Origin of the sequence: Saccharopolyspora cebuensis, from assembly GCF_039542665.1 — a bacterium.
GTDB classification, from domain to species: Bacteria; Actinomycetota; Actinomycetes; order Mycobacteriales; family Pseudonocardiaceae; genus Saccharopolyspora; species Saccharopolyspora cebuensis.
Window position 1 is genome coordinate 545,838 of record NZ_BAABII010000016.1, and the last position, 57,430, is coordinate 603,267.

50 protein-coding genes, 2 pseudogenes and 1 riboswitch (2 of these 53 only partly in view) are annotated in these 57,430 nt (G+C 73.2%); of the genes and pseudogenes, 22 read left to right on the plus strand and 30 right to left on the minus strand.

Annotation, left to right across the window (positions count from 1 at the left end):
- Positions 1–817, plus strand: partial view of a threonine/serine dehydratase gene (locus ABD976_RS22770; RefSeq protein ID WP_345366479.1) — the 3' portion only. Its footprint begins 119 nt before the window's first position; the window shows 817 of its 936 coding nt (coding positions 120–936); its start codon lies beyond the left edge, outside the window; it ends in the stop codon at positions 815–817.
- A gap of 26 nt (positions 818–843) precedes the next feature.
- Here the strand turns inward: ABD976_RS22770 and ABD976_RS22775 are convergent, their stop codons facing one another.
- The gene (locus tag ABD976_RS22775; RefSeq protein WP_345366481.1) at positions 844–2,091 is read right to left on the minus strand and encodes an SLC13 family permease; all 1,248 of its coding nucleotides are present in this window, start codon (positions 2,089–2,091) and stop codon (positions 844–846) included.
- A gap of 40 nt (positions 2,092–2,131) precedes the next feature.
- On the minus strand, positions 2,132–3,235 hold the full coding sequence (locus ABD976_RS22780; protein WP_345366483.1) for a PrpF domain-containing protein: 1,104 nt from the start codon (positions 3,233–3,235) through the stop codon (positions 2,132–2,134).
- Positions 3,236–3,357: 122 nt separating this feature from the next.
- Here ABD976_RS22780 and ABD976_RS22785 point away from each other — a divergent pair, with 122 nt between their 5' ends.
- The gene (locus ABD976_RS22785; protein ID WP_345366485.1) at positions 3,358–4,305 is read left to right on the plus strand and encodes a LysR family transcriptional regulator; all 948 of its coding nucleotides are present in this window, start codon (positions 3,358–3,360) and stop codon (positions 4,303–4,305) included.
- Between the two features lie 20 nt (positions 4,306–4,325).
- Complete coding sequence (locus tag ABD976_RS22790; RefSeq protein ID WP_345366872.1) at positions 4,326–4,817, plus strand: metallophosphoesterase family protein; 492 nt, start codon at positions 4,326–4,328, stop codon at positions 4,815–4,817.
- Between the two features lie 9 nt (positions 4,818–4,826).
- Here the strand turns inward: ABD976_RS22790 and ABD976_RS22795 are convergent, their stop codons facing one another.
- From ABD976_RS22795 to ABD976_RS22810, 4 genes are all read right to left on the minus strand, one after another.
- Positions 4,827–5,573 carry a GntR family transcriptional regulator gene (locus tag ABD976_RS22795; RefSeq protein WP_345366487.1) on the minus strand — a complete coding sequence of 249 codons (747 nt, stop codon included), beginning with the start codon at positions 5,571–5,573 and terminating at the stop codon, positions 4,827–4,829.
- 77 nt (positions 5,574–5,650) lie between these two features.
- On the minus strand, positions 5,651–6,817 hold the full coding sequence (locus tag ABD976_RS22800) for an acyl-CoA dehydrogenase family protein (RefSeq protein WP_345366489.1): 1,167 nt from the start codon (positions 6,815–6,817) through the stop codon (positions 5,651–5,653).
- Positions 6,818–6,833: 16 nt separating this feature from the next.
- Complete coding sequence (locus tag ABD976_RS22805) at positions 6,834–8,015, minus strand: CaiB/BaiF CoA transferase family protein (RefSeq protein WP_345366491.1); 1,182 nt, start codon at positions 8,013–8,015, stop codon at positions 6,834–6,836.
- Complete coding sequence (locus ABD976_RS22810) at positions 8,012–9,229, minus strand: MmgE/PrpD family protein (RefSeq protein WP_345366493.1); 1,218 nt, start codon at positions 9,227–9,229, stop codon at positions 8,012–8,014. The genes ABD976_RS22805 and ABD976_RS22810 overlap by 4 nt, the downstream gene beginning before the upstream one ends.
- 208 nt (positions 9,230–9,437) lie before the next feature.
- Here ABD976_RS22810 and ABD976_RS22815 point away from each other — a divergent pair, with 208 nt between their 5' ends.
- From ABD976_RS22815 to ABD976_RS22825, 3 genes are all read left to right on the plus strand, one after another.
- Positions 9,438–10,289 carry an HTD2 family dehydratase gene (locus ABD976_RS22815; RefSeq protein WP_345366495.1) on the plus strand — a complete coding sequence of 284 codons (852 nt, stop codon included), beginning with the start codon at positions 9,438–9,440 and terminating at the stop codon, positions 10,287–10,289.
- Positions 10,286–11,092, plus strand: a complete 807-nt coding sequence (locus ABD976_RS22820; protein WP_345366497.1) for an HpcH/HpaI aldolase/citrate lyase family protein — start codon at positions 10,286–10,288, stop codon at positions 11,090–11,092. Before ABD976_RS22815 ends, ABD976_RS22820 begins: the two co-directional genes overlap by 4 nt.
- A gap of 73 nt (positions 11,093–11,165) precedes the next feature.
- Positions 11,166–11,891 carry a sulfite exporter TauE/SafE family protein gene (locus ABD976_RS22825; RefSeq protein ID WP_345366499.1) on the plus strand — a complete coding sequence of 242 codons (726 nt, stop codon included), beginning with the start codon at positions 11,166–11,168 and terminating at the stop codon, positions 11,889–11,891.
- Positions 11,892–12,070: 179 nt separating this feature from the next.
- Here ABD976_RS22825 and ABD976_RS22830 read toward each other — a convergent pair.
- The 7 genes and pseudogenes from ABD976_RS22830 to egtA form a co-directional block, all read right to left on the minus strand.
- Positions 12,071–13,126: pseudogene (locus ABD976_RS22830) on the minus strand (RNA-guided endonuclease InsQ/TnpB family protein); the annotation flags it as partial.
- Positions 13,127–13,141: 15 nt separating this feature from the next.
- Positions 13,142–13,539, minus strand: a pseudogene (gene tnpA, locus ABD976_RS22835) (IS200/IS605 family transposase).
- Positions 13,540–13,662: 123 nt separating this feature from the next.
- Positions 13,663–14,142 carry a nitroreductase/quinone reductase family protein gene (locus ABD976_RS22840; protein WP_345366874.1) on the minus strand — a complete coding sequence of 160 codons (480 nt, stop codon included), beginning with the start codon at positions 14,140–14,142 and terminating at the stop codon, positions 13,663–13,665.
- Positions 14,142–15,110 carry an L-histidine N(alpha)-methyltransferase gene (egtD, locus tag ABD976_RS22845; RefSeq protein WP_345366501.1) on the minus strand — a complete coding sequence of 323 codons (969 nt, stop codon included), beginning with the start codon at positions 15,108–15,110 and terminating at the stop codon, positions 14,142–14,144. Before egtD ends, ABD976_RS22840 begins: the two co-directional genes overlap by 1 nt.
- Complete coding sequence (gene egtC / locus ABD976_RS22850) at positions 15,110–15,856, minus strand: ergothioneine biosynthesis protein EgtC (RefSeq protein ID WP_345366503.1); 747 nt, start codon at positions 15,854–15,856, stop codon at positions 15,110–15,112. The genes egtD and egtC overlap by 1 nt, the downstream gene beginning before the upstream one ends.
- 4 nt (positions 15,857–15,860) lie before the next feature.
- Positions 15,861–17,189: an ergothioneine biosynthesis protein EgtB gene (gene egtB / locus ABD976_RS22855; RefSeq protein ID WP_369774602.1), complete on the minus strand. Its 1,329-nt coding sequence runs from the start codon at positions 17,187–17,189 to the stop codon at positions 15,861–15,863.
- 3 nt (positions 17,190–17,192) lie between these two features.
- On the minus strand, positions 17,193–18,440 hold the full coding sequence (gene egtA, locus ABD976_RS22860) for an ergothioneine biosynthesis glutamate--cysteine ligase EgtA (RefSeq protein ID WP_345366505.1): 1,248 nt from the start codon (positions 18,438–18,440) through the stop codon (positions 17,193–17,195).
- Between the two features lie 224 nt (positions 18,441–18,664).
- Between egtA and ABD976_RS22865 the strand changes: the two genes are divergently transcribed.
- The 3 genes from ABD976_RS22865 to ABD976_RS22875 all read left to right on the plus strand — a co-directional run bounded on the left by ABD976_RS22865 (position 18,665) and on the right by ABD976_RS22875 (position 22,996).
- Positions 18,665–19,258 (plus strand): TetR/AcrR family transcriptional regulator, encoded by a 594-nt coding sequence (locus ABD976_RS22865; RefSeq protein WP_345366507.1) that lies wholly within the window; start codon positions 18,665–18,667, stop codon positions 19,256–19,258.
- Positions 19,259–19,324: 66 nt separating this feature from the next.
- The gene (locus ABD976_RS22870) at positions 19,325–21,391 is read left to right on the plus strand and encodes an FUSC family protein (RefSeq protein WP_345366509.1); all 2,067 of its coding nucleotides are present in this window, start codon (positions 19,325–19,327) and stop codon (positions 21,389–21,391) included.
- 105 nt (positions 21,392–21,496) lie between these two features.
- Positions 21,497–22,996 (plus strand): alpha/beta hydrolase, encoded by a 1,500-nt coding sequence (locus ABD976_RS22875; protein ID WP_345366512.1) that lies wholly within the window; start codon positions 21,497–21,499, stop codon positions 22,994–22,996.
- Positions 22,997–23,044: 48 nt separating this feature from the next.
- Here ABD976_RS22875 and ABD976_RS22880 read toward each other — a convergent pair whose 3' ends face one another.
- Positions 23,045–24,517 carry a peptide MFS transporter gene (locus ABD976_RS22880; RefSeq protein ID WP_345366514.1) on the minus strand — a complete coding sequence of 491 codons (1,473 nt, stop codon included), beginning with the start codon at positions 24,515–24,517 and terminating at the stop codon, positions 23,045–23,047.
- A gap of 371 nt (positions 24,518–24,888) precedes the next feature.
- Here ABD976_RS22880 and ABD976_RS22885 point away from each other — a divergent pair, with 371 nt between their 5' ends.
- From ABD976_RS22885 to ABD976_RS22895, 3 genes are all read left to right on the plus strand, one after another.
- Entirely contained in the window at positions 24,889–26,217 is a 1,329-nt protein-coding gene (locus ABD976_RS22885; protein ID WP_345366516.1) for a hemolysin family protein, read from the plus strand.
- Complete coding sequence (locus tag ABD976_RS22890; RefSeq protein ID WP_345366518.1) at positions 26,214–27,254, plus strand: hemolysin family protein; 1,041 nt, start codon at positions 26,214–26,216, stop codon at positions 27,252–27,254. Before ABD976_RS22885 ends, ABD976_RS22890 begins: the two co-directional genes overlap by 4 nt.
- Positions 27,255–27,354: 100 nt before the next feature.
- On the plus strand, positions 27,355–28,269 hold the full coding sequence (locus ABD976_RS22895; protein ID WP_345366520.1) for a 3-methyladenine DNA glycosylase: 915 nt from the start codon (positions 27,355–27,357) through the stop codon (positions 28,267–28,269).
- 84 nt (positions 28,270–28,353) lie between these two features.
- Here the strand turns inward: ABD976_RS22895 and ABD976_RS22900 are convergent, their stop codons facing one another.
- The 8 genes from ABD976_RS22900 to ABD976_RS22935 all read right to left on the minus strand — a co-directional run bounded on the left by ABD976_RS22900 (position 28,354) and on the right by ABD976_RS22935 (position 35,822).
- Positions 28,354–28,635 (minus strand): HesB/YadR/YfhF-family protein, encoded by a 282-nt coding sequence (locus ABD976_RS22900; protein WP_345366523.1) that lies wholly within the window; start codon positions 28,633–28,635, stop codon positions 28,354–28,356.
- Between the two features lie 143 nt (positions 28,636–28,778).
- Positions 28,779–31,682, minus strand: a complete 2,904-nt coding sequence (gcvP, locus tag ABD976_RS22905; protein ID WP_345366525.1) for an aminomethyl-transferring glycine dehydrogenase — start codon at positions 31,680–31,682, stop codon at positions 28,779–28,781.
- A gap of 174 nt (positions 31,683–31,856) precedes the next feature.
- Positions 31,857–31,957, minus strand: a riboswitch (glycine riboswitch).
- A 23-nt stretch (positions 31,958–31,980) separates the two neighbouring features.
- Positions 31,981–32,547, minus strand: coding sequence for a MerR family transcriptional regulator (locus ABD976_RS22910; RefSeq protein ID WP_345366527.1), 567 nt, complete (start codon positions 32,545–32,547; stop codon positions 31,981–31,983).
- 221 nt (positions 32,548–32,768) lie between these two features.
- Complete coding sequence (locus tag ABD976_RS22915) at positions 32,769–33,245, minus strand: bifunctional nuclease family protein (RefSeq protein ID WP_345366529.1); 477 nt, start codon at positions 33,243–33,245, stop codon at positions 32,769–32,771.
- 382 nt (positions 33,246–33,627) lie between these two features.
- Positions 33,628–34,095, minus strand: a complete 468-nt coding sequence (garA, locus tag ABD976_RS22920; RefSeq protein ID WP_345366531.1) for a glycogen accumulation regulator GarA — start codon at positions 34,093–34,095, stop codon at positions 33,628–33,630.
- 116 nt (positions 34,096–34,211) lie between these two features.
- Positions 34,212–34,598 (minus strand): glycine cleavage system protein GcvH, encoded by a 387-nt coding sequence (gene gcvH, locus ABD976_RS22925; protein ID WP_345366533.1) that lies wholly within the window; start codon positions 34,596–34,598, stop codon positions 34,212–34,214.
- 124 nt (positions 34,599–34,722) lie between these two features.
- A complete protein-coding gene (gene clsA, locus ABD976_RS22930; RefSeq protein WP_345366535.1) occupies positions 34,723–35,424 on the minus strand; it encodes a cardiolipin synthase ClsA in 702 nt (233 codons plus the stop codon).
- 182 nt (positions 35,425–35,606) lie between these two features.
- The gene (locus ABD976_RS22935; protein WP_345366537.1) at positions 35,607–35,822 is read right to left on the minus strand and encodes a hypothetical protein; all 216 of its coding nucleotides are present in this window, start codon (positions 35,820–35,822) and stop codon (positions 35,607–35,609) included.
- Positions 35,823–36,102: 280 nt separating this feature from the next.
- Between ABD976_RS22935 and ABD976_RS22940 the strand changes: the two genes are divergently transcribed.
- Together ABD976_RS22940 and ABD976_RS22945 are read left to right on the plus strand one after the other, a co-directional pair.
- A complete protein-coding gene (locus ABD976_RS22940) occupies positions 36,103–37,980 on the plus strand; it encodes a propionyl-CoA synthetase (RefSeq protein ID WP_345366539.1) in 1,878 nt (625 codons plus the stop codon).
- 96 nt (positions 37,981–38,076) lie between these two features.
- Entirely contained in the window at positions 38,077–39,660 is a 1,584-nt protein-coding gene (locus tag ABD976_RS22945) for a beta-N-acetylhexosaminidase (RefSeq protein ID WP_345366541.1), read from the plus strand.
- A gap of 70 nt (positions 39,661–39,730) precedes the next feature.
- On the opposite strand, the gene ABD976_RS22950 is transcribed toward ABD976_RS22945, so the two are convergent.
- The 7 genes from ABD976_RS22950 to ABD976_RS22980 form a co-directional block, all read right to left on the minus strand.
- Positions 39,731–39,976 carry a phosphopantetheine-binding protein gene (locus ABD976_RS22950; RefSeq protein ID WP_345366543.1) on the minus strand — a complete coding sequence of 82 codons (246 nt, stop codon included), beginning with the start codon at positions 39,974–39,976 and terminating at the stop codon, positions 39,731–39,733.
- A gap of 53 nt (positions 39,977–40,029) precedes the next feature.
- On the minus strand, positions 40,030–40,683 hold the full coding sequence (locus ABD976_RS22955) for an isochorismatase family protein (RefSeq protein WP_345366545.1): 654 nt from the start codon (positions 40,681–40,683) through the stop codon (positions 40,030–40,032).
- Between the two features lie 37 nt (positions 40,684–40,720).
- A complete protein-coding gene (locus ABD976_RS22960; RefSeq protein ID WP_345366546.1) occupies positions 40,721–42,367 on the minus strand; it encodes a (2,3-dihydroxybenzoyl)adenylate synthase in 1,647 nt (548 codons plus the stop codon).
- A gap of 15 nt (positions 42,368–42,382) precedes the next feature.
- Positions 42,383–43,627, minus strand: a complete 1,245-nt coding sequence (gene dhbC / locus ABD976_RS22965) for an isochorismate synthase DhbC (protein ID WP_345366548.1) — start codon at positions 43,625–43,627, stop codon at positions 42,383–42,385.
- 33 nt (positions 43,628–43,660) lie between these two features.
- Positions 43,661–44,440, minus strand: a complete 780-nt coding sequence (locus ABD976_RS22970; RefSeq protein ID WP_345366550.1) for a 2,3-dihydro-2,3-dihydroxybenzoate dehydrogenase — start codon at positions 44,438–44,440, stop codon at positions 43,661–43,663.
- 259 nt (positions 44,441–44,699) lie between these two features.
- The gene (locus ABD976_RS22975) at positions 44,700–46,037 is read right to left on the minus strand and encodes a carboxyl transferase domain-containing protein (RefSeq protein WP_345366552.1); all 1,338 of its coding nucleotides are present in this window, start codon (positions 46,035–46,037) and stop codon (positions 44,700–44,702) included.
- Entirely contained in the window at positions 46,030–47,493 is a 1,464-nt protein-coding gene (locus ABD976_RS22980) for an acyl-CoA synthetase (protein WP_345366554.1), read from the minus strand. Before ABD976_RS22980 ends, ABD976_RS22975 begins: the two co-directional genes overlap by 8 nt.
- 171 nt (positions 47,494–47,664) lie before the next feature.
- Here ABD976_RS22980 and ABD976_RS22985 point away from each other — a divergent pair, with 171 nt between their 5' ends.
- The 4 genes from ABD976_RS22985 (at position 47,665) to ABD976_RS23000 (ending at position 52,704) form a co-directional block, all read left to right on the plus strand.
- Positions 47,665–48,375: a FadR/GntR family transcriptional regulator gene (locus ABD976_RS22985; RefSeq protein ID WP_345366556.1), complete on the plus strand. Its 711-nt coding sequence runs from the start codon at positions 47,665–47,667 to the stop codon at positions 48,373–48,375.
- 90 nt (positions 48,376–48,465) lie between these two features.
- Positions 48,466–48,954 (plus strand): VTT domain-containing protein, encoded by a 489-nt coding sequence (locus tag ABD976_RS22990; RefSeq protein WP_345366558.1) that lies wholly within the window; start codon positions 48,466–48,468, stop codon positions 48,952–48,954.
- A 131-nt stretch (positions 48,955–49,085) separates the two neighbouring features.
- On the plus strand, positions 49,086–51,185 hold the full coding sequence (locus ABD976_RS22995; RefSeq protein ID WP_345366560.1) for a catalase: 2,100 nt from the start codon (positions 49,086–49,088) through the stop codon (positions 51,183–51,185).
- A 73-nt stretch (positions 51,186–51,258) separates the two neighbouring features.
- Positions 51,259–52,704, plus strand: a complete 1,446-nt coding sequence (locus ABD976_RS23000) for an amino acid permease (RefSeq protein WP_345366562.1) — start codon at positions 51,259–51,261, stop codon at positions 52,702–52,704.
- A gap of 1 nt (position 52,705) precedes the next feature.
- On the opposite strand, the gene ABD976_RS23005 is transcribed toward ABD976_RS23000, so the two are convergent.
- Positions 52,706–54,118, minus strand: a complete 1,413-nt coding sequence (locus ABD976_RS23005) for an MFS transporter (RefSeq protein WP_345366564.1) — start codon at positions 54,116–54,118, stop codon at positions 52,706–52,708.
- 287 nt (positions 54,119–54,405) lie between these two features.
- Here ABD976_RS23005 and ABD976_RS23010 point away from each other — a divergent pair, with 287 nt between their 5' ends.
- The 4 genes in view from ABD976_RS23010 to ABD976_RS23025 are tightly spaced (at most 14 nt apart) and all read left to right on the plus strand, a layout consistent with a single transcriptional unit that may run on beyond the window.
- Complete coding sequence (locus ABD976_RS23010) at positions 54,406–55,194, plus strand: TetR/AcrR family transcriptional regulator (RefSeq protein WP_369774621.1); 789 nt, start codon at positions 54,406–54,408, stop codon at positions 55,192–55,194.
- Positions 55,179–56,063, plus strand: coding sequence for a beta-keto acid cleavage family enzyme (locus tag ABD976_RS23015; RefSeq protein WP_345366568.1), 885 nt, complete (start codon positions 55,179–55,181; stop codon positions 56,061–56,063). Before ABD976_RS23010 ends, ABD976_RS23015 begins: the two co-directional genes overlap by 16 nt.
- 14 nt (positions 56,064–56,077) lie before the next feature.
- Positions 56,078–57,034, plus strand: a complete 957-nt coding sequence (locus ABD976_RS23020; protein WP_345366570.1) for a 3-hydroxyacyl-CoA dehydrogenase NAD-binding domain-containing protein — start codon at positions 56,078–56,080, stop codon at positions 57,032–57,034.
- Positions 57,031–57,430, plus strand: the 5' portion of a protein-coding gene (locus tag ABD976_RS23025) for a thioesterase family protein (protein WP_345366572.1). It continues 41 nt past the right edge of the window; 400 of the gene's 441 nt are visible here — the first part of the coding sequence; its start codon is at positions 57,031–57,033; its stop codon lies off the right edge, out of view. The genes ABD976_RS23020 and ABD976_RS23025 overlap by 4 nt, the downstream gene beginning before the upstream one ends.

Below are 57,430 nucleotides of genomic sequence, written 5' to 3' on the forward strand. Positions count from 1 at the left end.
GTTCCTCCAGCACACCGGGTCGTTCAAGGCGCGCGGGGCGTTCAACCGGCTGCTCGGCGCGGCCGAGGACGGCGGCCTGCCGGAGGCGGGCGTGGTCGCCGCCTCCGGCGGCAACGCCGGGCTGGCCGTCGCGCACGCCGCCGCGCGGCTCGGGGCGTCCGCCGAGGTGTTCGTCCCGCTGACCGCGCCCGCCGTGAAGGTGGCCCGGCTGCGCGAGCTCGGCGCCCGGGTGATGCAGGTCGGCGAGCGCTACCTCGACGCCTACCGGGCCGCGACCGAGCGGGCCGAGCTCGGCGGTGCGCTGTTCTGCCACGCCTACGACCAGCCCGAGGTGGTGGCCGGGCAGGGCACCCTCGGGCTCGAACTGCTGCGGCAGAGCGCGGACGAGGTGGACACCGTGCTGGTCGCCGTCGGGGGCGGCGGGCTGATCGCCGGGATCGCCGCCGCCACCGAAGGGCGCGCGCGGGTGGTCGGGGTCGAACCGCGCACCAGCGCCGCGATGCACGCCGCGCTCGAGGCGGGCCGCCCGGTCGACGTGCCGGTGTCCGGGGTGGCCGCCGACTCGCTGGGCGCCACCAGCCTCGGCGGCATCGCCCACGCCGTGCTCGGGCGCACCGGGGCGGAGTCGGTGCTGGTGGACGACGAGGCGATCGTCGAGGCGCGCCGGGAGCTGTGGCGGCGGCACCGGCTCGTCGTCGAGCACGGCACCGCCGCCGCGTTCGCCGCCCTGCGCACCGGCGCCTACCGCCCCGCCCCGGACGAGCGGGTCGCGGTCGTGCTCTGCGGCGCGAACACCGATCCCGCCGACCTCGGCTGACCCCCGGGGCCGTCCGCACCAGGCGTTCAGAGCGCCCCGGGAACCACGAAGACCCCCCACGCCAGCAGCGGCCCGGCGCCGACGATGCCCGCGGTGAAACCGATGATCTGCTTGTAGAAGCGGTCCCGGTCGACACCGCGGGCGTTGCTGAGCACCAGGGCGCCGTTGGTGGAGAACGGCGAGGTGTCCACGATGGTCGTCGAGATGGCCAGCGCCGCGATCAGGCCCACCGCGCTGAGCTGGCTGGCCAGCAGCAGCGGCACGGCGATCGGGATGATCGTGGTGAGGATCGCGGTGGAGGAGGCGAAGGCCGACACCACCGCGACCACGAAGCACAGCAGCAGCGCCACGAACAGCGGTGCCCCCATCCCGGCGGCCCCCTCGGACACGGCGTCGATGGTGCCCGCCTCCTCCAGCACGCCCACGTAGGTCACCATCCCGGCGACGAGCAGGATGGTCGACCAGCTGATGCCGTCGACCGCCTTGGCCTGGCCGCGCACGTCGACCAGGGTGAGCACCGCGCCCGCCGCCAGCGCCAGGAAGCCGATCTCCAGGTGGAACACCAGCGCGCCCACCACGAGCCCGGACAGCGCGACCAGGGTGAGTCCCTGCCGCCAGGTGATCCCCGCTCCGTCCACCCCGGACCGCTCCTCGGCGGTCGGTTCGACCGGCTCGGGCCGCTTGCGGCCCAGCAGCGCGAAGGTGAGCACCGACAGCAGCACGTTGAACCCGAAGCTGGCGAAGAACAGCGTCGCGGGCGCGATGCCGAGCGCGGTGTTCTCCACCATGCCGAGCACCAGGGCACCGGAGACCGCGATCGGCGAGAACGCCCCGGCGTGCGCCCCGCTGATCACCATCATCCCGATCATGAGCTGGCTGATGCCGTAGCGGTGCGCGAAGCTCATCCCGATCGGGACCAGCAGGGCGACGGCCGCCGGGGTGAAGGTGCCGAAGGCGGTGAGCACCGCGGCGATGCCGAACAGCACCCACGGGATCAGCGCCACCTTGCCGCGCACCAACCGGACCCCGCCGCGCACCAGCAGGTCGATGGTGCCGTTGCGCTGGGCGACGGAGAACAGGTACGTCACGCCGACGATCGTGACGAACAGCGATACCGGGAACCCGGCGAAGATCTCGTCCTCGGTCATCCCGAGCGACCAGGTGCCGACGAGGAAGGCACCGATGAACGCGAGGATTCCGATGTTGATGGGCAGCGCGGTGGCGATGACGAACATCGCCCCCAGCGCGCCGAGGGAAATCATTTCGGCAGACATCTTTGTCCTTGGGTCGAACCGTCCTGCGTGGACGGGCGGATCAGCTGGCGGGGCAGGCGATTTCGGGGACGAGGAGATCGGCTTCGCACAGGATGCGCGCGGCGCGGCGCACGGTGACCCGGGCCGGCGCGGACCCGGCACCACCGGAGCAGCGCACCGGGACCACGCCCGCCGGGGTGGCGATGCGCACCGCCGCGGCACCCGCCGCCGCCGAGGATTCGTGCACCACCGAGCCGGCGATCAGGTTCGCCGTCGCCACCGCCACGGCCGAGGTCAGCCCGATCGCCGGGTGCGGGTCGTTCATCGACAGCATCCGCACCGAGACGTCGTGGTCGGCGGGGGTCACGCGCTCCCCCAACGAGGTCCGCGCCGCGGCGGGCGGGCCGACGAGGCCGACCTTGGGCACGGCGTCGTCGTCGGCGGGCAGCCCCATCCGCACGGCCGCCGCGCGGCGCACGGCGCGCAGCAGCTCGACGTCCGCCCGCATCCGGGCGGTGTCCTCGGACCCGGTGCGGCCGAGGTCGGCGGCGGCGACGAGCACCGCGGGGGCGCCCGCGTCGAGCAGGGTGGCGCGGACGTCGGCACCGGCCACCGGGAGGTGCTCGACGACCTGCCCGCTGGGCAGCAGCGCACCGGTCCCGCCACCGGCCGGGTCCAGGAAGGTGAGCCCCACCGCCACTCCGCCCGCGCGGGTGCCCGGCACGGTCTGGGTGCCGAACTCGTGGACCCGGCCGCCGGTGGTGTCGACCTCGGCTTCGAGGACCGCACCGGTGTTGGTGTTGCGCAGCACGACGGTGGTCAGGTCGCCGGTGACCGGGACGAGTCCGCGCGCCACCGACCACAGCGCGATGGCGGTGGCGCAGTTCCCGCAGTTGCTGCCCCACTCGACCCGCCCGGTGCCGATGCCGACCTGCCCGAACAGGTACTCGACGTCGGCTCCGGGCCCGGCGCAGCGGCGGACCACGGCGGCCTTGGAGGTGGTCGGGGTCGCGCCGCCGACCCCGTCGAGCTGGACCGGATCGGCGGCGCCGTAGGCGTTGACGAGCAGCGCCTCCAGCGCGTCGGACGCGGTGGGCACCGCGGCGGCGTCGAAGAGCCAGCACTTGCTGGTACCTCCTCGGACCAGGGTTGCGGGTACGTGCACGGCAGTCGCTTCCTGTTCGGCGGGGCAACGGTCGACCTACCCTGACGCCGCCGCGCCTTCAGTACAATGTCGTCGATCTAAAGCTGCGTTGAGCGTGGCTAACAGCTCGCCGGGAGGTCGAAGTGCTGGACGTGCGCCGCGTGCTGCTGCTCGTCGAGGCGGCCGAGCGGGGATCGCTGACCGCGGCGGCGGAGGCGCTGGGGGTCACCCCGTCGGCGGCCTCGCAGCAGGTGTCCCGGCTGGAGGCCGAGGTCGGCCAGCCGCTGCTGCACCGGCTGCCGCGCGGCGTCCAGCTCACCGACGCGGGACGGGCGCTGGCCGAGCGGGGGCGGGTGATCCGGCGCGAGCTGCGGGGCGCGGAAGCCGACGTCCGGGCGCTGGCCGAGCTGGACCGCGGCACGTTGCGGCTGGGCTCCTTCCCCACCGCCAGCGCGTCGCTGCTGCCGCTGGCGCTGACCCGGTTCGCCCGCAAGCACCCGGGAACGCGCACCAGCGTCCGCTCCGCGCTGCTGGCCGAGCTGCTGGAGGCGCTGCACACCGGCGACGTCGAGCTGGCCCTGCTGTGGGACTACGAGTGGAACCGGCTCGACGATCCCGCGCTGGAGATGGTCCACCTGATCGACGACCCCACCGTGCTCGTCGTGCCCGCCAACTCCGAACTCCTCGACTCCCCGGTGGTGAGCCTGGCCGAGCTCGCCGGGCAGGAGTGGATCATCCGGGCCGACAACCACCCGGTCGCCGAAGTGCTGCGCCGGAGCTGCCGCCTGGCCGGGTTCGAACCCGCCATCTCCTACGAGTCGCACGACTACCAGGAAGCGCAGGCGATGGTGGCGGCCGGGCTCGGCATCGCGGTCGCCCCGCGGCTGGCGCTGACCAACCGCAGGCACGACGTGCGGCTGCTCGGCTTCGCCACCGACGTCCCGGCACCGACCCGGCGCATCCTGCTCGCCCGGACCGCCCAGCGCGCGCCGACGCCCGCGGTCACCGCCATGTCCGGCGAACTGCGCTCGGTGGCCCAGAAGTTCGCCGGCAGCGCCCTGCACCGCGCCCAGCTCGGCACCGTGCGCTGAACCGTGCTGGGATGGGCGACGTGCGATTGCTGCTGATCTCGGACACGCACGTGCCCGCGCGGGCCAGGACGCTGCCCGACCCGGTGTGGCGGGAGGTGGCGGCCGCCGACGTGGTGTTGCACGCCGGGGACTGGATGGACCCCGCGCTGCTGGACGAGCTCCAGGCGCGCAGCGCGCGGCTGATCGGCGTCTTCGGCAACAACGACGGGCCCGAGCTGCGGGGGCGGCTGCCCGAGGTGGCCCGCGCGGAGCTCGGCGGGGTGCGGTTCGCCGTGGTGCACGAGACCGGCGCCGCGCGGGGCCGGGAACGGCGCTGCGACCAGCGGTACCCGGACACCGACGTGCTGGTGTTCGGGCACAGCCACATCCCGTGGGACAGCACGACGCCGCGCGGGATGCGGCTGCTCAACCCCGGTTCGCCCACCGACCGCAGGCGCCAGCCGCACCACACCTACCTCACGGCCGCGGTGCGCGGCGGCGCGCTGGAGCAGGTGGAGCTGCACCGGTTGTGACCCGGCGGCTCACCGCACGTTGCGCTTGAGCCGGACCCGGTAGGAGTAGTGCTCCGGCAGGAAGTGGCTGACCGCCAGCTCCACCGGGACGCCGCGCGAGGAGTGGTACATCCGGTCGATGCGCAGCAGCGCCCGCCCGGCCTCGCAGTCCAGGTGCTCCGACAGCGCCGCGGTGGCGCGGCCGACCGTGATGCTCTGCTCGGCCTCGGCGATGGGATCGTCCAGCCTGCCGTCCAGCAGGCCGATGATGGTGACCCGGCTGCGCGCCCCCACCTCGGTCAGCTCCGGCACCCGCTCGACCAGCTTGCCGACCACCGGCGGCAGGTACACGGTGGTCAGGCAGAACGGGACGTCCTCGTGCAGCCGCAGGAACGACAGGGTGTGCACGCTGTCGGAGCCCAGGCGCAGCCGTCCGGCGGCGTCGAGGTCGACCTGCCTGCGCAGCGGCGCGACGAGCTGCATGGTGGTGTCGATGGACAGCCCCATCAGGTCGTCCACCGAGCCGAACTGGCGCAGGTACTGCTCCTCGCGGGGCGCGGCGAAGGTGCCCCGGCCGGGCACCCGGTGGACCATCCCCTCGGCGACGAGGTCCTGGAACGCCCGGCGCACGGTCTGCCTGCTCACCTGGTGGCGCTCGGCCAGCTCGGCCTCGGTGGGCAGCCGGGTGCCGTCCGGGTAGTCGTGGCGCAGGATGGCGGTGCGCAGCTCGCGGGCGAGCTTGAGGTAGGCGCTCTCCCGCCCGTCGGACCCGTTCACCGCCGCACCTCCCTCGCCGTGCGCCCGACCGTACCGGAGCCGGGGCGTCCTCCCGGGACGGACGCCGGTGCGCGCGCTCAGGCGTCCAGGCCACCGCGCTTGACCAGTTGTCCGGCGATGACGTTGCGCTGGATCTCGTTGGTGCCCTCGCCCACGATCATCAGCGGCGCGTCGCGGAAGTAGCGCTCCACGTCGAACTCCGTGGAGTAGCCGTAGCCGCCGTGCACCCGGACCGCGTCCAGGGCGATCTCCATCGCCGCCTCGGAGGCGAACAGCTTGGCCATCCCGGCCTCCATGTCCACCCGGCGGTCGGCGTCGTACTCGCGCGCGGCGTGCAGCGTGAGCTGCCGCGCGGCGGTGAGCTTGGTGGCCATGTCCGCGAGGTGGTTGCCCACGGCCTGGTGCCGCCAGATCGGCTTGCCGAAGCTCTCCCGCTCCTGGGCGTAGCGCAGCGCGTCCTCCAGGGCGGCCCGGCCCACCCCGAGCGCGCGGGAGGCGACCTGGATGCGCCCGGTCTCCAGGCCCTTCATCATCTGCCCGAAGCCCGCGCCCTCGACCCCGCCGAGGACCGCGTCGGCCGGGACGCGGTAGTCCTCGAAGGACAGTTCGCAGCTCTCCACGCCCTTGTAGCCGAGCTTGGGCAGGTCGCGGGAGACGGTGAGCCCCGGGCCGTGCTCGGCGAGCAGGATGGAGATGCCGCGGTGCGCCGGGTCCGCCGCCGGATCGGTCTTGCACAGCAGGGCGATCAACCCGGAGCGCCGCGAGTTGGTGATCCAGGTCTTCGCGCCGTTGACCACGTACTCGTCGCCGTCGCGGCGGGCGTGGGTGCTCATCGCCTGCAGGTCCGACCCGCCGCCGGGTTCGGTCAGCGCCATCGTGGCCCGGACCTCGCCGGTGGCCATCCGGGGCAGGTAGCGGCGCTGCTGCTCCTCGGTGCCGAACAGCAGCAGGAGCTTGGCCACCACGGTGTGCCCGCCCATCGCCCCGGCCAGGCTCATCCAGCCGCGGGCGAGCTCCTCGGTGACCAGCACGTAGCACGGCGTGGACACCGGGGTGCCGCCGTGCTCCTCCGGGATGGCCAGGCCGAAGATCCCCAGCTCCTTCATCTGCTCGATGAGCGCCTCGGGGTAGGTGTCGGCGTGCTCCAGCTCCCGCACGACGGGTTTGACGTCCTTGTCGACGAAGTCGCGCACCGTCCGCACGACGAGCTGCTCGTCCTCGCTCAGGATGTCCGCTGTGCTCACTGCCTGGTCCTCCTCGTCAGATCACGCCGTCGGCGCGCAGCCGGTCGATCTCCGCGGCGTCCCGGCCCAGTCCGGCCAGGATCGCGGCGCTGTGCTCGCCGACGTCGGGCACCGGGTCCATCCGGGGCGCGACACCGGCCAGATTGGCCGGGGGCACCAGCGCCTGCACGGTCGCGCCGGGGATCGCCACGTCGCGCCACCGGTCCCGCTCGACCAGCGCCGGGTGCTCCAGGAACTCGGCGACCGAGTTGAGCCCGGCGTTGGCGATGCCGCAGGCGTCGAGCAGCTCCCCGACGCGGTCGGCGTCGAGCTCGGCGAAGCGGGCCGCGATCACCGCGTCCAGCTCGGCGCGGTGCGCGACCCGGGCCGACCCGGTGCGGAACCGGGCGTCCTCGGCCAGCCCGGGGTCGCCGAGGAACTCCCCGCACAGCGCGACCCACTCCCGCTCGTTCTGCACCGCGAGCAGCACCGCCCGGCCGTCGGCGGCGGTGTAGGGCCCGTAGGGCGCGATGGTGGCGTGGCTGGCGCCGACCCGAGGAGGCTGGGTGCCGCCGTAGCGGGTGTAGTAGGCGGGCTGGCCCATCCACTCGGCCAGCGAGTCGAACAGCGACACCTCGACGGCGCGCGCCTGGCCGGTGGTGGCCCGCAGGTACAGCGCGCTGAGCACCCCGGAGTAGGCGTACATGCCCGCCGAGATGTCGGCGATGGAGATGCCCACCTTCGCCATCTCGGCGGCCGTGCCGGTCAGCGACACCAGCCCCGTCTGGCACTGCACCAGCAGGTCGTAGGCCTTGCGGGTCTCCCACGAACCTCCGGAGCCGAAGCCGGAGACGTCGCAGACGATCAGCGACCCGTTGCGCTCGGCCAGCGCCGCCGCGTCCAGGCCCATCCGGGCCGCCGCGCCCGGCGCCAGGTTCTGCACGAAGACGTCGGCGGTGGCCAGCAGCTCGTCGAGCACCCGCCGCCCGGCCTCGGCCTTGAGGTCCAGGGTCAGGGACTCCTTGGAGCGGTTGAGCCAGACGAAGTAGCTGGCCTGCCCGTGCACCGATTCGTCGTAGCGGCGGGCGAAGTCCCCGCCGCCGGGCCGCTCGACCTTGATCACCCGGGCGCCGAGGTCGGCGAGCTGGCGGGTGGCGAACGGCGCGGCCACCGCCTGCTCGATGCTGACGACCGTGATGCCTTCCAGCGGGCGCGTCACCGGATCGCCTCCTCGGTCCGGATCGTGCCGGTTCCGGGCAGCTCCGCGGACAGCAGCGCGCGCACCCCGGCCCAGTCCGCCCCGGCCAGCAGCCCCGGCACGTCGGCGCCGCAGGCGGTGAGCTTGTCCCGCAGCTCGTCCTCGGTCGGGGGTCGCGAGGGGGCGCCCGGCGGATCGCCCATGGCCACCCGCAGCACCGGCCCGGCGTGGTCCACCTCGATCTCGACCTGCCCGGCCAGCAACCCGTCCGCGCCCTCGGAGGTGGCCAGCTCGACCCGGCGCAGCAGCCGCTGCGCGTCGTCCCGGCGCACCGCCTCGTCGGTGAACGCCGCGAAGTCGGGGTAGTCGTCCAGCAGCGCGGTGGACACCGCGTAGGGCAGGCTGAACTTGCCCTCCAGACCGGTGTCCGGGCGGTCGTGGAGCAGCGGCGTGACGGTGGCCCGCGGGGTGCGCACCCGCACCGCGGCGACCTCACCGGCGATCTGGTCCTTGATCTCGCGCAGCGCGGCGATCGGGCGCTGCATCGCGTAGCAGCAGGGGAAGACCTTGATGGCCAGCCCGCCGGGCACCGCGGGGCCGCCCAGATCGGGCGTCCCGGTGGCGCCGACCAGCTCCGCCCAGGCCTCCAACGCTGCGGGATCCGCGGTGGCACCGGCCCGGGCCAGCCGCGCGGCCCGGACCCCGGCCTGCGCGGCGAACCCGACCTGCAACGACTTGCCGTGGGTGCCGAAGGCCTGCTGCACACCGCCCGCGGCGGGCACCGCCAGCGCCATCGCGGTGGCGAGCTGCGGTGCGGTCAGCCCCATCGCCACGCCCGCCGCGACCGCCGCGGCGGGGGCCCCCGCGGTGCAGGTGGCGTGCCACCCGGCGGAGTAGTGCGACCAGCCCAGCGCGGCGCCCCACCGCGCCATCACCCCGGCTCCCGCCAGGTAGGCCCGGGCGTCCCCGCCGGTGGCCAGCACCGCCGGCACGATCACGACGCTGATGTGGGTGGTGGATTCGATGTGCAGGTCGTCGAAGTCCAGCACGTGCCCGGCCGCCGCCCACCGCGCCGCGTCGGGCAGCTCGGCGGCGATGCGGGTCAGCGGGTGGTCGCGGGCGGCCAGGGCGACCGCCGCGGTGTCCAGCAGCGAGCGCCGCGCCAGGTCGAGGTCGGCCGGATCCGGTTCGTGCTCGACCGCCCACCGGGCGAGGGATTCTGCGATGGTCGCCATGCCTGTTCCTTCCGGGCCGCGGGGTCGGCGTCGAGGGATCGCGCTATTTGTACGGCCAAATATGCATCCCGGTCAACAGCCGACTCCCGGGATGCGGCCCGGGTGAGTTGACACCGGGACGGGTCGCGCCGACACTGTGCCGGGTTTTGTACGGCCCAATTGAACCGAGGCTCGAGCGACCGAGGGCCCGAGCGACCGAGGAGGACCGGTGGCAGGTCTGGAGACCCACCTGCGGGACTGGCGGCCCGCCCCGCTGACCGAGACCGACGACCTCGCGCCGGCGACCTCCCGGGCGCTGGCCGCGGTCCTGGAGACCCCGCCCGAGCACCTCGACCCCGACGCGCTGCCCCCGCTGTGGCACTGGGTCCACTTCCAGTCCTGGCCCGGGCACGCCGAACTCGGCGGTGACGGGCACCCGACGCGGGGGCACTTCCTGCCGCCGATCCCGGACCGGCGGCGGATGTTCGCGGGCGGCCGGGTGTCGATCACCGCGCCGCTGCGGCTGGGGCGGCCCGCCGAGCGCACCTCGGTGCTGGCCGACGTGGTGGTCAAGCACGGCCGGTCCGGCGAGATGGCGTTCGTGACGGTGCGCAGCGAGTACCGGCAGGACGGCGAGCTGCGGCTGACCGAGGAGCAGGACTACGTCTACCGCAGCGGCGAGGGCGCGGCGAAGGACCCGCAGGCCGCGCGCCCGGGCACCGCCCCCACCTCCGACGCGCCGTGGCAGCAGCACTTCATCGGCGATCCGGTGCGGTTGTTCCGGTTCAGCGCGCTGACCGCCAACGCCCACCGCATCCACTACGACGAGCCCTACGCCCGCGACGTCGAGTCCTACCCGGGCCTGGTCGTGCACGGCCCCCTCCTGGTGCTGCTGATGACCGACCTCGCGCGGCGCAGCGCGGACCGCGGGATCGCGAGCGTGGACTACCGGCTCAGCAAGCCGGTGTTCGCCGGGGACCGGGTGCTGATCACCGGCACCCCGGACGGCTCCGGAGCGGCGATGTCGGTGCTGACCGATCCGGACCAGGTGATGGCGCGGGCCGCGGTGGGGCTGCGGTGACGCCGCGGGAGGCGGCCGCCGACGCGCGGACCGCGCTGTTCGTCCCGGGAACCCGACCGGACCGCTTCGGCACGGCCCTGGCCGCCGGCGCGGACCTGGTCATCGCCGACCTGGAGGACGCGGTCGCCGACGCCGACAAGGACACCGCGCGCGAGCACGTCCGGGACCTGCTCGGTGGCGGCGACCCGGTGGCGGTGCGGATCAACGCCGCCGGCACCCCGTGGTACGACGCCGACGTCGCGATGCTGCGCGGGCACGGAGCCGTGGTGGTGCTGCCGAAGGCCGAGACCGCCGAGCAGGTCGGCGCCCTGGCCGCCGCGCTGCCGGGCGCACCGCTGATCCCGCTGGTCGAAACGGCGGTCGGGGTGCTCGGCGCCGCCGAGGTGTGCCGGGCCGAGTCCGTGGTGCGACCGGCGTTCGGCAGCGTCGACCTCGCCGCCGAGCTCGGCGTCGACCACACCGACCGCGAGGCGTTGCGGCACGCGCGCAGCGCACTGGTGCTGGCCGCCGCCGCGGCGGGCACCGCGGCCCCGCTCGACGGGGTCACCACGGCGGTCCGCGACGCCGCACTGCTCGACGCGGACCTGCGCCACGCCGCCCGGCTCGGCTTCACCGGGAAGCTGTGCCTGCACCCCGCCCAGCTCGAACCGGTGCGGCGGGGCTTCGCCCCCTCGGCGGAGGAGCTGACCTGGGCGCGCGCGGTGGTCGCGGCGGCCGGGGACGGCGGGGTGGCCGTGCTGGACGGCCGGATGGTCGACAAACCGGTGGTCGAGCGCGCGCGCCGGCTGCTGCGCGCCGGATGACGGGCGCGGGCGAGGTGGTCCCGCGGTGTAGTCTCGATCGGGTGCGAGGACGCCCACCCGGCGCGGCGGAGGGATGCGCGTGACCCCGGTCGTCGTGTTCGGCCTCGCCGGGCTGATCGTGCTGCTGGGCGCCCTGGTGCAGGGCTGCGCCGGGCTGGGCATGAACCTGATCGCCGCCCCGCTGCTCGCGACGCTGGACCCGGCGCTGGTCCCGGTCCCGCTGATCGTCTCGTCGCTGCTGCTGTCCGGGCTGGCGATGCGGCGCGAGTGGAGCGAGGTCGACTGGCGCGGCGCCGGACTGGCGGTGCTCGGCCGCGCGCCGGGGACGGCGCTGGGCGCGCTGGCGGTCGCGCTGCTGCCGGAACCCGCGTTCTCCGTGGCCGTCGGCGGATTCGTGCTGCTGTGCCTGGCCGCCTCGCTGATCACCTGGCGCCCCCGGCCGACGCCGGTCGCGCTCCTGGCGGCGGGCTTCACCGGTGGTGTCACGGGCACCGCCTCCTCCATCGGCGGACCGCCGATGGCCTTGCTGTACCAGCACGAGACCGGACCGCGGATCCGCGCGACGCTGGCCGCCTACATGCTCTTCGGCGGGGCGCTGTCGCTGCTGTCGCTGGGGATCGGCGGTCAGATCGGGGTCGAGCAGCTCCTGGCCAGCGCGGTGCTGCTGCCCTTCCTCGCGGCGGGCTTCGCGCTGTCCGGTCCCTTGCGGCGGGTGCTGGACGCGGGGTGGACCCGGCTGGCCGTGCTCGGGCTCTCCGGCGGCAGCGCGGTGCTGCTCATCGTCCGCGGCCTGGTGTGATTGACGTCCTCCCCACGGCTAAAGCCGGGGATTCCAACCGGCGCTGACGCCTGTTGGGGTTCCTGCTTCACGGACTGGCTTGTGCCGAGGTCTCCACAGGCTGTTACCGCCCGTCCGGCGGCGAGAATGTTCTTGGCTGCGTTGAGGTCTGCGTGTGCGGTGTGTCCGCAACCGGTGCACCGGAAAACCGCTTGGCTGTTGCGGCTTTCCGGGTCGGCGTTGTGGCACACCGCGCACGTTTGCGACGTGTAGGCAGCGGGCACCTTCACGATCTCGGTGCCGGTATAGCGGGCAGCGTTACGCAGGGCCAGTTCGAGCTTGTGCCAACCCTTGTCGAGGATGGCGCGGTTCAAGCCCGACTTTTGGGTAACGTTCCGGCCGGGTTCTTTGGTGGTTCCGCTCGCCGAGCGGGTCATGTTGCGGGTCCGCAGGTCTTCCAGCGCGACCAGCGCATGCCGGTCGGTGAGCTCGGCGGCGACCTGTGAGCAGAAGTCTTGCCGTCGGTCGCGTTCGCGGCGTTTAAACTGGCGCATCTTGCCGAGGGTCTTGCGGCGGTTTGCGCTGCCGCGCTTCTGCCGTGCGAGTTTCTGCTGCAACCTGCGGTAGCGCTCGGTCTCGCCAGGTGAGGTGCAGTCGCGGTTGATGAGATCGCCGTCGCTGGTGGCGACGGCAGCGACCACGCCCCGGTCAACGCCGATGGCCGTGTTGGGCATGGCGTGTTCCTCAGGGGTGGTCTCGCCGTCGTCGACGAGGAACGATACGAACCAGTCCCGGCCGTCGCGGGACACGGTCGCGGATCGCACGACACCGCCGAGGTTGCGGGTCATGCGGAACTGCACCCACCCGAGCTTCGGGAGTTTCGCCCGGCCCCAGCGCTTGTTCAAGCGTTCGACCTCGATGAGCTTGCCCATCGGGAACCGGAACGACGGGTTCCAACGCTGCTTGCCGCGCCACTTCACCCGGAAGGTACCGTGGTCTTTACAAGCCCGGTCCAGGTCCTTCAACACCTGCTGGAGGATGTGCGACGGCGCGGTCTTGAGCCACGCGTGCTCGGTCTTGGCGTCGGCGAGCTGCCCTGCTTGCTCGTTGTAGTTCATCCACGCGCCACGCTTGCGGTATTGGCGACGCTGGTCAAGAGCGGTGTTCCACACAGCGCGGCACACGTTGCCGAACTCCTCGCACTGCGCGGACTGCGCAGCGGTGAGCTTCAAGCGGTACTTGCGGCCAGTAAGCATGGAACACCTCCCTCATTAGACGTTCTTCTGGTTCTCTACGTACTTGCGGATAGTTTCCAGTGGTGCGCCGCCGACCGTCGCAACGAAGTAAGCGTTCATCCACAGCGTCGGAAGCTTCGACCGCAGCCAGGGGAACTCGTCCCGAAGCACACGCGACGACCGTCCCTTGATGGCTTTCACCAGCTTGTGAACACCGTACTGCGGATCGACCTCGACAAGAAGGTGAACGTGGTCGGGCATCATTTCCAGCCCGATCAGCCACGCGCCTTCTCGGCGACGACCTCGCGGACTATCTCCTTGAGGCGATGTTCCATGCGCCCGCCGATGACCCGGCGGCGGTACTTCGGGCACCACACGCCGTGGAACGCGCACTGGAACGTGACGTTCGCGTTCGATCGCTGCGTGACGATCATATCAAAACCATGCAGCTCGAAGCTGCCTAATGTCGGCGGGGTTGCTACTGGCCGCACCGAACCCGAGGTTGATGCGCTTACCCCACGGACAAATCCGGGGGTCTGCGCGCTACGTTCCCTCGATCAGCGCACCGGCTCCAGCGAGAACACCCGCAGTTCCCGGTCCCCGGCCCGCTCGTCGTAGGTGGCGTAGGCGGGCCAGGCGGGCACGATGACGTCGTGCCACAGCCGCTCGCGTTCGGCGCCGGTCACCAGCCGGGCGCGCACCGGGACCTCCCGACCGGCCGAGGTCACCACCGCGTCCGGGTGCGCCAGCAGGTTCGCCGACCACGCCGGGTGCCCGGCGCGGCCCCAGTTCGAACCGATCACCACGAAGCGCCCCGCCTCGGGCACGTGCAGCAGCGGCACCGAACGGGGTCGTCCGGTACGGGCCCCGCGCGCGGTGAGCAGCAGGGAGGGCATCCCGAGCAGCCGCAACACCCCGAGGCGCCCGGCGGTGCGCCGCTGGACCGCGAGGTCCAGCGGCACGATCCGCCTGCCCAGCGCGGAGAACCACCGCCGGGTGCCCAGCCGCCGGACCGCCGCGCGCACCGGTCCGCGCATCACCGGGCGCGGGCCAGCGACAGCGCGAAGTCCCCGCCGTCGTCGACCCACCACCGGTGCAGGTCGAACCCCGCCGCGTCGAGCTCGTCGCGCACCCGCTCCCGGCGGAACTTGGCCGACACCTCGGTGCGCAGCTCCTCGCCCGCCTCGAACTCCACCCGCAGCGGCGGTTCGGCCAGCCGCACCTCCATCGCGCGCCGGGCCCGCAGCCGCATCTCGATCCACTCCTGCTCGGCGTTCCACCGCGCCACGTGGTCGAACGCCGCGGGATCGAAGTCGGCACCGGTCTCGCGGTTGAGCACCCGCAGCACGTTGCGGTTGAACTCGCCGGTCACGCCCTGCGCGTCGTCGTAGGCCCGCACCAGCCGCTCCGGGTCCTTGACCAGATCGGTGCCCAGCAGCAACCACTCCCCCGGCTCCAGCGCGGCGCGCACCGAGGCGTGGAAGCGGGCGCGCTCGGACGGCAGCAGGTTGCCGATGGTGCCGCCGAGGAACGCCACCAGCCGCTCCGGCCCGTCCGGCACGGACGTGCCCGCGGTGAAGTCGTCGACGACCCCGCGCACCTCCAGCTCCGGGTAGTCCAGCGCGATGGAGTCGATCGCCGCGCGCAAGGCCGAGACCGACACGTCGAGCGGCACGAACCGCTGCAACATCTCGTTCTTGCGCAGCGCGTCGAGCAGCAGGCGGGTCTTCTCCGAGGACCCGGACCCGAGCTCGACCAGCGTCCGCGCCCCGGTGAGCTCGGCGATCTCCACCGCGCGCCGGTGCAGGATCCCGGACTCGGCCCGGGTCTGGTAGTACTCCGGCAGCTCGGTGATCCGCTCGAACAGCTCGCTGCCCTCGGCGTCGTAGAACCACTTGGGCGAGGCCCACTTCGGGGTGTCGGTGAGCCCGGCCCGCGCGTCGGCCAGCAGCGCCCGCCGCGCGTCCGCCTCGGTGAAGCGCACCACCAGTTCCGGTTCGGTCATCAGCTCTCCTGCAAGGGGGTCAGGTCCAGTCGGGCGGGGTCGGCGACGAGCAGGTGCCGGTCCGGGACCGGCTGCCAGTCCCGCTCGGGGCCGAAGGGTTCGGAGGCGACCGCCACGGCGTCGTCGGCGTGGCGGACCCACAGCGAGTGGGTGCAGGTCGTGGCGATGATGCGGTGGCCGTCGGTCAGCAGCAGGTTCAGCCGGGACTCCGGTGATGCCCGCAGCACGTCGCCGACCAGCCCGGTGACCGCCTCCACGGGTTCCTGGCCCTTGCCGATCCGGTGGCGCAGCAGCGCCCACAGCACGGCCGAATCCGTCGGCGCGGCCAGCGTCATCAGGTCCACCACGTCGAGCTCGGCGGCGGTGCCCGCCAGCGAATCCGGCCAGCCGGGCACTTTGCCGTTGTGGCTGAACAACCACCGCTCGTCGGCGAACGGCGCGCAGGCCCCGGCGCTGACCGGCATCCCGACCGTGGCCGAGCGCACCGCGGCCAGCACCGCACCGCCGGAGGTCCCGGCCGCGAGCTGGCGGAACGCCTCGTCGGTCCACATCGGAACGGCGGCGCGGTAGCACCGGGGCGCGCCGTCCCCGGCGTACCAGCCCGCGCCGAACCCGTCCACGTTGACCGTGCCGCCCCCGCGCATGTCGGTGGGGGCCCAGGCCTGCTCCAGCAGCGAATGCGCGGGATCCAGCAGCAGGTCCGACAACGGCACGTCCGGGCCGACGTAGGCCAGGTGGCGGCACACGGCGTCAGCCGATCTCGTCGGCGCCCGGGGTTCGGGCGCAGCGGAACCCGGCGAAGATCTGCCTGCGGATCGGGTAGTCCCAGTTGCGGAAGGTCCCCCGGCAGGCCGCCGCGTCGGTGCCGAACGAGCCGCCGCGCAGCACCTTGTGGTCGGAGCCGAAGAACACCTCGGAGTACTCCCGGTACGGGAAGGCCGCGAAACCCGGGTACGGCAGGAAATCGCTGGCCGTCCACTCCCACACGTCACCGATGAGCTGGTGCGCACCGCAGGGCGCGGCCCCGGCCGGGTAGGCGCCCACCTCGGCGGGCCGCAGGTGGCGCTGGCCCAGGTTGGCGTGCTCCGGTCCGGGATCGGCGTCGCCCCAGGGGTAGCGCAGGCTCCGCCCGGAACGGGGGTCGAAGCGCGCCGCCTTCTCCCACTCCTGCTCGGTCGGCAGCCGCTTGCCCGCCCACGCCGCGTAGGCCTCGGCCTCGTGGAAGCTGACGTGCACCACCGGCTCCCCCGGTGGCACCGGCTCCCAGTGGCCGAACCGCCGGCGCATCCAGCGCCCGTCCACGTGCTCCCAGAACCGGGGGCCCACGAGCCCGGCGCGCTGCCGGTACTCCCACCCGGCCGCGCTCCACCAGCGCGGGTCGTCGTAGCCGCCCGCGTCGAGGAACGCGAGGTACCGGCCGTTGGTGACCGGCGCGGTGTCGAGGAAGAACTCCGGCACGTGCACCTCGTGCGCGGGCCGCTCGTTGTCCAGCGCCCACGGCTCGGTCGAGGTGCCCATCGTGAACGGCCCGGCGGGCACCCGGACCTCGTCGGGCAGGGCGCGGACCGCGGGGGCCGGGGGCGCCTCGTCGTGCAGCACCGGCGGTCCGTCGCGGAGCTGGTGGGTGGCCAGCATGGTCTCGTCGTGCTGCTGCTCGTGCTGCACGATCATGCCGAACGCGAAGGCGTCGGAGACCAGCCGGCGGCCTTCCAGCGGGGTGCTGTCGAGCAGGTCGAGGACCTTGGTCCGGACCTCCCGCACGTAGCCGCGCGCCTCGGCGGGCCCGAGCAGCGGCAGGCTCGGCCGGTCGGACCTGCGGTGCTGGAAGGCGTCGTAGAGGTCGTCGATGTCCGGCCGGAGCGCCTCGGCGCCCCCGACGTCGCGCACCAGCCAGATCTCCTCCTGGCTGCCGACGTGGGCGAGGTCCCAGACCAGCGGGGACATCAGCCGGGAGTGCTGGCGCACCAGGTCCTCGTCATCGACGGCATCGGTCAGCGCGGTGCTGCGCGCCCGGGTCCGTTCCAGTTCAGCGGCGACGCGAGCGCGCAGCCCGGTCGTTGCCTGCTCCTGCGAATGCACCGGTCACCTCCGGATATCGGTGGTCCGCCGTTCGGCGTCCTCGAGCCTGTCGGTCACGAAGTCGGTGAGCCGGGCGGGCAGCCCGGCGGGCACGTCCGGGCCCCGCAAGCACCGGCGCACCAGTTCCAGGACGTCGCGCGCGCAGCGGGCCAGCGCGGGATCCCGCAGCCCGACCCGGGCGGCGGGGTACCAGCGGCCGACGGCGGGCGCGGTGAGCTCCAGCAACCGGTCCACCGCGGACTCGTCCCGGAACAGCGCGATGAGCGCGGCCGCCGGCAGCATCCAGTCATCGCCGGGCAGCGCGTCGAGGTACCGGATCTCCAGGTAGCCGCGCGGCCGCACCGGCGTGAACGCGGTGCTCAGGTGGTAGTCCAGGTCCTCGCGGGTCGGCCGGGTCGGCAGCGAACCGCCGATCCACTCCGCGAAGCTGACGCCCCGGGGCGCCGTCCAGTCGTCGCCCTCGCGGCGCAGGCACACCAGCGGGACGTCCAGCATCCGCTTGGCCCACCCGATCGCCGGGTCGCCGCCGACCGGGCCCGGCCGGGTGCGCGGCGGATCGGTGCGCAGCACCGAGCGGGTCCGCGCCGAGACCCAGCCGGTCTCCGCGCCGAACAGCCGCGGGGAGTTGGCGAACATCGCCACCATCACCGGCCCGACGGCGTGCAGCGCGGCCCAGCGGGCCGCGATCCGGTCCGGTTCCCCGGCGTCGATGCAGACCTGGATCCCCGCGGTGCTGCACATCATCAGCCGACCGTGGACGCCGATCCGGTCGAAAGCGGCCTCCATCGCGGCGTAGCGCGGCACCCGCAGCAGGCGGTGCGGTGTCCGCCAGGGATCGGTGCCGTGCTCGCCGAGGACCAGCCCGGCCGGGCGCAGCCGCCGCCGGATGTGCTCCGCGTCGGCGGTGACCACGCCGAACAGCGCGTCCATCGACGTCGTGGGAGTGCTGGAGAGCTCGACCTGGCCACCTGGTTCGACGGTGAGAGCGGAACCGTTCGGCAGCGGCTGTTCCGGGCTGCCGGGGGCGAGGGAGCGGGGTGCGTGCGGGCCGAGGGCGTGCGCCAGAACCTCGGCGTCGAGCGGCCTGCGGGGATCGTCGGCGTGGTGGACGGTCCATTCGAGCTCGACACCGAGCAAGCGGGGAGGGCCGTGCTTGAAGCAGACCGAGGCCACGTAGGCTTCGGCCTCCGCGCGGGTGCGGATGAGCGAAGTCGGGTAGTCGGCCGCGGCCGGGTCGATCGACACGGACATCCTCACCCCCAGGTTCGGGCCGGGAGTCCGACGCTACCGCCACCGGACCGACTTCCGCATCCCTTGTTCTGGTGACCGGACTTCGCCAGGTGCCCGCCGCGGAGCCGGTTTCGCCGGATTTCGCGGCGGGTTTCGTCGCGGGCCGGCGCCGGCGCCACCGCCGTCGCGCCGCAAACCGTACGTACGGATTGCACGTGCCGCGGCGGACCTGCAACGATCACCGCATGCCCCGGGTCAGCCAGGACCACCTCGCCGCCCGGCGCCGTCAGATCGTCGACGGCGCCCGGACCTGCTTCGCGCGCTTCGGCTACGAAGGTGCCACGGTCCGCAGGCTGGAGGAAGCCACCGGGCTGTCCCGCGGCGCCATCTTCCACCACTTCAAGGACAAGGAGTCGCTGTTCCTCGCCCTGGCGGAGGACGACGCCACCCGGATGGCCGATGTCGTCGCCGAGCAGGGGCTCGTGCAGGTGATGCGCGACCTGCTCGCCGACCCGGACCGCAGCCGGGGCCACGCCCCCGGCGTCGACTGGCTGGGCACCCGGCTGGAGGTGTCCCGGCGGCTGCGCACCGACGCCGAGTTCCGCGAGCGCTGGGCGCAGCGCTCGCAGCAGCTCACCACGGCCACCCGGGCCCGGTTGCAGTGGCAGCGCGATTCGGGCAACCTGCGCGACGACGTTTCCGTCGACGTGCTCACCTCCTACCTGGAACTGGTGCTGGAAGGCCTGGTCTCGCACCTGGCGATGGGCCTGCCCTCCGGGCACCTCGAAGCGGTGCTCGACGTCGTCGAGGAGAGCGTGCGCCGGTACCGGGCGCGCTGACCCGCTCGGCGGTGCGCCGCACCCGGGCGTACCCTCCTGGCGCGAGCGGCGCGACGGAGGGGCACTGTGGTCTGGCGCGAGTGGTGGAACCGCTTCCTCGCCTCTGATCCGGCGTTGCGCCGACTGCGCACCGCGATCAGGGTGACGCTGAGCGTCGCCCTGACCCTGGCGATCATGCTCCCGCTGCTGGCGCGGTGGGGACTGCCGCTGCCGCAGGCGCTGCTCGGCGCCGTGGTGGCGATCAACTGCTCGCTGGGCATCAACGAGCCCGACCGGCGCCAGCAGCAGCTCACCCACCTGCTGATGCCGCTGCCCACCACGCTGTCGGTGCTGCTGTCCACCGCGACCGCCCCGATCCCGGTGCTGCAGAGCGCGCTGTTCCTGGTGGTGATCTTCGCCGCCACCTACGTCCGGCGCTTCGGCAGCCGCTGGTTCCCGCTGGGCATGGTCGCGTTCATGGGCTACTTCTTCACGATGTTCCTGCGCCCGCAGCTCGCGCACGTGCCGGCGCTGCTGGCGGCGGCGGTCTGCGGCGCGCTGGCGGCGCTGGTGCTGCGCTTCGCGGTGCTGCGGGACGATCCCGCCGGGGTGCTGGCCCGGGGCAGGCGGACGCTGCGGGCGCAGGTGCACGGGCTGCTGCACGCGGTGCGCGACGTGGCCGAACGGCCGGAGAGCGGCCGGGAGCGCCGCGCCCTGCACGACCGGACGGTCCGGCTGAACGAGACCGCCCTGATGCTGCGCAACACCGTCGACCGGCTGGAGACCCTCGACGAGTCCGGCCGCGACGTGCTGGCCCAGCGGATCCTCGACGTGGAGCTGGCCGCCGAGAACCTGCTGCCCCCGGCGATGCGCCTGATCGACGACACCCCCGGCGGCGGTGCGGTGGCGACCGCGATCGGCGAACTGCTCGCGGTGCTCGACACCGACCCCAGCCGCCTGCCGGAGGCCACCCGGGACGTCGCGGCGCGGGCCGAGCAGCACGGACCGCCGGAGATCGCACCGCGGATCCGGCGGCTCGGCTCGGGGCTGGCCGAGCTGGCCCACGCCACCGCCGCGGTGGGCACCGACCGGGGCGGCGCGCCGGTCCGGCGCGACGACGACGAGCAGGCGGCGGAGCAGACCGGGCTCGACCGCCCGGAGGTGCGCACCGCGGTCCAGGTGACCTGCGCGGCGGCGGTGGCCATCGTGGTCGGCCAGCTGGTCGCGCCCGGCCGCTGGTACTGGGCCGTGATCACGGCGTTCGTGGTGTTCATCAGCGCCCACAGCCGCGGCGAGCTGCTGGTGCGCGCCTGGCAGCGCACGGCGGGCACGGTGCTCGGGGTGCTGGCCGGGATCCTGGTCGCCTCGCGGATCACCGGCGACCTGGTGGCCGAGTTCGGGGTGATCCTGCTCTGCGTGTTCCTCGGCTTCTACTTCGCGGGCTACTCCTACGCGCTGCTGACCTTCTTCATCACCACCATGCTCGGCGCGCTCTACGGGATGCTGGGCAACTTCAGCCCCGCCGTGCTGGAGGTCCGGCTGCTGGAGACCGCGGTGGGCGCGCTGGCCGGCGTGCTGGCGGCGGTCTTCGTGCTGCCCACCCGGACCCGCTCCCTGGTCCGCAGCAACATCGAGGAGTTCCTGCTGGAGCTGCGCTCGATGCTGCGCGCGGCGGGCACCGAGATCGACGAGTCGGGCACCGCCACCGGCGCCACGGCCACGATCCGCGATCTCGACGACCGGCTGCACCAGGTGGTCGGCAGCGCCCGCCCGCTGACCACCTACCGGTGGCGGTCCCGGCGGTCCCAGGTGGAGCGCTCGGTGACCGCGCTCAGCGGCTGCGCCTACTACGCGCGCAACCTCGCGGTGCAGCTCCCCGGCGCGGTGGGCCGGACCGACGCGGTGAGCCGCGAGGCGCTCTGCGAGGCGCTGTGGGCGCTGGCCGACGCGGTGGAGGCGATGACCGACGACGCCCAGACCGGTTTCGACGAGGCGATGTCGGCGGCGCAGCACTACGCCGAACGGCTGCACGACGCCGCCGACGGTACCGGCTCCGGACCGCTGGACCGGACCCTCGGCTGGCTGGACCGGCTCACCCGGGTCGTGGCCGACCTGGCCCGGGAGCTGGAGGTGCCCGGCGCCGGCGTGCGCTGACCGCCACCCCATCGGGGGAAACCCGCGACACGGGCGCCGCGCGCCCGGGGCCGGACCGCTCGGCGCCCTAGCCTGCCCTGGTCCGCGGCCCGAGAGGAGACGTGCGTGCAGCGTTCGACCGCGCTGGGCCTGATCGCGGCCACCGTGCTCGCGACGTGCCCCGCCGCCCAAGCCGCCCCCGCCCTGCACTTCGGTCCCTGCCCCGAGGACGTCAGCACCCCGTACCCGGAGCTGCGCTGCGCGGGGCTCGACGTGCCGCTGGACCACGCGGACCCGGCGGCGGGCACGGTGCGGCTGCTGATCTCCCGGCTGCCCGCGCGCGATCCGGCGACCCGGCGCGGCGCGCTGCTGACCAATCCCGGCGGCCCCGGCGGCCCCGGGATCGCCTTCGCCGGATCGCTGAGCCGCCGGCTCCCCGACGCCGTGCTGAACAGCTACGACCTCATCGGCGTGGACATCCGGCACACCGCGCACAGCACCCCGATCCACTGCGTCGACGCGGCGACCTACTGGCGCGCGCCGCTGCCCGACCCGGACGCCGAGGCAGCGCGCGAGCGGAACTGGCGGCGCGCGGCCGAGTACGCGGCGGGCTGCGCGCAGCGCGCCGGCCGGTACCTGCCGCACCTGACCACGCCGACCATCGCGCGCGACCTCGACCTGGTGCGGGAGGCGCTGGGCGAGCAGCGGATCAGCTTCCTCGGCTACTCCTGGGGGACCTACCTGGGCGCGGTCTACGGCCGGCTCTTCCCGCACCGGGTGGACCGGATGGTCCTGGACAGCGTCGTCGACCCGAGCCGGGTCTGGTACGCGAACAACCTCGCCCAGGACGTCGCGGTGCAGCGGCGGCTGGGCCGCTACTTCGACTGGGTCGCCCGGCACCACGGGACCTTCGGGCTCGGCGCCGACCGGGAGCGGGTGCACTCGGCTTGGCGCGCGGTGCGAGCCGAGCTGCGGCGCGCCCCGCGCGGACCCCTGGGGCCCTCGGAGCTCATCGGCACCACCTTCACCGCGCTCTACGGCGAGGACGACTGGATCCGGCTGGCGGAGGCGCTGGCCGCCTTCCACCTGCGCGGCGACGACCGGCCGCTGGTCGGGATGGTGGTGCCCAAGGACGCCGCCGCCGAGAACGCCAACGCGATCTACAACGCCGTCGAGTGCGCCGACGCCCCGTGGCCCGCCGACCGGGCGACGTGGGAGCGCGACGCCGCCGCGATGGCCCGGCACAGCCCGCTGGCCGCCTGGTACAACCTCTGGTCGGTGGCGCCGTGCCGCACCTGGCCCGCGCCGAGCGGGCAGCCGGTGCGGATCACCGGGGCGGGACTGCCCCCGGTGCTGCTGCTGAACTCGGTGCACGACGTGGCCACGCCCTACGCCGGGGCACTCCGGATGCACCGGGCGCTGCCGTCCTCGGTGCTGGTCACCGAACGCGACTCCGGGGCGCACGGCCTCTACGCGATGGCGGGCAACGCCGAGATCGACCGCATCGGCACCGACTACCTGGTGCGGGGCTCCCTGCCCGCGGGCGACGTCGCGGTGCCCGGGCACCCGAAGCCGGATCCGGCCGCCCCCGGGCCGCCCCGGGGCAGGCAGCTCGTCCTGCGCTGAACCCGCCGGGGCCCGCCGAACTCGGACGCGGGCCCCGGCGGTGCGGGATCAGAGCACGCCGTGCATGTACTTCTTGATGCTGCGCGAGGCGACGAACAGCAGCACCCCGCAGGCGATGGTGGCCAGACCGATCAGACCGAAGTAGAGCTGCTGGTTCTCCACCGAGTAGAGCTTGACGAGCTGGGCGCCGAGGCCCTGGCCCATCGCCGGGGCCAGGAAGTACAGGCCCATCGTCTGCGAGGCGAAGACCTTCGGGGCCAGCTTGGTGCTCACCGACAGGCCCACCGGCGAGAGCATCAGCTCACCCACGGTCATCAGCACGAACACCAGCGCCAGCATGATCGGCAGGTGCTGCTCGCCGCCGACGGTCTTGGACAGCACGACCCACAGGAAGGAGATGCCGACGAAGACCAGGCCGCCGACGAACTTCCTCGGCGTGGAGGGCTGCCGGTCGCCGAGCTTGATCCACAGCGTGGCCATCACCGGGGCGAGCACGATGATCGTCAGCGGGTTGAGCGACTGGAACCACGACGCCGGGATCACGAACCCGAAGATCTGCAGGTCGGTGTCGGTGTCGGCGAGGTTGGCCAGGGTGTTCGGCTGCTGCTCGAACAGCAGGAAGAACAGCGCGGTGGCCAGGAACAGCGGGATGTAGGCCACCAGCCGGTCCCGCTCCACCTTGGTGATCTGCTTGCTGCTCAGCATCACCGCGAAGTAGCCGATCGGCAGCACCGCGGAGATGAAGCTGATGGTGTTGACCAAGCCGCCGAGGCCGAGGATCCCGGTCACCGACAGGGCCACCAGGACGCCGACGAAGACCACCGCGATGACCACCGCGCGGCCCAGCACCCGGACCTTGTGCTCGGCGGGCAGCGGGTTGACCGGCTTGAGGCCGGCGCTGCCCAGGTTCTTGCGGCCGATCAGGTACTGGACCAGGCCGAAGGCCATGCCGACGGCGGCGGCGCCGAAGCCGACGTGCCAGTTGATCTTCTCCCCGAGCGTGCCGCAGATCAGCGGGGCGGCGAACCCGCCGATGTTGATCCCCATGTAGAAGATCGAGAAGCCCGCGTCGCGGCGGGTGTCGTCCGCGGCGTAGAGCCCGCCGAGGATGCCGGAGATGTTCGGCTTGAGCAGGCCGGTGCCGATCACCAGCAGGAACAGGCCGCCGACCACGACCGGGATGCCACCCGGCAGCGCCAGGCAGATGTGCCCCAGCATGATGATGAAGCCGCCGTAGAAGACCGCCCACTGAGCGCCGATCACCCGGTCGGCCAGCCATCCGCCGAGGACACCGGTCATGTAGACCGACGCTCCGTAGACGCCGACGACCGACAGCGCGGTCGATTCGGGGATGCCGAGGCCGCCCTCGGCCACCGAGTAGTAGAGGTAGAACCCCAGGATCGCGCGCATCCCGTAGTAGGAGAAGCGCTCCCACATCTCGGTGAAGAAGAGCGTCATCAGGCCCCGGGGATGGCCGAGGAACCCTGTCTTCGGCGCGTCCGCAACCGTGTTCGTGGTCACGATCACGTCCTCTCGTGCGTGTGGCTACGCGGCGGTAACCGCTGGACAAACTCGCGGCAGGCTACGCCTCCGAACGGGTGAGATCACCCACGGGGTCACTTCTCGCCACCGCGGGGCCTCGGCTCCCCGGGTTGGGAGGCATCATCACGCCGCGTCCCGGTGACCGCAGCGCGGCCGTCCCGGCGACCGTGACGGCGTCGTCACCCCCGCACTGCTCCGTTCGGGATATACTCGCGCCGTATTTCTCCCATTTCCCGCAGAGGAGTGACGACTTCAGTGCCAGCGGCACAATCTCCCGAGGGCAGTACCGAGCCGGGACATAGTCCCGGCTTTTTGCAACGCGGCACCTCCCCCCGGCGAGGTGAGCGGTGATGGAAGTACTGCTCACCGTGCTCGGACTGCTGTTCGTGGTCGTGCTGACCACCGGAACCGCGATGGCGGTGGCCGCCGAGTTCTCCCTCACCTCGCTGGAGCGCAGCACGGTCGACGCCCACGTCAACGAGGTCGGCGACCGGCGATCCACCTCGGTGCAGCGCGCCCACCGAACCCTGTCCTTCCAGCTCTCCGGCGCGCAGGTCGCGATCACGCTGACGACGCTGATCACCGGTTACATCGCCGAACCCGTCATCGGCGAGCTGATCCGCCCGCTGCTGACCGGGGCGGGCCTTCCCGACGGCGCGGCCGGGGCGGTCTCGCTGACCGTCGCGATCCTGCTGGCCACCACGCTGTCGATGGTCTTCGGCGAGATGGTGCCGAAGAACCTGGCCATCGCCCGGCCGCTGGCCACCGCGCGCGCGGTCGCCGGCTACCACGGCCGGTTCTCCACGATCTTCCGCTGGTTGATCGACTCGATGAACAACAGCGCGAACTGGGTGGTCCGGCGGTTCGGCATCGAGCCGCAGGAGGAGCTGCGCTCGGCCCGCTCGCCCGACGAGCTGGGCTCGATCGTGCGGTCCAGCGCCGAGCACGGCACGCTGGACCGCGCCACGGCGCAGCTCATGGACCGCTCGCTGCGCTTCGGCGACCGCTCCGCGGAGGAGCTGATGACGCCCCGCGTGAAGGTCGAATCCCTGTCCACCGAGGACAGCGTGGTCGACCTGCTGGCCATCGCCCGGCGGACCGGGTTCTCCCGGTTCCCGGTCACCGGCGACGACCTCGACGACGTCCACGGGGTCGTGCACGTCAAGCAGGCGTTCGGCATCCCGACCGAGCAGCGCGCCACCACCCGGGTCGGGTCGCTGACCCGGCCGGTGCCCACGGTGCCCGACACCCTGGACGGCGACTCGCTGCTGGAACGGCTGCGCGGCTCGGGGCTCCAGCTCGCGCTGGTGGTCGACGAGTACGGCGGGACGGCGGGCATCGTCTCGCTGGAGGACGTGGTCGAGGAGATCATCGGCGACGTCCGCGACGAGCACGACCGCCGCGAGGTCCCCTCGGTCCGCAAGGTCGGCGAGCTCACCTGGATCATCTCCGGGCTGCTCCGCCCCGACGAGCTGGCCGAGGCCACCGGCTTCGCGGTGCCCGACGGCGACTACGAGACCATCGCCGGTCTCGTGCTGGGCGAGCTCGGCCGCATCCCGGAGGTCGGTGACCAGGTCTCGGTCGGCGATTCCCGGCTCACCGTGGTCCGGATGGACAAGCACCGGATCGCCGAGCTGCGGCTGGTGCGCACCACCGAGGACGAGGAGGGCGCCCGATGAGCGACGGACTCGCAATCGGCCTCGCGGTACTCCTGCTGCTGCTCAACGCCTTCTTCGTCGGCGCCGAGTTCTCCCTGCTGTCCTCCCGCCGCGACCGGCTGGAGGCGCTGCTCGACCAGGGCGTCGGCCGCGCCCGGATCGTGATCGCCGCGAGCAAGCAGGGCTCGCTGATGCTCGCCAGCGCCCAGCTCGGCATCACGCTGTGCTCGCTGGGGCTCGGCCGGGTCGGTGAACCGGCGGTGGCGCACTCGCTGGAGAAACTGGTGGCACCGCTGGGCATCCCGGACGCGGTGCTGCACGCGGTGTCCTTCGCGATCGCGATGGCCCTCGTGGTCGTGCTGCACGTGCTGGTCGGCGAGATGGTGCCGAAGAACCTGGCCATCGCCGAGCCGGAGCGGCTGGCGCTGTGGCTGGTGCCGCCGCTGGTCGGCTTCGTGAAGCTGGCCCGCCCGCTGATCGCGTTGTTCAACATGATGGCCAACGCGGTGCTCCGGCTGCTGCGGGTGGAGCCGAAGGACGAACTGGAGACCGCCTACACCTCCTCGGAGCTGGCGGAGCTGCTGGTGGAGTCGCGGCGCGAGGGGCTGCTGGAGCAGTCCGAGCACCGCAGGCTCGCGCAGACGCTGTCCTCGGTGGAGCACACCGTGGGCGACGTGCTGGTGCGGTTGGACGACCTGACCACGCTGCCCGAGCGCCCCACGCTCGGCGACGTGGAGGGAGCCGTCGCCGACACCGGCTTCTCCCGGTTCCCGGTCCGCGCGGACGGCGGTGCGCTGCTGGGCTACCTGCACATCAAGGACGTGCTGGACCAGGCCAGCAACGACCCGTCGACGCCGGTCTCGCCCGCACGGGTGCGCCGGCTGCCGACGGTGCAGGTGCACGCGCGGCTGGACGAGGCGATGACCTCGCTGCGGCGCGAGGGCAGCCACCTGGCGACCGCGGTGGACGACGCGGGCTCGCCGATCGGCGTGGTCGCGCTGGAGGACCTCGTCGAGGAGTACGTCGGCACGGTCCGCGACAGCACCCACGTGGGCTGATCGCGGCGCTGCGGCGGGGGCGGGTCCGGTGCGCCGGGCCCGCCCCTTTCCCGTGAGCCCGTGCTGTCGACGCGATCCCCGGTCCGTACGGTGGCCCGCGATGGACGTTCTCCCCGAAGCCGAGTGGCGTGCGCGCCGCGACGCGCACCTCGACCGGGTGCGCGAGTGGACCGTGCCGTACCGGGCGAGGCGGCAGCGCGACGAGCCGCACCCGGTGCTCGACTTCATGTGGAACTACTACTCGGTCCGCCCATCGGTGCTGGAGCGGTGGCAGCCGCCGGTCGGGATCGCGCTGGCCGGCGGGGACGAGTTCCTCGCCCGCCGGGAGTTCACCACGACCCCGCGCGGTGTCGCGCTGGCCCCGGAGGCGCTCACCGCCAAGCGCCGCACCGTGGTGCGGTCGATCCTGCGGCTGCTCGCGGCCACCGCCTCCCGGGCGCCCCGGCTGCACTGCTTCGGGCTGCACGAGTGGGCGATGGTCTACCGCAGCACGCCCCTCGACGTCCGGCACTCGGCGGTGCCGCTGCGGCTCGGGCACGCGGGAACCGACGCGGTGGTCGAATCGATGCCGATCCGGTGCACCCACCACGACGCGTTTCGCTTCTTCACCGAGGACGCGCGACCGCTCAACGCCCACCAGCCCCGGCGCAGCGACCAGGTGGAGCTGGAGCAGCCCGGCTGCCTGCACGCGAACATGGACCTGTTCAAGTGGAGCTTCAAGCTGGCGCCGTTCGTCCCGGCCGAGCTCGTCGCGGACTGCTTCGCGTTCGCGCTGCGGATCCGGGAGGTCGACATGCGCGCCAGCCCGTACGACCTGCGGGCGTACGGCTACGAGCCGATCCCGGTCGAGGAGTCCGCAGGCCGGACCGACTACGCGCGCAGGCAGCGCGCCTTCGCCGAGGAGGGAGCGGAGTTGCGCGGCCGCCTGCTCGACGCCGGGCGGTCGGTGCTGCGCTGGGCCGGGGAGCCGCTCGACGCGGAACCCACCGCTGCGGGGTCCGCGCGCGGGGGCTGACCTGACGGGGCTGACCCGGCGGGGGCTGACCCGGCGCCACCGAACAGCCGCCGGACCGGACGGTCCCGGCCCGGCGGCCCGGCCTCAATCGCGGATCGCCAACGCCAGTTCGCCGTTGTCGTCCCGCTCGGCGTCGAGGGTCTTGTCCCCCAACACCTCGGCGACCTGCGCCTCGAGGAAGACCCGAACGCCGGGTCCCTCGACCACCTGGTCGTCGGCCTGCGGCTCGGTGGCGACGGACGCCTGGAGACCGTCCCCGGCGGGGGCGATCCGCAGGCCGGAGGCCTCGGAGGTCTCCGTGGTCTCGTCGCCGCCGATGAGGACGAGCTTGATGACCTCGGCGGCGTTCTCGCTGATGGTGAGCATGATGCTCCACTCCTCTCGGAGCCGGTCACGTGAAGTGGCCACCGTGTCATCCGGGCCGACCCGACGCAAACCGGGGTCCGCCCGGCGTGTCGGACGGCCCTCGGTGGTCGTCCCGCGCCGGGCCGGACGACCACCGGAACCGCTCAGCTCTCGTAGGCCGACAGCGGCGGGCAGGAGCAGACCAGGTTGCGGTCGCCGCGCGCCTGGTCGACCCGCCGCACCGGCGGCCACACCTTCGGCGCGGAGGTGCCCATCGGGTAGGCGGCCTCGTCGCGACCGTAGGCGTGGTTCCACTCCCCGGCCAGCGAGGCCGCGGTGTGCGGCGCGTTCACCAGCGGGTTGTCGTCGGCGGGCCACTGCCCGGCCACGACCTTGTCGATCTCGGCCCGGATGGCCATCATGGCCTCGCAGAACCGGTCGAGCTCGGCCAGGTCCTCGCTCTCGGTCGGCTCCACCATGAGGGTGCCCGCCACGGGGAACGACATGGTCGGCGCGTGGATGCCGTAGTCGGTCAGCCGCTTGGCCACGTCGTCCACCGAGATCCCGCTCGTCTTGCTGATCTGGCGCAGGTCGAGGATGCACTCGTGGGCGACGTAGCCGCCCTGACCGGTGTAGAGCACCGGGAAGTAGCCGTCGATGCGGCGGGCGACGTAGTTGGCCGCGGCGACCGCCGTGAGGGTGGCCCGGCGCAAGCCGTCACCGCCCATCATGCGGATGTAGGCCCACGAAATGGGCAGGATGGAAGCGCTGCCCCAGGGCGCGGCGCTGATCGGCCCCACCCCCGTCTCGGGACCCGCCGCGGGCTGCAGCGGGTGGTTGGGCAGGAACGGCGCGAGGTGCTCCCGGACGCCGATCGGCCCCACGCCCGGCCCACCGCCGCCGTGCGGGATGCAGAACGTCTTGTGCAGGTTCAGGTGCGAGACGTCCGCCCCGAACTCGCCCATCCGAGCCAGGCCGATCAGCGCGTTGAGGTTCGCGCCGTCGACGTAGACCTGGCCGCCGCCGCGGTGCACGAGCCCGCACACCTCGCGCACGGTGTCCTCGTAGACGCCGTGCGTGGACGGGTAGGTGATCATGATCGCGGCCAGGTCGGCGGCGTGCTCCGCGACGAGTTCGCGCAGGTGGTCCAGCTCGATGTTGCCCGCGTCGTCGCAGCGCACCACGACCACGCGCAGCCCCGCCATCACCGCGCTGGCGGCGTTGGTGCCGTGCGCGCTGGCCGGGATCAGGCACACGTCGCGCTGCGCTTCACCACGGGCGTGGTGGTAGGCACGGATGGCCAGCAGCCCGGCGAACTCGCCCTGGCTGCCCGCGTTGGGCTGCAGGCTCACCGCGTCGTAGCCGGTGACCTCGGCCAGCCACCGCTCCAGGTCGGCGACCACCTCGAGGAGCCCGGCCGCGTCCTCGGCCGGGGCGAACGGGTGCAGCGCGGAGAACTGCGGCCAGGTGATCGGCTCCATCTCCGCGGTCGCGTTGAGCTTCATGGTGCACGAGCCCAGCGGGATCATGCTGCGGTCCAGCGCGATGTCCTTGTCCGACAGTCGCCGCAGGTAGCGCAGCAGCGCGGTCTCCGACCGGTGGGTGTGGAACACCGGGTGGGTCAGGTACTCGGAGGTGCGCCGCAGCGCGGTGGGCAGCGCGTCGGGCGTGGCGGCGTCGAGCTCGTCCAGGCCGACCAGCGCCCCGGAGTCCAGGCCGAACGCCTCGAACACCACCGCGAGGTGCTCCCGGGTGGTGGTCTCGTCGCAGCTCACGCCGACGTGGTCGGCGTCCACCCGGCGCAGGTTGATCCCGCCGCGCCGGGCGCGGGCCACCACCTCGTCGGCGGCCCCCGGCACCGCGGCCACCACGGTGTCGAAGAACCCGCCGTGCACCACCTCGACCCCGCCGCGGCGGAGCTGCTCGGCCAGCAGCGCGGCGAACCGGTGCGCGCGGGTGGCGATCGCCCGCAGCCCCTCGGGTCCGTGGTAGACGGCGTACATCGAGGCCACCACGGCAAGCAGCACCTGCGCGGTGCAGATGTTGCTGGTCGCCTTCTCCCGCCGGATGTGCTGCTCGCGGGTCTGCAGGGCCAGCCGGTAGGCCAGGTCGCCGCCCGCGTCCACGCTGACCCCGACCAGCCTGCCCGGGAGCTGGCGCTCCAGGCCCTTGCGGACCGCCATGTACCCGGCGTGCGGGCCGCCGAAGCCCATCGGCACGCCGAAGCGCTGGGTGGTGCCCACCACCACGTCGGCGCCGATCTCGCCCGGCGGGCGCAGCAGGGTCAGGGCGAGCAGGTCGGCCGAGACCACGGCCATCGCGCCGCGCCGGTGGACCTCGGCGATGAGCTCCTCCTGGTCGCGCACCGCCCCGGAGGCGCCCGGGTAGGCCAGCAGCGCACCGAAGAACTCGCCGTCCGGCAGCCCGGCGGCCCCGGCGGAGAGGTCGGCGACGACCACCTCGATGCCCAGCGGCTCGGCGCGGGTCCGCACCACCTCGATGGTCTGCGGCAGGGCATCGGCGTCGACGACGAACACGGCGGACTTCGCCTTGCCCGCGCGGCGGACCAGGGTCATGCCCTCGGCGGCGGCGGTGGACTCGTCCAGCATCGAGGCGTTGGCCAGCGGGACCCCGGTGAGGTCGGCGACCACCGTCTGGAAGTTCAGCAGCGCTTCCAGCCTGCCCTGCGAGATCTCCGGCTGGTACGGCGTGTAGGCGGTGTACCAGGCCGGGTTCTCCAGCACGTTGCGCAGGATCACCGGCGGCGTCGTGGTGCCGTGGTAGCCGAGGCCGATCATCTCGGTGTGCGGCGCGCAGCGGTCGGCCAGCGCGCGCAGCTCGGCCAGCGCGTCCGCCTCGTTGGCCGGGTCGGGCAGCGCCAGCGCCAGGTCGCGCTCGCGGACGCCGTCGGGGACCGCGCGCTGGCCCAGCTCCTCCAGCGAGCCCACGCCGATCACGTCGAGCATCCGGGCCAGCTCGGCGGGCCGCGGGCCGACGTGCCGGTCGGCGAACGGCGTGCCGTGCTCCAGCGCGGCGATCGGAATGCGGTCGTGGTTCACTTCGGTCATCGCCAACACCTCACTCATCGCGGCGAACACAGGGGGCGGGGCAGCGGACTGCTCCGCTCTCCCCCTCTGTCACTGTTCGCAGCGCGAACGCCTGAGAGCTTCACCCGGCGGACCGGGCTTGCACCGTCGGCGGGACGGCACCACGGCTGTGGTGCGCCCTCTTTCCAGAGGTATCTCGCCCGTGCGGTCCGGTGGGCCTGAGAGGTTGTCGGGGAGGGTTGCTCCTTCGGCGCCGACTCGGCCGTAGCCTTGCCGGACTCTCCCGCACGGGGTCGACGATGCCGCGAAGCCTACCCGATCAGCCGGTCTGCCGGTCCCTCCGGCGACGGGCCAGTTCGTCACCCACGGCGGGTTCGGACACCAGCCCGTCCGCCCGCTCGGCCGGGAACTCGTGGATGGTGCCGCTGATCTCCCGGACGGCACCGCTGACCGCGATGCCGAACACGCCCTGACCACCCTGGAGCAGGTCGACGACCTCCTCCGGGGAGGTGCACTCGTAGACCGTGGTGCCATCGCTGAACAGGGTCAGGCGGGCGAGGTCCTCGACCCCGCGGTGGCGCAGGTGGTCCACCGCGACCCGGATGTTGTGCAGCGAGACGCCGGTGTCCAGCAGGCGCTTGACGACCTTGAGGACCAGGATGTCCTTGAACGAGTAGAGGCGCTGCGAACCGGACCCGGCGGCGCTCCTTATCGAGGGGCGGACCAGCTTGGTGCGGGCCCAGTAGTCGAGCTGGCGGTAGGTGATGCCGGCGATCTGGCAGGCGGCGGGGCCCCGGTAGCCGACCAGCTCGTCGGGCAGCGCGGCGTCAGGCGCCGGCTCGTCCCGACCTCGGGCAGCATCCTCGCCGGGTGCTTCCTCGACCACGCCTGCCTCCCCTCGTCCGGCACGGAGCCGACCACCGGTTCCCGGGTCGACGATCCGGGACCGCGAACCCCTGCTCACCGGCGGAATCACACCGGAGCAATTCGCATCATCCGACGGTAGGCCGGTCCGGTGGGCAGGTCAACGCGACGCGCGGGTGACCCGACGAGCCGACCCCCGCGAAGGCGTTCGCGGGGGTCGGGAAGCCGCTGTCCGGGCGAACGTCAGGTGTCGGCGCCGCGGAAGTCCTCCGGCGACACCGAGTCGAGGAACTCGCGGAACTTCTCCACCTCGTCCTCCTGCTCGTCCGGGATGATCAGGCCCGCCTCGTCGAGCACGGATTCGTCGGCGTGGATCGGGACGCCGATGCGCAGCGCCAGCGCCACCGAGTCGCTCGGCCGCGCCGAGACCCGCACATCGCCGTCGAACACCAGCTCGGCGAAGAAGGTGCCCTCCTGCAGGTCGGTGATCCGCACCTGCTCCAAGTCCCGCCCCAGCGCGCCGATGACGTCCTTGAGCAGGTCGTGGGTCAACGGCCTCGCCGGTCGCACCCCCTGCTGCTCCAGCGCGATCGCCGTCGCCTCGACCGATCCGATCCAGATCGGCAAGTAGCGGTCACCGCTGGTCTCGCGCAGCAACAGGATCGGCTGGTTGGCTGGTAGTTCCACTCGCACGCCGACGACGCGCATCTCACTGCTCATCGTCACATCGCCTCCTCCAGCGCGCCGAAGCGTGGCATCCCCCTCCTCGAGGGTCGCGCACCGACGCTCCCGACGCTACCCGCGATACGGCGGACCCGCCCATTCCTGCGCGGTCCCGTCAGCCACCGTTCTCCCGGCCGTCCGGCGGCATCGATCGACAGCTCCCGGACCGCACCGCCACCGAGCGCGCTCGTCGTCGAGCACCTCTGCGCACGATACACCCCGGGGCCCGCCGCCGAGCCCGCCGAAAGGGCCGCTGAACGGGAGAACCGCTTGCCGCGCCGAAAGATTCCGGTCGCCGACCGCACTTCGCCTCGACGTGGTTCGGGGCGGCACCCGCTCGGCGCCGCCCCGCCACGATGACCCGGTCTCCGGCCTCCCGTCAGCGGCCCGCCGGGCCGCCCTCGACCGGCCCGGTCAGGTACACCAACCGGAACTTGCCGATCTGCACCTCGTCACCGTTGGCCAGCACCGAGGTGTCCACCGGCTCCCGGTTGACGTAGGTGCCGTTGAGGCTCCCCACGTCGACGACGACGAAGTTGCTGCCCTCGAAGCGGAACTCCGCATGGCGGCGGGACACCGTGACGTCGTCGAGGAAGATGTCGCTGTCCGGGTGGCGGCCGGCGCTGGTGATCTCCCGGTCCAGCAGGAATCGCGAACCCGCGTTGGGGCCGCGCTTGACCACCAGCAGGGCGGACCCCGCGGGCAGCGCATCGACCCCGGAGGCGGCCGGCTCCGCGGCGGGCGCGCTCTCGGTGCTTTCGGGCTCCGAGAGGAAGGGCCTGAAGACCGAGGTGGTCTCCGGTGACTGCTCCGGTGGAACGTCGCCGGAGCCGCTGTTCTGGCTCACCTGAGCTCTCCTCTACGCGGATCGATCGTGCCAAGTGTGTTCCAACGTACCGTGCCCTGCCAGGCACGGGACGCGCGACTCCCGAGATCGCCCCGTCGGCCGCGCGCGACCGGCGATCATGCCTGGTCGATCAGGTCCTGGTAGGCCTCCGGGGTGAGCAGCCCCGCCAGCGCCGCCGGGTCGTCGACGGCCAGCTCGATCATCCAGCCCTCGCCGAGCGGGTCGGTGTTGACCAGGTCGGGCTGCTCGTCCAACCGCTCGTTGCGGGCCACCACCCGGCCACCGACCGGCGCGTAGAGGTCGGAGACGCTCTTGGTCGACTCCACCTCGCCCATCGCGGACCCGGCCTCGACCTGCTGGTCGAGGTCCGGCAACTGCACGAACACCACGTCGCCGAGCTGCTGCTGGGCGTAGTCGGTGATGCCGATGCGCACCGTGGTGCCATCGGTGCCGAGCACCCACTCGTGCTCGGGGGTGTACTTGATCCCGTCCGGGGTCGCCACCTGGGTCCTGCCTTTCCTGACTCGAGCTGCGGATCCGGCCGCGACCGTGTCGCGTGATCGCGGCGGGAGCGTATGGGGGCCGGCCGGGCGGTCGCAAGGCGGGTCCGCCGGGGGCCGGGGCGGGTCAGCGGGGCGCCGACCGGGCCGACCGGACGGCCGCGACCACCTGCCCCAGGTACAGCACGCCCGCCCACAGGTAGAGCGCGCCGCCCCAGCAGGTGAAGGCGTAGGCGAACGGCCGCACCACCGAGGAGAACGCGAACTCGTTCTGCACCAGCAGCAGCAGCGGGAAGGCGTACATCAGGCAGAACGTGGCCGCCTTGCCCAGGTAGTGCACGTCGGGCGGTTCGAAGCCGTGCCAGCGCAGCACCGGCAGGCAGAGGGTGAGCACCACGTCGCGGCCGACCAGGGCGACGGCGACCCACCAGGGGACCACGTCGCGCAGGACGAAGGCGATCAGCGTGGCCACGATGTAGAGGCGGTCGGCGGCCGGGTCGAGCAGCTCGCCGATCCGGCTGTACTGGTTGAGCCAGCGCGCGAGCTTGCCGTCCAGCCAGTCGGTCGCGCCGCTGATGACGAGCACGAGCAGGGCGAGCAGATCGGCCTGCGGTCCGAGCAGCAGCCAGAGGAAGAGCGGGACCCCGGCGAGCCGGACCACGCTGAGCAGGTTCGGCAGCGTCAGCACCGGATCGGACCAGACGCCGGCGGCGGCTTCCTTGATCCGGGCGATGCCCGGGTCGCCGGGCGAACGGTCCCCGGTGGGCTCCGGGTCCACGTCGCGGTCCCCCGTCGTGTCGTTCGTGGTGCTGTCGGCTTCCTGCACCACGAGTCCTCCCCTGAACGGTTGTGCCCGGAAACAGCCGCGCCCCGGCCGGTCCTGCGCCGGGCGACCGGACGCGCCGCGTCCGCTGGCCTGATCAGGGTCTCACATGCGTCGGACCGGAGCCGTGGCGGCCGTGCCGGGAGGAGGTCGCGCCACCTCGGGTCCGGGCGCGGAAGGTGCGCCGATCAGCTCCTGCGGTGGCTCCAGCCCTGGCGGTGGAGGTCGGCGTCGGTCAGGAACCGGGCCCGGCCGCGGTCGTCGACGCCCGCCCAGCGGGCGCCGCTGACCCCTTCGCGGACGTAGGAATGACCACCGCTCCACACCACGCTGCACGGCGCGGTGGGCAGCTCCGCCGCCTTCGCCGCGGACTCGGTCGACTCCGTGCTGATGTCCGTGCTCATGGACGCACCTCCGTACCCCTAGTCGGTCCGATCGCCGACTCTGTTAGCGCGATCCCCGCCCCCGGTCGCAAATTGTGGGCGCCGGGGCGGCCGATGTCGCGCTGGCGCGCGGGCGCGGCGCCCAGCGGTCGTGGTCCGTCGACGAACCGCATCCGGCGGGCAGCGCGGCGGACAGCGCGGCCGAAGCGGTTCCGGCCGCTCGTCCGCGCGGTCCCTGGTCTCCCGGGCGGCGGTGCGGTAGGACTCAGGCGTTGCCGGTCCACCGCAGGAGGTCGTGCTCATGGGTGCCTACGCCGATGCCTACCAGCGCAGCTCGTCCGACCCGGAGGGCTTCTGGCTCGACGCGGCCGGGGCGATCGAGTGGGAGCGGGCACCGTCGCGGGCGCTGGACGACGAGCGCCCGCCGTTCTACCGCTGGTTCCCGGACGGCACGCTCAACACCTGCTTCAACGCCCTGGACCGCCACGTGCGCGACGGCCGCGCCGAGAGCACGGCGCTGATCTGGGACTCCGCGATGACCGGCACCGTGCGGCGCTGGACCTACCGCGAACTGCTCGACGAGGTCGCGCGCTGCGCCGGTGCGCTGGCGGGGCTGGGCGTGGGCGCGGGCGACCGGGTGGTGCTGTACCTGCCGATGATCCCCGAGGCCGTGGTGGCGATGCTGGCCTGCGCCCGGATCGGGGCGGTGCACTCGGTGGTCTTCGGCGGGTTCGCGCCCAAGGAGCTGGCGGCCCGCATCGACGACGCGCGGCCCGCGGTGGTGATCGCCGCCTCCTGCGGGCTGGAGCCGAGCCGGGTGGTGGAGTACAAGCCGATCGTCGACGAGGCGCTGCGGCGCACCGAGCACCAGCCGGACCGGGTCGTCGTGGTCCAGCGCGACCAGGTGCGCGCCGAGCTCGGGCCGCGCGACCTCGACTGGCACGACCTGGTGACCAGCGCCGAACCCGCGGACTGCGTCGCGGTGCGGGCCACCGACCCGCTGTACGTGCTGCACACCTCGGGCACCACCGGGCGGCCCAAGGGCGTCGTGCGGGACAACGGCGGGCACGCCGTGGCGCTGCGCTGGTCGATGGCGGCGGTCTACGACATCGGGCCCGGCGAGGTGTTCTGGACGGCCTCCGACGTGGGCTGGGTGGTCGGGCACTCCTACATCGTCTACGGGCCGCTGCTGGCCGGGGCGACCACGGTGGTCTACGAGGGCAAACCGGTGGGCACGCCGGACGCGGGCGCGTTCTGGCGGGTGATCGCCGAGCACCGGGTGAAGGCGCTGTTCACCGCGCCGACCGCGCTGCGGGCGATCAAGCGGGTCGATCCGGACGCCCGGCTGCGCGCCGAGCACGACACCGGTTCGTTGCGGACGCTGTTCCTGGCCGGTGAGCGGCTCGATCCCGAGACCTTCAGCTGGGCGTCCGGGACGCTGGACGTGCCGGTGGTCGACCACTGGTGGCAGACCGAGACCGGCTGGCCGATCTGCGCCAACCCGCGCGGGCTGGAACCGCTGCCGATCAAGCCGGGATCGCCGACGGTGCCGCTGCCCGGCTACCGGATCGCGGTGCTCGACCAGGGCGGACGCCCGGTGCCGCCGGGCACCGACGGGGCGCTCTGCCTGGAACTCCCGCTGCCGCCGGGCACGCTGCCGACGCTGTGGGGCGACGACGAGCGGTTCGTCGAGTCGTACCTGTCGCGCTACCCCGGCCACTACCTCACCGGCGACAACGGGCACCTGGACGCCGACGGCTACGCGTTCGTGATGGGCCGCACCGATGACGTGATCAACGTCGCCGGGCACCGGTTGTCGACGGGTTCGATCGAGGCGGTGCTGGCCGGGCACCCGGCGGTGGCCGAGTGCGCGGTGATCGGGGTGCACGATGCCCTCAAGGGGCAGGTGCCGCGCGGGTTCGTGGTGCTCAAGGCCGGGGTGGAGGTCGACGCCGCGGAGCTGCGCGCCGAGCTGGTGGCCGCGGTGCGCGCGCAGATCGGCCCGGTGGCGGCGTTCCGCGACGTGGCGGTCGTCGACGGGCTGCCCAAGACCCGCTCAGGCAAGATCCTGCGCAAATCGATGCGCGAGATCGCCGACACCGGGCGGACCTCGGCGCCCTCGACGATCGAGGACCCCGCGGTGCTGGAGGCGTTGACCGAGGCGCTGCGCGGGCGCTGATCCGGGGCCGTGCCCGATACATCCGTTCGGAGGCTCCCCGCGCCGGATGTGGTCTATACCTTTGAGGGCTACCGACATCCGACCCCGGAGTGGCACATGACCCGAACACCGCCCCGCACCGCCGTGCGCCGCGTGTCGCTGCTGGCGACCGCGCTCACCGGCGCGCTGCTCCTCGGCGGGACCGCGGCCCCCGCCCTCGGCACGCCCCAGGAGCAGGACTTGCACGACGTCGTCCCAGCACCCGAGTCGGTCCGACCGGACCCCGGCAGCACCTTCGAACTCACCCGGCACACCAAGATCCGGGCGGCGGGCGAAGCCGCGCCGGTCGGCGAGCACCTGGCCGGCCTGCTGCGCCCGTCGACCGGCTTCCCGATCCCGGTCAGCCGCGGCCAGGTCAAGGACGGCGCGATCGCGCTGAGCCTGGACGGCCGCGATCTCGGACCGGAGGGCTACCGGCTGGACGTCGACGACGACGTCGTGCGGTTGTCCGCGCAGACGCCCACCGGGCTGTTCCGCGGCGTGCAGACGCTGCGCCAGCTCCTGCCCCCCGCGATCGAGAGCCGCACCGAGCAGCCGGGCCCGTGGACGGTGCCGGGCGGCGAGATCGTGGACCGGCCGCGCTTCGGCCACCGCTCCGCGATGCTCGACGTGGCCCGGCACTTCTTCGACGTGGAGCAGGTCAAGCGCTACATCGACCAGCTCGCCCAGTACAAGATCAACCGGCTGCACCTGCACCTCACCGACGACCAGGGCTGGCGGCTGGAGATCGAGTCGTGGCCGCGGCTGACCGAGCACGGCGGCAGCACCGAGGTCGGCGGCGGCCCCGGCGGCTTCTACACCCAGGCCGAGTACACCGAGATCGTCGAGTACGCCGCGTCGCGGCACATGGTGGTGATCCCGGAGATCGACCTGCCCGGGCACACCAACGCGGCGCTGTCGTCCTACGCCGAGCTCAACTGCGACGGGGTGGCGCCGCCGCTCTACACCGGCATCGAGGTCGGGTTCAGCTCGCTGTGCGTGGACAAGGAGATCACCTACCGGTTCGTCGAGGACGTCATCCGCGAGGTCGCGGCGCTGACGCCGGGCGAGTACCTGCACATCGGGGGCGACGAGGCGCACTCCACCACCGATGAGGACTACCGGAAGTTCATGCAGCGGGTGGTGCCGATGGTGGCGAAGTACGGCAAGACCGCCGTCGGCTGGCACGAGTACGCCAAGGCCGCACCGCCCGCGGGCGCGGTGGTGCAGTACTGGGGCACCGAGAACGCCGACCCGCTGCTGCCCGAGGCCGTGGCGCGCGGCAACCGCATCCTGGTCTCCCCGGCGAACAAGTCCTACCTGGACCAGAAGTACCACGAGGGCACCGAACTGGGCCTGCAGTGGGCGGGGCTGACCGAGGTCGCCGACGCCTACGGCTGGGACCCCGGCAGCTACCTGCGGGGCGTCCCGGAGGAAGCGGTGCTCGGCGTCGAGGCGCCGTTGTGGTCGGAGACGCTGGAGACCTCCGACCACATCGAGTTCATGGCCTTCCCGCGGCTGCCCGCGATCGCCGAGCTCGGCTGGTCGCAGGCCGAGCACCACGACTGGGAGTCGTTCTCCCGGCGGCTGGCCGCGCAGGGCCCGCGGTGGGAGCACCAGGGCATCGACTTCTACCGGTCGGAGCAGGTCCCCTGGCCGTGATCCCCGACGAGAGCGGGCCGTCCCCCCACCGCGCGGTGGGGGGACGGCCCGCTCGACGACCCGCGGGTGCTCAGGCCGCGGTCTTCGGCCCCAGCACCGCCCACCAGTCGGCGAGCGTGGCGCGCTCGGCGAGGTCGGCGAAGGTGACCTGGACGCCGCGCTTGCGCCACTTCTCGACCAGGCTCATGATCCGCACCGAGTCCAGCCCCCAGTCGATGAGGTCCTCCTCGTCGGTCAGCTCGGCCGGGTCCTCGTAGAGCACCTCCGCCACGTCGCGGCGGACGTCCTCCAGGGTCAGGGCCGGTGCGTCGGACATGGATTCCTCCCCTCCGCGCGGCGGGGCGCCGCGCTCGCTCGTGCCGGGCGCGCTCACGCCGGCACCGGTCGGTCGGCGGCCAGCGCCGTGACGAGGCTGCTGGTGGACTCCACCACCGCGCAGCGCTTGGCCGCGTAGGACAGCGCCATCCGGTGCTCCTCCAAGGAGAAGTCGGCGACCGCGTCGGCCGCCAGGAACGCGCGGACCTCCTGCTGGAACGCCTCGGCGGCGGTCATCAGGCAGCCGATGTGGGCGTAGATGCCGGTGATGATGAGCTGATCGCGCCCCCACTCCCGCAGCATCTCGCGCAGCTCGGTGCGCTGGAAGGCGCTGTAGCGCCACTTGGTCAGCAGCACGTCGCGCGACCGGGGCGCCAGCTCGTCGATGATCGCCTCCTGCGCCGGGTCGGACACCCCCGGCCCCCACCACTCGAGCTGGAGGCCCCGCTGCTCGGGGGTCTGACCGCCCGGCTGGGCGCAGTAGACCACCGGCACCCCGCTGGCGTCGGCCTGCGCGCGCAGCATCTGGATGTTCGGGACGACCTCGTTCAGCGGTTCCCGATCCGGGGTGAAGGCGTTGACGAAGTGCCGTTCCATGTCGTGGATCAGCAGGACGGACCGCTGCGGATCGGGGCGCCAGCGCACCCGGTTCTCCGGCAGTTCCTCGTGCTGCGGGACGCGGTACGGTGCGATGCCCGGAAGCGCCACCTTGCTCCTCTCCTCGTGCGGTTGCACCGGATCCGCCTCAGCGGCCCCGGTGCAGTTCGGGGACCAGTTCGCGCACGATCGCCTCGCGCAGCTCGCGCTTGCTGATCTTGCCGACCCCGGTCTGCGGGAACTGCTCGACGAACTCGACCCGGTCCGGCACCTTGTAGCCGGCCAGCCCGCGTTCGCGGACGAACTTGATGAGCTCGCGGGCCTTGGGCGGCGTCCCGCGCGGGACCACGAAGGCGCAGCTGCGCTCCCCCAGGTAGTCGTCCGGCATGGCGACCACCGCGGCGTCGTGCACGTCGGGGTGCGCGAGCAGGTGGTTCTCGACCTCCTCGGCGGCGACCTTCTCCCCGCCCCGGTTGATCTGGTCCTTCGCCCGCCCCTCGACCACGACGTTGCCCTCGGGCGTCAGGCGGACCACGTCACCGGTGCGGTAGAAGCCGTCCGGGGTGAACGCCCGCGCGTTGTGCTCCTCGGCCCGGTAGTAGCCGCGGATGGTGTAGGGCCCCCGGGTGAGCAGGTGGCCGGTCTCCCCCGCGGGCACCGGGTTGTCCTCGTCGTCGACGACGAGCACCTCGTCGTCCGGCGAGATCGGCCGCCCCTGGGTGGTGCGGATGACCTCCTCCGGGTCGTCCAGGCGGGTGTAGTTCACCAGGCCCTCGGCCATCCCGAACACCTGCTGCAAGGTCGCGCCGAGCACCGGGCGGACCCGCTTGGCGACCTCCTCGCTGCACTTGGCGCCGCCGATCTGGAGCACCTCCAGGCTGGACAGGTCGTGCTCGGTGTCCGGCGCGGCGTCGAGCCAGACCAGCGCCAGCGGCGGCACCGCGGCGGCCAGCGTGACCCGTTCCCGCTCGATCAGCGGGAACACCTCGTCGGGGCTGGGCCTGCGGGCCAGCACCACGCGACCGCCCGCGTGCAGCACCCCGAAGGTGCCCGGCGAGCTCATCGGGAAGTTGTGCGCGATGGGCAGCGCGCCGAGGAACACCGTGTCCTCGGTGACGCCGCAGATCTCGTCGCTGGCGCGGAACGAGTACAGGTAGTCGTCGTGGGTGCGCGGGATCAGCTTGGGCACGCCGGTGCTGCCGCCGGAGAGCTGGAGGAACGCGATGTCCCCCGGGTGCGGACCGGCCAGGTCCGCCGGCTCGGCGTCCACATCGGACAGCGCGGTGAAGCCGGAGTCGCCCGGGTCGCCCGCGATGAGCACGTGGCGCAGCCCCGGCACCTCGCGCCGCACCTCGGCGGCCAGCACCCGGTGGTCGAACCCGGCCTCGACGTCGGCGGTGATGTAGGCGACCGCCTCGCTGAACTCGCAGAAGTACCCGACCTCGGTCAGCCGGTGGGTCGGCAGCGCGAACACCGGCACGGCGCCGAGCCGGTACAGCGCGAAGCAGACGTCGAAGAACTCCGGGATGTTGGGGAGCTGCACGACGACGCGGTCCCGCGGGGCGATGCCGAGCCGGTGCAGCCCGGCCGCCAGCCGGTCGGCGCGGGCGTCCAGCTCGCCGTAGGACACCCGCCGGTCGCCGCCGACGACGGCGATCCGGTCGGGGTGCTCGGCGGCGCGCTCGCGCAGCATCGAGCCGAAGGTGTCGCCCCGCCAGTAGCCGGCCGCCCGGTAGCGGGCGGCGAACTCCTCGGGCCAGGTGGGGCAGCCGGGCAGCGGTGCCGGTCCGGTCATTCTGGTGGTTCCTCCTCAGCGTGAGACGGCTTGGTCCAGGCCCATCGCGGACAGCGCGGTGCGGAACTTCGCGGAGGTCTCGGCCAGTTCGTCGGCCGGGTCGGAGCCGGCGACGATGCCCGCGCCGGCGAACAGCCGCAGGCCCTCCTCCTCGATCTCCGCGCAGCGGATGGCCACCACCCACTCGCCGTCGCCCGCCGCGTCGCACCAGCCGACCATCCCCGCGTAGTAGCCGCGGTCGAACGGTTCGGTCTCGCCGATCACCGAGCGGGCCGCGGCCACCGGGGTGCCGCACACCGCCGGGGTCGGGTGCAGGGCGTCGGCGAGTTCGAGCGAGGAGGTCCGCGGGTCGCGCAGCTCGCCGGTGATCTCGGTGGCCAGGTGCCACATCGCGGCGGTGCTGATCACCGAGGGCCTGCTGGGCACCCGCAGGTCGGTGCACAGCGGTTCCAGCGCCCGCACGACCGCCTCGACGACCGCGGCGTGCTCGCGGAGGTCCTTGTCGGAGTCGGCGAGCTCCTCGGCGCGGCGCCGGTCCTCGGCCGGGTCGCTGCTGCGCGGCCGGGAACCGGCCATCGGGTTGGAGCGCACCGCGGTGCCGCGCCGGGACACCAGCAGCTCGGGGCTGGCCCCGAGGAAGGTGCGGCCCAGCGGGGGCTGCGGACCGGCGGTGTCCCGGGTGCCGTCCTCCCCGCGCCGGGGCAGGTCCACCGCGAAGGTGAAGCCGCTCGGGTCGGCCAGCGCCAGGTTGCCCAGCACGTCGCGGACGTCGACCGGGGACTCCGGGGTGAGCTCCAGGGTCCGGGCGAGCACGACCTTGCTCAGGTCGCCGTCGTCGAACCGGCGCAGCACCCGCTCGACGCCGCGCTCGTACTCCGCGGCGCTGGGGACCTGCCGCACCGAGCACCGCGGGGCCTCGCCGCGCGCCGACCGCGGCACCGCCACCGCGGGCGGGTCGGCGCGGACCACCTCGGAGGGCAGCACCAGGTGCGCGGGCAGGTTCGGGCCGAACGGCACCGCGCCCACCACCACCGGGTTGTGCCGCCCGAACTCGGCGGCCCCGGCCAGGAACTCGCGGACCCGACCGGGCAGGTCGGCGCGCGCGCACGACGTCTTGGGCACCGTGGCGTCGACGCCGCGGGCCAGCATCATGCCGCGCGAGGAGGAGAAGAAGAACGACGAACCCGCCTCGTAGGCCGCCAGCAGGCGCGTCGCCTCCTCGGCGACGAGGCCGTCGATGTCGCTGTCGATCGTGGTCATGGGAACCTTCCTGCCGCCGGTTTCGCGGCGCTGTCAGGCGCGCAGGGTCGCGCCACCGTCGACGTACAGGTCGTGCATGGTGATGTGGCCGGCCTGGTCGGAGAGCAGGAACACCACGGACTCGGCGATGTCGGCCGGCGTCGCGAGCTTGCGCAGCGGGATGCCCGCCTTGTACTCGGCCGCCGAACCGGCGATGACGCTGGCGGGGTCGCCACCGGTCATGCCCCGCAGCATCCCGGTGTCGGTCGAGCCGGGGGCCACGACGTTGCACCGGATGCCGTGTTCGGCCAGCTCCAGCCCCAGGGACTTGGTGAACAGGCTCGCCGCCACCTTGGACGCACCGTAGGCGGACATGCCGTGCCGGGGCACGCCGGCGGAGTTCGAGCCCACCGTGACGATGGCTCCCCGCCCGCGCTCGACCATGTACCGGGACACCGCCCGGCACAGGTGGAAGACCCCGGTGGTGTTGACCGCGAAGGTGCGCGCCCAGTCCTCGTCGGTGAGGTCGCGCACCGTGCCGAACTGCAGCACCCCGGCGACGTTGGCGAGGAGGTCGATCGGCCCGAGCTCGGCTTCGACGCGCGCCGTGGCGTCGGCGACCTCGGCCGCGTCGGTGACGTCGACCCGGTGGGCGTGCACCGCGTGCCCCTGCTGCCGCAGCCCGTCGGCGACGGCCTCCACCGCGGCGGCATCGCGATCCAGCGCCGCGACCAGGGCGCCCCGTTCGGCCAGGGCGCCGACCACCGCGGCGCCGATGCCCCCGGCCGCGCCCGTCACCACCGCGACCTTGCCGCCGATCCCCGTCCGGTCCATCTCGCCCCTTCTAAAGTCAGGCTAGCCTAACCTTTGTCAGGCGAGCCTGAGTTTAGAACACGGAACGGGCACGATCTCCCGCCCAACGGGTGGCATTGATCACCGAGGGCGACCAGCGCAGGTGAGATGATCCACTCGTCCGGGGCTCGACGCCGTCCGGCGGACGTCTGCTCATCAGGTCACGGGGACGGTCCCACGCCGCACCGGCGACGCGCACCGCCCGCCGCCGGTGCGATGCCCCACAGCCGCCGCGGGCGGATCAGCGCGCCGCGACCCCCGCCGCGAAACCGAGTTCCAGCAGGTCCTGGGGGCGCAGCCGCATCCAGCCCGCGAGTTCGGCGGCGTCCTCGGTACCGCGCTTGAGGATCGCCGCGCTCAGCTCCGGGGCGATCACGGCGAAGTAGGCGTCCGGGGTGATCCAGGTCCGCTCCGGCGCGGCCAGCGCGAGCGCACCCCCGGAACCGCCCTCGCCGACGACCAGCGTGGTGATCGGCACCCGCGCCTCGGCGACGGCGGTGAACACCTCCGCGATCGCCGGGCCCACCCCCGCCCGCTCGGCCGCGCCGTCGTTGGCCGCCCCCGGGGTGTCCACCAGGGTCAGCACCGGGATGCCGAGCTGGTCGGCCAGCCGGATCAGCCGGGCCGCGGTGCGGAACCCGGCGGCGGTGTTGGCGGTGCCCGTCTGCGCCGCGAAGGCCACCGGCCGGCCCTCCCGCATGCCGAGCCCGCAGAGCATCCCCGGGTCCACCCCGCCGCAGCGGTCGCCGCTGAGCGCGAAGCGGGTCTCGAAGTAGCGGTCCAGGTACTCCGGCGCCCGCGGCCGGTCCGCGGCGCGGGCCCGCCGCACCGCCTCCCACCCGGTGCCGGGCTCGGGGTGGTCGGTCAGCGCGCGCGGCACCTCCGCCGGGCGCGGCGGCCGGACCAGCCGTTCCGGGTGCAGCAGGTCGACGGCGCGGGCCAGCGCGGCGGGCAGCTCGTCGGGTCCGACGACCTGGTCGATCTGCCCGGTGGCCAGCTTGCCCTCGGCGGTGAACGGTTCCTCGTCGTCGCCGGGGGCGCGGACCCGGCTGCCGCCGAAGGCGACGGCCGCCCCCGGCAGCGCCAGCACCACGTCCGCCGAGGCGCCCAGCGTCGCCCACATGCCCCCGGTGGTGGGATGGCGCAGCACCGCGATGTGCGGCAGGCGGGCCTGCCGGAGCAGCAGGCAGGCCCGGGCGATGGTCTGCAACTGCGCCAGCGCGCGGATGCCCTCCTGCATCCGGCTGCCGCCGGAGGCGATCAGCGACACCACGGGAAGCCGCAGGTCCCCGGCCCGCTCGAAGGCCGCCGCGATCCGCGCCCCGGCCGCTTCCCCGACCGACCCGCCGAGGAAGCCGAAGTCGAACGCGATCAGCACCGCCTCGCGCCCGCCTACGGTCCCGCGCCCGCACAGCACCGCCTCGTCGGCCCCGGCCGCGGCGGCGCGGGCGCGCTGCTCGTCGTAGCCGGGCCAGCCCAGCGGGCCGTCCGGGGCGGTGGCCGGCTCCGGCGCCGCGAACTCCTCGAATCCGCTGCTCAGCGACTCGACGAGGGTGCGGGCCGGGACGCGGTCAGCCATCCCGCCGCGCTCCCCCGGTGGGCAGCAACGCCTTCTTCTGGACCTTGCCCATCTCGTTGCGGGGCAGCGCCTCGACCAGCCGCACCTCCCGGGGGCGCTTGTGCGGGGTGAGCAGCCCCGCGACGTGGTCGGCCGCCTCCGCCCCGCTGATCGAGGTGCCCTCGGCGGGCACGATCCAGGCCACGATCCGCTCGCCGAGGTCGTCGTCGGGCTCGCCGGTGACCGCGACCTCGGCCACCGCCGGGTGCTCCAGCAGCGCGTTCTCGATCTCGCCGGCGCCGATCTTGTAGCCGCCGCTCTTGATGATGTCGGTCGCCTTGCGCCCCACGATGCGGACGTAGCCGTCGGGCGCGCGGGTGGCCATGTCCCCGGTGCGGAACCAGCCGTCGGTGAACGCGGCCTCGGTGGCGTCCGGGCGGTTGAGGTAGCCGCTGAACAGGTTGGACCCGCGCACCAGGATCTCGCCGACGGTGGCGTCGTCGCTGGCCTCGATCTCGGCGTCCCGCTCGTCGACCAGCTTCAGCTCCACCCCGGCGAAGGGCCGACCGACGTAGCCGGGCCTGCGGTCGCCGTCGGCGCGGACCCCGCAGTTCATGATCGTCTCGCTCATCCCGTAGCGCTCCACGACCCGCTGGCCGGTGAGCCGCTCGATGCGGGCGTGCTCCACGGCGGGCAGCGCGGCCGAGCCGGAGACCAGCAGCCGGGCGCCCCGGACGGCGGCGGCGATCGAGGGGTCGCCCTCGGCGTCGTCGGCGAGCCGGTGGTACATGGTCGGGACGCCGAACAGCATGGTCGCCGGTCCGGCGAGCGCGTCGGCGGCGGCCCGCGAGGAGAAGCGCCCGAGGTGCTGCACCGAGCCGCCGAGGCGCACCGGCCCCAGCGTGCCCAGGATCAGACCGTGCACGTGGAACAGCGGCAGCCCGTGCACCAGCACGTCCTCGGCGGTCCAGGCCCACGCCTCGGCGAGGGCGTCGAGGTTGGCGCTGAGCGCGCGCCGGGGCAGCACCACGCCCTTGGGCGGCCCGGTGGTCCCGGAGGTGTAGACGATGAGCGCCGGCGCCTCCGGAGCGGCTTCGGCGGGCAGCGCTCCGCCCCGGGCGGTGACGTCCACCTCGTGCACCGCCAGCCCGGCCAGCCCCGGCGGCGGCTGGAACCCCGGTTCGGCGAGCAGCACCTCGGGTTCGCTGTCGGCCACGATGTGCGCGAGCTCCCGCTCCCCCACCTTGGGGTTGATCGGCACCACCGCGACCCCCGCGGCCAGCCCGCCGAGCACCGCCGCGCAGGTCTCCAGGGTGTTGGTGGCCCACACCGCCGCCCGGCTGGTCCCGGCGAGGCGTTCGGCCAGCGCACCGGCCACCCCGGCCAGCTCCCGGTAGGTCAGCGCGCGGTCGCCGAAGCGCAGCGCCTCCTTCTCGTCGGGCTCCCGCAACTTGGGGAACAGCACCTGCGCGGCCATGACCACCTCCGGCGTGGGGACGACGATCCGGGCCGGGCCGCTGGTGCGGTCGGCGACCGGTGGGATCCACCTTTGCCGGGGTCGGCGCACCGCGTCAAGGCCGAATTGGCTCAGCCACTCGACCTCCCCGCCGGTGCTAGCCTGGCCTCCGCCGTCCGTCCGGAGGTACCCGTGCCCGAAGCGCTGCGCCCGCTGTCCCGATCGCGCCTGTACGAGCAGGTCGTGGCCCGGCTCCGCGAGCACGTGCGGGAACGCGGGCTCGACGTCGGGGACCGGTTGCCGCCGGAGCGCGAGCTCGCCGAACGGCTCGGGGTCAGCCGGGCGTCGGTGAAGCAGGCGCTGGTGGTGCTGGAGGTCCAAGGCCTCGTCGAGGTCCGCCACGGCGGCGGCAGCTACCTGCGCCGCGCCTCGCTGGACACCGAGCCGGTCGAGGAGCTGGTCGCCCGCCAGCGGCGCCTCCCCGAGGTGCTCGAGGCCCGGGAGGCGCTGGAGACCAAACTGGCCGACCTCGCGGCGCGGCGCCGCACCGACGAGGACCTCGCCGAGATCGACGCGGCACTGGCGGACATGCGCCGGGAGATCGCCGACGGCGGGCTGGGCGTGGACGGCGACCGCCGGTTCCACGCCGCGATCACCGCCGCGGGCCGCAGCGGGCTGCTCGCCGAGTTCATGCGCACCATCGCCGCCGAGATCGCCGAGAGCCGCCAGGAGTCGTTGCGCCAACCGCGCCGTCCCGCCCGGTCGCTGGCCCAGCACGAGCGGATCGCCGAGGCGATCCGGGCGGGCGACCCGAAGGCGGCGGTCAGCGCGATGCGCAGGCACCTGCGCACGGTCAGCCGGGTCCGGCTGCTGAGCTGGGACGCCGACGCCGACCAGCGATGAGCTACCCTCGGTCGGCCCCGTCCCCCGCCGACCTCCGGAGTTGCCCGCCGTGACCGCCCGACGCCGCCCGCAGCACCCGGAGGCGGCCCGGTGATCGAGTGGCTGCTGACCACCGCGGGCACCGCCGCGCTCGGCGCCGTGTTCCCGGTGGTCAACATCGAGCTGTACCTGCTCGGCGTGCTCTCCACCGTCGACGGGCTGAACTGGTGGGCGATGGGCCTGGCCGCGGCGGTCGGCCAGCTCGCGGGCAAGTCGGTGTTCTACCTCGCCGGGCGCGGCGGCCTCAGCCTCGGCAACCGGCTCTCCCGGATGGCCGAGAAGGAGCGGACCGGCCGCTGGGCGCGCTGGTTCGACACCTTCCAGCGGCGCACCCGGCAGCAGCCGTGGTGGGGCCTGGGCGTGCTGTTCCTCAGCGCGATCCCGGGGATCCCCCCGTTCACCCTGATGTGCCTGCTCTCCGGGGCCGCGGGCCTGCCGGTGCTCGGCTTCCTCGGCGCTGCCCTGGCCGGGCGCGCGCTGCACTTCCTGCTGGTCGCGGGCGCCCCGGGCCTGGTCGGCCAGCTCCCCTGGTTCGGCTGAGGGCGCCAGCGGCCGCGGTGCCGGGGCGGCCGGCGCGACCATCGGGCGGAAACGTCACCACGTCGGCATAGTCATCGACCACGGCGGGAACACCTGAGCTGACCCGCAGCCGATTCGAGGGGACAGCGGAGATGGCAGCCGACCGCAAGCAGGAACAGCTCGACGGCGTCCGCAAGGACTTGGACGAGAACTACCTCACCACCCAGCAGGGCGTCCGGGTGGACAGCACCGACGACTCGTTGTCGGTCGGCGAGCGGGGCCCCACGCTGCTGGAGGACTTCCACGCGCGGGAGAAGATCACCCACTTCGACCACGAGCGGATCCCGGAGCGGGTGGTGCACGCGCGGGGCGCCGGGGCCTACGGGCACTTCCAGCCCTACGACGGCTGGCTCGCCGAGCACACCGCCGCCCGCTTCCTGTCCGACCCGGACGTGCGGACCGAGGTCTTCGTGCGGTTCTCCACGGTGGCCGGTTCGCGGGGCTCGGCCGACACGGTGCGCGACGTGCGCGGCTTCGCCACCAAGTTCTACACCGAGCAGGGCAACTACGACCTGGTCGCCAACAACATGCCGGTGTTCTTCATCCACGACGGCATCAAGTTCCCCGACTTCGTGCACGCGGTCAAACCCGAGCCGCACAACGAGATCCCGCAGGCCCAGTCGGCGCACGACACGCTGTGGGACTTCGTCCAGCTCCAGCCCGAGACGATGCACATGATGATGTGGCTGATGTCGGACCGGGCGATCCCGCGCAGCTACCGCATGATGCAGGGCTTCGGGGTGCACACCTTCCGGCTGGTCAACCGCGAGGGCAAGGGCATCTTCGTGAAGTTCCACTGGAAGCCGATGCTGGGCACGCACTCGCTGGTCTGGGACGAGTGCCAGAAGATCGCGGGCAAGGACCCCGACTACAACCGGCGCGACCTGTGGGACGCGATCGAGGCCGGGCAGTACCCGGAGTGGGAGCTGGGCGTGCAGCTCGTCGAGGAGTCCCGCGAGCACGACTTCGACTTCGACCTGCTGGACCCGACGAAGATCATCCCGGAGGAGGAGGTGCCGGTGCGGCCGGTGGGCCGGATGGTGCTCGACCGCAACCCGGAGAACTTCTTCGCCGAGACCGAGCAGATCGCCTTCCACACCGCCAACGTGGTGCCGGGCATCGACTTCACCAACGACCCGCTGCTGCAGGCGCGCAACTTCTCCTACCTGGACACCCAGCTCATCCGGCTGGGCGGGCCGAACTTCGCGCAGCTGCCGATCAACCGGCCGATCGCGGCGGTGGCCAACAACCAGCGCGACGGCTTCGGCCAGCAGCAGATCCACCGGGGGCGCACCAGCTACTACAAGAACAGCATCTCCGGCGGGTGCCCGATGGTGGCCGGAGCCGATCAGGACGTCTTCCAGCACTACCAGGAGAAGGTCGCGGGCCACAAGATCCGCGAGCGCAGCGAGAGCTTCAAGGACTACTACAGCCAGGCGACCCTGTTCTGGAACAGCATGTCGTCCTGGGAGAAGGAGCACATCGTCGGCGCGTTCCGCTTCGAGCTCGGCAAGGTCGACCACACCCACGTCCGGGAAGGCGTGGTGCAGCAGCTCAACCGGGTCGACCACGAGCTCGCGGTGCGGGTGGCCGAGGGCCTGGGCCTGTCCGCCCCGCCGGAGGAGACGGCCAACCACGGGAAGAGCTCGCCGGCGCTGAGCCAGGCGAACTCGGTCACCGGCACCGCTGCCACCCGCAAGGTCGCCGTGCTCGTCGCCGACGGGGTCAACGGCGGTGAGGTCGAGCAGATCCGGCGCGGCCTGGCCGAGCGGGGCGCGACCGCCGAGGTGCTGGCGCCCACCGAGGGCGTGGTCCGCACCGGCAACGACGAGGTGTCCGTGGACGCCGCCATCAACACGATGGCCTCGGTGGTCTACGACGCGGTGATCGTGCCGGGCGGCACGGACAGCGCCGCGACGCTGCTCGCCGACGGTTACGCGGTGCACTTCGTCGCCGAGGCCTACAAGCACGCCAAGCCGGTGGCGGTGAGCAGCGCGGGCACCGAGCTGCTGCGCCGCTCCGGGGCGACGGAGCTGCCGCCCGCGGGTGACGCGCGGGGGGTGAACTCCCACCTCGGCGTCTTCGTCACCGCCGACAGCGGGGAGCTGCCGCAGAGCTTCCTCGACGAGTTCTGCGCGGCGGTCGGCGAGCACCGCATCTTCGACCGCCAGACCGATTCGGTCCCGGCGTGAGCGGCGCAGCGCCGCGCGGCCATCCCCCGCCCGAGCCGTCGGGGCGGGGCGTCGTCCCCTGCGGCGCGGCACCATGAGCGTGCTGCGGAAGCTGCCCGTCGACGAGGTGCTGGACCGGGGCCGGCGCGGGAACCTGGTGCGCCGGCTCACCGGGAAGGACCTCGTCGGCTTCGGCATCGGCATCATCATCGGGTCGGGCATCTTCACGCTGACCGGGATCGAGGCCAAGCAGCACGCCGGCCCGGCCGTGGTGCTGTCCTTCGTGATCGGCGGCGTGGTGGCCGCGCTCGCCGCGCTGTGCTACGCGGAACTGGCCTCGGCGGTGCCCACCGCGGGCAGCGCCTACACCTACGCCTACACCTCGCTCGGCGAGATCTTCGCCTGGATCATCGGCTGGGACCTGCTGCTGGAGTTCGCGCTCGGCGCCGCGGTGGTCTCGCGGAGCTGGTCCGGTTACGTCGCGAACCTGCTGGACCTGCCGCCGGAGTGGTTCGGCGAGGACGCCGCGGTCAACGTCGGCGCCATGGTCATCATCGCGCTGCTCACCGCGGTCGCGGTGGCGGGCATCCGGGAGTCCGCGTGGGTGACCAACGCGCTGGTGGTGATCAAGGTCGCGGTGTCGGTGCTCGTCGTGGTCGCCGGGCTGTTCTTCGTCCGGGGCGCCAACCTGGACCCGTTCGTCCCGCCCACCCAACCCGCCGCGCCCAGCGCCACCGCGCTCGAACAACCGCTGGTGCAGGCGCTGCTGGGCATGGAGCAGTCGGTCTACGGCTTCGGCGGCATCCTGACCGCCGCCGCCATCGTGTTCTTCGCCTACACCGGGTTCGAGGCGCTGGCCAACCTCGGGGAGGAGACCCGCAACCCCCGCCGCGACCTGCCCGTCGGGCTGCTGGGCAGCCTGGTGGTGTGCACGCTGCTGTACGTGGGCGTGTCCTTCGTGCTCACCGCGATGGTCGACTACCGGCAGATCGACGAGGGCGCCCCGCTGGCCGCGGCCTTCCAGTCGGTCGGCCAGCCGTGGGTGGCGGTGCTGGTGTCGCTGGGGGCGATCACCGGCCTGACCTCGGTGATGATGGTCGAGCTGGTGACCATCGGCCGGATCGGGTTCGCGATGAGCCGCGACGGGCTGCTGCCGCCCCGGCTCTCCCAGGTGCACCCGAAGTGGGGGACGCCGCACCGGATGACCATCGCCGGCGCGGTGCTGATCATGCTGCTCGCCGGTTTCGTCCCGATCTCCGAGCTGGCCGACATGGTCAGCATCGGCGCGCTGTCCGGGTTCTTCATCGTCGCGTTGGCGGTGCCGGTGCTGCGCCGCACCCAGCCCCAGGTGGAGCGCCCGTTCCGGATGCCGCTGTCCCCGGTGCTGCCGGTGCTCACGGCGGCGGCCTGCCTGTACCTGATGTCCAACCTGGACGTGATCACCTGGCTGCGGTTCGCCGCGTGGCTGCTGATCGGCTTCGCGCTGTACTTCGGCTACGGCCGCAGGCACGCCCTGCTCGCCCGGCGCGGCGGGTCCTGACTCACTCCTGGCGGCCCGGCACCGGGCCGGGCAGCAGCAGTTCGACGATCCCGATCACCAGCGCGATGGCGACGAAGCCGACCGAGACCACCAGGCCGAGCGTGATGGCGGCGTCGTAACCGCCCTCGGGCAGGGTGCCGAAGAACAGGCCGGAGGCCGCCGCGGTGCCGAGGGCCGTGCCGATCCGCTGCCCGGTCTGCTGCACCCCGGCCGCGGTGCTGCCGCCCGCCACGTCGACCTCGCTGAGGGTGACCGTCTGGTTCGGCGAGATGACCAGCCCGCTGCCCAGCCCCGCCACGAGCATCGCCGGGGCGATGACCAGGCCGGTCAGCGGCCCGGTGTGCACCACGAGCAGCAGGTCGGTGGCCACCAGCCCCAGCAGCGCGGTGACCAGCCCGCCGACCACCAGCTTCCGGCCGAACCGGTTGACCCACCGGCCGCTGAGCGCGGCGGAGACCGCCGAGCCGACGGCGAACGGGGTCAGCGCCAGGCCCGCTTGCAGGGCCGAGTAGTCCAGTCCGCGCTGGAAGTACACCGCCAGCACGAAGAAGATGCTGGTGAACCCGGCGAAGTAGAACAGCGCCAGCGAGGCGCCGAACGAGTAGCTGCGGATCCGCAGCAGGCGCAGGTCCACCAGCGGGGCGTGGCCGCGGCGGGCGTACCAGCGCTCCCAGCCGGCGAAGGCGGCCAGCAGCAGCGGCGAGAAGGGCAGCAGGTACCACTGGGCGTCCCCGCTCTCCTGCTGCACCAGCGGCAGGAGGAGGCACAGCAGTCCGGCGGCCAGCAGCGCGACGCCGGGCAGGTCCAGGCTGCGGGCGCGCCCGCTCGGCACGTCGGCGGGCAGCACCTTGATCCCGAACCCGAGCGCCAGCAGGCCGATGGGCACGTTGACGAAGAACACCCACCGCCACCCGTGCACGTCGCCGGCCAGCTCGATGATCGCCCCGCCGAGCAGCGGCCCGATCGCGGTGGAGACGCCGACCACGGTGCCGAACAGCCCGAACGCCCGGCCGCGTTCCCGGCCCCGGAACAGCTGCTGGATCAGGCCGAGCACCTGCGGGTTGAGCAGACCCGCCGCCATCCCCTGCACCAGGCGGGCCACCACCAGCCACACCGGGCCCTGGGCGAATCCGGCCAGCGCGCTGGCCGCGGTGAAGGCGACCAGCGCGAACAGGAACATCCGGGCCCGGCCGCGGTCGTCCCCGAGGCGCCCGGCGGGCACCAGGACCAGGCCGAACGCCAGGGCGTACCCGGACACCACCCAGGCCAGCGCGGCGCTGGGGGCCTCGAGCCCGTGCTGGATCGACGGCAGCGCCACGTTGACGATGCTCACGTCGAGCAGCGTCATGAACCCGGCGGCCAGGCAGAGCGCCAGCACCCGCCACCGGTGCGGTGCCTCGGTAGCCTCCGCCACGCCGCCACCTCCGTTCCGGTCCTGCGATCAGCTCAGCACGACGCCGGGCCGAATGCATCCCCCACCCCTTGCGATTGACCGACGCGACGGTCAGCAGCGCAGCGCACAAAACGGACCGCACCTGCGAGTACGGACACCCGTCGCCGCATCAACCCGGGCGATCATTGCGATTATCGCAACGCCCTGCTAGGGTTCCCGACGTGCACGACACCGACCTGTCCGGCCGCGTCCGCGCCCTGCTGCGCGAGCACCCGGGGAGCCAGCGCGAGTTCGCCGAGCTGATCGGGATGGAACAGACCAAGCTGTCCAAATCGCTGAGCGGCACCCGCCGCTTCACCGCTGCGGAGCTGACCCGGATCGCCGGGGCCACCGGCGTGACGGTGCAGTGGCTGCTCAGCGGGACCGAGGACGACCCCGGGACGGCGGTCGCGGTGCCGCAGCGCACCGCCCGCTCCGGCGATCGCGACAGCACCGGCCGCTACCAGCAGATCCTGGACGCGACCTGGCGGCTGGTCGCCGAGCGCGGGTACCACGCCGTCCGGGTGGCGGACGTGGCCCGCGCCTGCGGCACCAGCGCGGCCACCATCCACTACCACTTCCCCGCCCGCGGCGACCTGCTGACCGAGACCCTGCGGTACTCGGTCCGGTTGGCCTTCGACCGCCAGGTCGCCGAGCTGCACAGCATCGACGACGCGCACGAGCGGCTGCTGCGGTTGGTCGAGCTCCAGCTCCCCGCCCAGGGGCGGCTGCGCCAGGAGTGGTCGATCTGGTTGCAGGTCTGGAACGAGAGCGCTCTCGACCCGGACCTGCGGGTGCTGCACAGCGACTCCTACGCGCGCTGGCACGACACCATCGCCCGGACCCTCCGGGAAGGCCAGCGGCAGGGCGTGTTCACCGACCGCGACGCCGAGGAGCTCGCGGTGACGCTGACCGCGCTCATCGACGGGCTGGGCATCCAGGTGCTCGCCGGGCGACCCGGTCGCTCGGTGGAGCGGATGCGGCGGGTGCTGCACGAGTTCATCCAGCGCGAAGTCCTGCGCACGACCGAAGGGAATACCACGTGGCCAACGACGTGATCATCACCGCGGCGCTGACCGGCGCCGCGGACACCACCGGCAAGAGCGAGTTCGTCCCGGTCAGCCCCGAGCAGATCGCCCGGGACGCCGTCGCGGCGCACGAGGCCGGCGCGGCCGTGGTGCACATCCACGTCCGCAACGTGGAGACCGGGCAGGGTTCGCGCGAGGTCGCGCTGTACCGGGAGGTCGTCGAGCGGATCAAGGAAACCGGCATCGACGTGGTCATCAACCTCACCGCCGGGATGGGCGGTGACCTGGTGATCGACCAGGAGGACCCGCTCAAGCCGGTGGACGGCACCGACCTGGTCGGCGGGCTGGAGCGGCTGCCGCACGTGGAGGAGCTGCTGCCGGACATCTGCACGATCGACTGCGGCTCGCTGAACTTCGGCGACGGCAGCCAGCTCTACATCTCCACCCCGGACATGCTGCGCGCCGGGGCCAAGCGGATCCAGGAGCTCGGGGTGCGCCCGGAGCTGGAGATCTTCGACACCGGCAACCTGTGGTTCGCCAACAAGATGATCGAGGAGGGGCTGATCGACGCGCCGCCGCTGTTCCAGCTCTGCTCGGGCATCCCGTGGGGCGCGCCGCCGAACCCGGCGCTGCTGCAGGCGATGGTCGGGATGCTGCCCGCGGGGGCGAACTGGGCCAGCTTCGCGCTCGGCCGCGACCAGCTCCGCTGGGTCGGGCTGACCGCCGCGCTCGGCGGCAACGTCCGGGTCGGCCTGGAGGACAACCTCTACCTGCGCAAGGGCGTCAAGGCCAGCAACGCGCAGCTCGTCGAGCGCGCGGTGACCATCGTCGAAGGCATGGGCATGTCGGTGGCGTCGCCGGCGCAGGCCCGCGAGCAGCTCGGCCTGGCCGCGCGGTGAACGGAGTGGACACGATGCACGCAACCCCCGAACCCACCGCGGTCCGCCGCGTCGCCTGCATCGGCGCGGGCGTCATCGGCGGCGGCTGGGTCGCGCACTTCCTGGCGCGCGGCTACCAGGTCACGGCCTGGGACCCGGCGCCGGACTTCGAGCCCAAGCTGCGCCGGCTGGTCGACGCGGCGTGGCCCGCGCTGGTCGAGCTCGGCCTGGCCGACGGTGCCGACCGGGCGAACCTGACGATCGCCGCGACGCTGCCGGAGGCGGTCGCCGACGCCGAGTTCGTGCAGGAGAGCGCACCGGAGGACCTGGGCCTCAAGCAGGACCTGCTGGCCCGCCTCGACGCGGCCACCCCGCCCGGGGTGGTGATCTCCTCGTCGACCTCGGGCTACGGCATGACCGAGATGCAGTCCGGCTGCACCCGGCCGGAGCGGCTCGTGGTCGGGCACCCGTTCAACCCGCCGTACCTCATCCCGCTGGTGGAGGTCGTCGGCGGCGAGCGCACGGAGCGCTGGGCCGTGGACTGGGCCTCGGCGTTCTTCGAGGTGGCGGGCAAGTCGGTGATCACGATGGACCGCGAGGTGCCCGGCTTCATCGCCAACCGGCTGCAGGAGGCGATCTGGCGCGAGGCCCTGCACATGGTGGCCAACGGCGAGGCGACGGTGGAGCAGATCGACTCCTCCATCACCGAGGGCCCCGGACTGCGCTGGCCGCTGTTCGGCCCCTGCCTGACCTTCCACCTCGCCGGCGGCGAAGGCGGCATGGCGCACATGCTCGACCACTTCGGGCCGTCGCTGAAGTCCCCGTGGACCCGGCTGGAGGCCCCGGAGCTCACCGACGAGCTGCGCGACCGGATGGTCGAGGGCTGCGAGACGGCCTCCGACGGGCGGGACATCGCCGAGCTGGTGGCCGACCGGGACCGGGCGGTGATCGCGGTGCTGCGCGCGGTCGAGGCCGTCCGGGGCGCGCGGTGACCGGGTTCGAGCCGCTGCGGCGCCGGGTGCGACCGGAGTGGATCGACTACAACGGGCACCTCAGCGAGGCCTACTACGTGCTCGTCTTCGGCTTCGCCACCGACGCGGTGATGGACCGGATCGGCCTGGACCACGAGTACCGGTCCCGCACCGGCTGCTCGCTCTACACCGTCGAGGCGCACGTGCGGTACCTGCACGAGGTCGGCCCGGACGCCGAGCTGGTGGTCACCAGCGCGGTGATCGGCAGCGGGCCGAAGAAGCTGCGGCTGTGCCACGAGATGAGCGTGGACGGCACCCCGGTGGCCACCGAGGAGCTGATGGCCCTGCACGTCGACGGCGAGCGCGGCGGCACCACCCCGCTGCCCGCGGCGATCGCCGAGCGGGTCGCCGGGCTGG

Bases quoted from the DNA above. Each gene is read 5' to 3' on its own strand.
- ABD976_RS22775 (WP_345366481.1), bottom strand. From the start codon at position 2,091: ATGTCTGCCGAAATGATTTCCCTCGGCGCGCTGGGGGCGATGTTCGTC.
- ABD976_RS22810 (WP_345366493.1), bottom strand. From the start codon at position 9,229: ATGGCGACCATCGCAGAATCCCTCGCCCGGTGGGCGGTCGAGCACGAA.
- ABD976_RS22825 (WP_345366499.1), top strand. From the start codon at position 11,166: ATGCGCGTGACCCCGGTCGTCGTGTTCGGCCTCGCCGGGCTGATCGTG.
- ABD976_RS22840 (WP_345366874.1), bottom strand. From the start codon at position 14,142: ATGCGCGGACCGGTGCGCGCGGCGGTCCGGCGGCTGGGCACCCGGCGG.
- egtD (WP_345366501.1), bottom strand. From the start codon at position 15,110: ATGACCGAACCGGAACTGGTGGTGCGCTTCACCGAGGCGGACGCGCGG.
- egtA (WP_345366505.1), bottom strand. From the start codon at position 18,440: ATGTCCGTGTCGATCGACCCGGCCGCGGCCGACTACCCGACTTCGCTC.
- ABD976_RS22865 (WP_345366507.1), top strand. From the start codon at position 18,665: ATGCCCCGGGTCAGCCAGGACCACCTCGCCGCCCGGCGCCGTCAGATC.
- ABD976_RS22885 (WP_345366516.1), top strand. From the start codon at position 24,889: ATGGAAGTACTGCTCACCGTGCTCGGACTGCTGTTCGTGGTCGTGCTG.
- ABD976_RS22890 (WP_345366518.1), top strand. From the start codon at position 26,214: ATGAGCGACGGACTCGCAATCGGCCTCGCGGTACTCCTGCTGCTGCTC.
- ABD976_RS22895 (WP_345366520.1), top strand. From the start codon at position 27,355: ATGGACGTTCTCCCCGAAGCCGAGTGGCGTGCGCGCCGCGACGCGCAC.
- ABD976_RS22900 (WP_345366523.1), bottom strand. From the start codon at position 28,635: ATGCTCACCATCAGCGAGAACGCCGCCGAGGTCATCAAGCTCGTCCTC.
- gcvP (WP_345366525.1), bottom strand. From the start codon at position 31,682: ATGACCGAAGTGAACCACGACCGCATTCCGATCGCCGCGCTGGAGCAC.
- ABD976_RS22915 (WP_345366529.1), bottom strand. From the start codon at position 33,245: ATGAGCAGTGAGATGCGCGTCGTCGGCGTGCGAGTGGAACTACCAGCC.
- ABD976_RS22935 (WP_345366537.1), bottom strand. From the start codon at position 35,822: ATGAGCACGGACATCAGCACGGAGTCGACCGAGTCCGCGGCGAAGGCG.
- ABD976_RS22940 (WP_345366539.1), top strand. From the start codon at position 36,103: ATGGGTGCCTACGCCGATGCCTACCAGCGCAGCTCGTCCGACCCGGAG.
- ABD976_RS22945 (WP_345366541.1), top strand. From the start codon at position 38,077: ATGACCCGAACACCGCCCCGCACCGCCGTGCGCCGCGTGTCGCTGCTG.
- ABD976_RS22950 (WP_345366543.1), bottom strand. From the start codon at position 39,976: ATGTCCGACGCACCGGCCCTGACCCTGGAGGACGTCCGCCGCGACGTG.
- ABD976_RS22960 (WP_345366546.1), bottom strand. From the start codon at position 42,367: ATGACCGGACCGGCACCGCTGCCCGGCTGCCCCACCTGGCCCGAGGAG.
- dhbC (WP_345366548.1), bottom strand. From the start codon at position 43,627: ATGACCACGATCGACAGCGACATCGACGGCCTCGTCGCCGAGGAGGCG.
- ABD976_RS22970 (WP_345366550.1), bottom strand. From the start codon at position 44,440: ATGGACCGGACGGGGATCGGCGGCAAGGTCGCGGTGGTGACGGGCGCG.
- ABD976_RS22975 (WP_345366552.1), bottom strand. From the start codon at position 46,037: ATGGCTGACCGCGTCCCGGCCCGCACCCTCGTCGAGTCGCTGAGCAGC.
- ABD976_RS22980 (WP_345366554.1), bottom strand. From the start codon at position 47,493: ATGGCCGCGCAGGTGCTGTTCCCCAAGTTGCGGGAGCCCGACGAGAAG.
- ABD976_RS22995 (WP_345366560.1), top strand. From the start codon at position 49,086: ATGGCAGCCGACCGCAAGCAGGAACAGCTCGACGGCGTCCGCAAGGAC.
- ABD976_RS23000 (WP_345366562.1), top strand. From the start codon at position 51,259: ATGAGCGTGCTGCGGAAGCTGCCCGTCGACGAGGTGCTGGACCGGGGC.
- ABD976_RS23010 (WP_369774621.1), top strand. From the start codon at position 54,406: ATGGAACAGACCAAGCTGTCCAAATCGCTGAGCGGCACCCGCCGCTTC.
- ABD976_RS23020 (WP_345366570.1), top strand. From the start codon at position 56,078: ATGCACGCAACCCCCGAACCCACCGCGGTCCGCCGCGTCGCCTGCATC.